Source organism: Streptomyces plumbidurans (assembly GCF_019857225.1).
GTDB lineage: Bacteria > Actinomycetota > Actinomycetes > Streptomycetales > Streptomycetaceae > Streptomyces > Streptomyces plumbidurans.
The window spans coordinates 1-57,671 of record NZ_JAFJSY010000070.1; the positions used below are offsets into that span (position 1 = coordinate 1).

At 70.5% G+C, this 57,671-nt stretch carries 49 protein-coding genes, 1 tRNA gene and 1 other RNA gene (1 of these 51 running past the window's edge); 36 read left to right on the plus strand and 15 right to left on the minus strand.

What is annotated here, in order from left to right; genetic code table 11:
• Positions 1-730, minus strand: a 730-nt coding sequence (locus JYK17_RS31755; RefSeq protein WP_222811719.1) for an FHA domain-containing protein, incomplete at its 3' end; no start/stop codon positions are given.
• 381 nt (positions 731-1,111) lie between these two features.
• On the opposite strand from JYK17_RS31755, the gene JYK17_RS31760 reads away from it, so the two are divergent.
• From JYK17_RS31760 to JYK17_RS31775, 4 genes are all read left to right on the plus strand, one after another.
• Complete coding sequence (locus tag JYK17_RS31760) at positions 1,112-2,740, plus strand: serine/threonine-protein kinase (RefSeq protein WP_108013765.1); 1,629 nt, start codon at positions 1,112-1,114, stop codon at positions 2,738-2,740.
• Between the two features lie 123 nt (positions 2,741-2,863).
• Positions 2,864-4,105, plus strand: coding sequence for a serine/threonine-protein kinase (locus JYK17_RS31765; RefSeq protein WP_108013766.1), 1,242 nt, complete (start codon positions 2,864-2,866; stop codon positions 4,103-4,105).
• A 209-nt stretch (positions 4,106-4,314) separates the two neighbouring features.
• A complete protein-coding gene (gene prfB, locus JYK17_RS31770; RefSeq protein WP_108013767.1) occupies positions 4,315-5,421 on the plus strand; it encodes a peptide chain release factor 2 in 1,107 nt (368 codons plus the stop codon).
• A 276-nt stretch (positions 5,422-5,697) separates the two neighbouring features.
• Positions 5,698-6,312, plus strand: a complete 615-nt coding sequence (locus JYK17_RS31775) for a hypothetical protein (protein WP_108013768.1) — start codon at positions 5,698-5,700, stop codon at positions 6,310-6,312.
• Positions 6,313-6,417: 105 nt separating this feature from the next.
• On the opposite strand, the gene JYK17_RS31780 is transcribed toward JYK17_RS31775, so the two are convergent.
• Positions 6,418-6,609, minus strand: coding sequence for a hypothetical protein (locus JYK17_RS31780; RefSeq protein WP_016438128.1), 192 nt, complete (start codon positions 6,607-6,609; stop codon positions 6,418-6,420).
• Between the two features lie 278 nt (positions 6,610-6,887).
• On the opposite strand from JYK17_RS31780, the gene ftsE reads away from it, so the two are divergent.
• The 5 genes from ftsE to ssrA all read left to right on the plus strand — a co-directional run bounded on the left by ftsE (position 6,888) and on the right by ssrA (position 10,884).
• Positions 6,888-7,577 carry a cell division ATP-binding protein FtsE gene (gene ftsE, locus JYK17_RS31785; RefSeq protein ID WP_016438127.1) on the plus strand — a complete coding sequence of 230 codons (690 nt, stop codon included), beginning with the start codon at positions 6,888-6,890 and terminating at the stop codon, positions 7,575-7,577.
• A 36-nt stretch (positions 7,578-7,613) separates the two neighbouring features.
• Positions 7,614-8,534, plus strand: coding sequence for a permease-like cell division protein FtsX (gene ftsX, locus JYK17_RS31790; protein ID WP_108013769.1), 921 nt, complete (start codon positions 7,614-7,616; stop codon positions 8,532-8,534).
• A 67-nt stretch (positions 8,535-8,601) separates the two neighbouring features.
• On the plus strand, positions 8,602-9,780 hold the full coding sequence (locus tag JYK17_RS31795) for a S41 family peptidase (RefSeq protein WP_222811720.1): 1,179 nt from the start codon (positions 8,602-8,604) through the stop codon (positions 9,778-9,780).
• A gap of 57 nt (positions 9,781-9,837) precedes the next feature.
• Positions 9,838-10,380, plus strand: a complete 543-nt coding sequence (gene smpB / locus JYK17_RS31800; RefSeq protein WP_234548491.1) for an SsrA-binding protein SmpB — start codon at positions 9,838-9,840, stop codon at positions 10,378-10,380.
• A 117-nt stretch (positions 10,381-10,497) separates the two neighbouring features.
• Positions 10,498-10,884: a transfer-messenger RNA gene (ssrA, locus tag JYK17_RS31805) on the plus strand.
• 57 nt (positions 10,885-10,941) lie between these two features.
• Here the strand turns inward: ssrA and JYK17_RS31810 are convergent.
• From JYK17_RS31810 to JYK17_RS31835, 6 genes are all read right to left on the minus strand, one after another.
• Positions 10,942-11,952, minus strand: a complete 1,011-nt coding sequence (locus JYK17_RS31810) for a LacI family DNA-binding transcriptional regulator (protein WP_222811721.1) — start codon at positions 11,950-11,952, stop codon at positions 10,942-10,944.
• Complete coding sequence (gene yicI / locus JYK17_RS31815) at positions 11,952-14,204, minus strand: alpha-xylosidase (protein WP_222811722.1); 2,253 nt, start codon at positions 14,202-14,204, stop codon at positions 11,952-11,954. Before yicI ends, JYK17_RS31810 begins: the two co-directional genes overlap by 1 nt.
• Before the next feature lie 10 nt (positions 14,205-14,214).
• Positions 14,215-15,039, minus strand: coding sequence for a carbohydrate ABC transporter permease (locus JYK17_RS31820; protein WP_108013774.1), 825 nt, complete (start codon positions 15,037-15,039; stop codon positions 14,215-14,217).
• A complete protein-coding gene (locus JYK17_RS31825; protein ID WP_222811723.1) occupies positions 15,036-16,004 on the minus strand; it encodes a carbohydrate ABC transporter permease in 969 nt (322 codons plus the stop codon). The genes JYK17_RS31820 and JYK17_RS31825 overlap by 4 nt, the downstream gene beginning before the upstream one ends.
• Positions 16,001-17,299 carry an ABC transporter substrate-binding protein gene (locus JYK17_RS31830; protein ID WP_108013776.1) on the minus strand — a complete coding sequence of 433 codons (1,299 nt, stop codon included), beginning with the start codon at positions 17,297-17,299 and terminating at the stop codon, positions 16,001-16,003. The genes JYK17_RS31825 and JYK17_RS31830 overlap by 4 nt, the downstream gene beginning before the upstream one ends.
• Before the next feature lie 128 nt (positions 17,300-17,427).
• Entirely contained in the window at positions 17,428-18,630 is a 1,203-nt protein-coding gene (locus JYK17_RS31835; protein WP_234548492.1) for an MFS transporter, read from the minus strand.
• A gap of 621 nt (positions 18,631-19,251) precedes the next feature.
• Here JYK17_RS31835 and JYK17_RS31840 point away from each other — a divergent pair.
• From JYK17_RS31840 to JYK17_RS31855, 4 genes are all read left to right on the plus strand, one after another.
• Positions 19,252-20,223, plus strand: coding sequence for a LysR family transcriptional regulator (locus tag JYK17_RS31840; protein WP_128802092.1), 972 nt, complete (start codon positions 19,252-19,254; stop codon positions 20,221-20,223).
• Positions 20,224-20,710: 487 nt separating this feature from the next.
• Entirely contained in the window at positions 20,711-21,505 is a 795-nt protein-coding gene (locus tag JYK17_RS31845) for a hypothetical protein (RefSeq protein ID WP_164932176.1), read from the plus strand.
• A complete protein-coding gene (locus JYK17_RS31850) occupies positions 21,505-23,700 on the plus strand; it encodes a bifunctional polysaccharide deacetylase/glycosyltransferase family 2 protein (protein ID WP_128802091.1) in 2,196 nt (731 codons plus the stop codon). The genes JYK17_RS31845 and JYK17_RS31850 overlap by 1 nt, the downstream gene beginning before the upstream one ends.
• Positions 23,697-24,959, plus strand: a complete 1,263-nt coding sequence (locus JYK17_RS31855) for an acyltransferase family protein (protein ID WP_222811725.1) — start codon at positions 23,697-23,699, stop codon at positions 24,957-24,959. The genes JYK17_RS31850 and JYK17_RS31855 overlap by 4 nt, the downstream gene beginning before the upstream one ends.
• A gap of 17 nt (positions 24,960-24,976) precedes the next feature.
• On the opposite strand, the gene JYK17_RS31860 is transcribed toward JYK17_RS31855, so the two are convergent.
• A complete protein-coding gene (locus JYK17_RS31860; RefSeq protein WP_128802090.1) occupies positions 24,977-25,477 on the minus strand; it encodes a hypothetical protein in 501 nt (166 codons plus the stop codon).
• 182 nt (positions 25,478-25,659) lie between these two features.
• Between JYK17_RS31860 and JYK17_RS31865 the strand changes: the two genes are divergently transcribed.
• The 3 genes from JYK17_RS31865 (at position 25,660) to JYK17_RS31875 (ending at position 29,390) form a co-directional block, all read left to right on the plus strand.
• The gene (locus JYK17_RS31865; RefSeq protein WP_108013781.1) at positions 25,660-26,592 is read left to right on the plus strand and encodes a hypothetical protein; all 933 of its coding nucleotides are present in this window, start codon (positions 25,660-25,662) and stop codon (positions 26,590-26,592) included.
• Positions 26,593-26,742: 150 nt separating this feature from the next.
• Complete coding sequence (locus JYK17_RS31870; RefSeq protein WP_222811726.1) at positions 26,743-28,095, plus strand: nitrate/nitrite transporter; 1,353 nt, start codon at positions 26,743-26,745, stop codon at positions 28,093-28,095.
• A gap of 116 nt (positions 28,096-28,211) precedes the next feature.
• Positions 28,212-29,390, plus strand: coding sequence for a uroporphyrinogen-III synthase (locus JYK17_RS31875; protein WP_108013783.1), 1,179 nt, complete (start codon positions 28,212-28,214; stop codon positions 29,388-29,390).
• 50 nt (positions 29,391-29,440) lie between these two features.
• Here the strand turns inward: JYK17_RS31875 and JYK17_RS31880 are convergent, their stop codons facing one another.
• Complete coding sequence (locus JYK17_RS31880; RefSeq protein WP_222811727.1) at positions 29,441-29,968, minus strand: anthrone oxygenase family protein; 528 nt, start codon at positions 29,966-29,968, stop codon at positions 29,441-29,443.
• A 176-nt stretch (positions 29,969-30,144) separates the two neighbouring features.
• Between JYK17_RS31880 and JYK17_RS31885 the strand changes: the two genes are divergently transcribed.
• From JYK17_RS31885 to JYK17_RS31910, 6 genes are all read left to right on the plus strand, one after another.
• Positions 30,145-30,741: a CGNR zinc finger domain-containing protein gene (locus tag JYK17_RS31885; protein ID WP_128802088.1), complete on the plus strand. Its 597-nt coding sequence runs from the start codon at positions 30,145-30,147 to the stop codon at positions 30,739-30,741.
• Positions 30,742-31,070: 329 nt separating this feature from the next.
• Entirely contained in the window at positions 31,071-31,592 is a 522-nt protein-coding gene (locus tag JYK17_RS31890; protein ID WP_010039908.1) for a sigma-70 family RNA polymerase sigma factor, read from the plus strand.
• Positions 31,592-32,413, plus strand: coding sequence for an anti-sigma factor family protein (locus JYK17_RS31895; protein ID WP_372465344.1), 822 nt, complete (start codon positions 31,592-31,594; stop codon positions 32,411-32,413). The genes JYK17_RS31890 and JYK17_RS31895 overlap by 1 nt, the downstream gene beginning before the upstream one ends.
• 85 nt (positions 32,414-32,498) lie before the next feature.
• Positions 32,499-34,814 carry a HelD family protein gene (locus JYK17_RS31900; protein WP_108013787.1) on the plus strand — a complete coding sequence of 772 codons (2,316 nt, stop codon included), beginning with the start codon at positions 32,499-32,501 and terminating at the stop codon, positions 34,812-34,814.
• Positions 34,815-35,150: 336 nt separating this feature from the next.
• Positions 35,151-36,563, plus strand: coding sequence for an NAD-dependent malic enzyme (locus JYK17_RS31905; RefSeq protein ID WP_108013788.1), 1,413 nt, complete (start codon positions 35,151-35,153; stop codon positions 36,561-36,563).
• Between the two features lie 329 nt (positions 36,564-36,892).
• Positions 36,893-37,174 (plus strand): HU family DNA-binding protein, encoded by a 282-nt coding sequence (locus tag JYK17_RS31910; RefSeq protein WP_007382399.1) that lies wholly within the window; start codon positions 36,893-36,895, stop codon positions 37,172-37,174.
• Between the two features lie 170 nt (positions 37,175-37,344).
• On the opposite strand, the gene murA is transcribed toward JYK17_RS31910, so the two are convergent.
• Complete coding sequence (gene murA, locus JYK17_RS31915; RefSeq protein ID WP_128802086.1) at positions 37,345-38,685, minus strand: UDP-N-acetylglucosamine 1-carboxyvinyltransferase; 1,341 nt, start codon at positions 38,683-38,685, stop codon at positions 37,345-37,347.
• Between the two features lie 309 nt (positions 38,686-38,994).
• Here murA and JYK17_RS31920 point away from each other — a divergent pair, with 309 nt between their 5' ends.
• The 11 genes from JYK17_RS31920 to JYK17_RS31965 all read left to right on the plus strand — a co-directional run bounded on the left by JYK17_RS31920 (position 38,995) and on the right by JYK17_RS31965 (position 51,612).
• The gene (locus JYK17_RS31920) at positions 38,995-39,567 is read left to right on the plus strand and encodes a YqgE/AlgH family protein (RefSeq protein ID WP_128802085.1); all 573 of its coding nucleotides are present in this window, start codon (positions 38,995-38,997) and stop codon (positions 39,565-39,567) included.
• A gap of 30 nt (positions 39,568-39,597) precedes the next feature.
• On the plus strand, positions 39,598-39,876 hold the full coding sequence (locus tag JYK17_RS31925; RefSeq protein WP_108013791.1) for a DUF3039 domain-containing protein: 279 nt from the start codon (positions 39,598-39,600) through the stop codon (positions 39,874-39,876).
• Between the two features lie 220 nt (positions 39,877-40,096).
• Complete coding sequence (locus tag JYK17_RS31930) at positions 40,097-41,392, plus strand: extracellular solute-binding protein (protein ID WP_108013792.1); 1,296 nt, start codon at positions 40,097-40,099, stop codon at positions 41,390-41,392.
• Positions 41,389-42,351 (plus strand): carbohydrate ABC transporter permease, encoded by a 963-nt coding sequence (locus tag JYK17_RS31935; protein WP_108013793.1) that lies wholly within the window; start codon positions 41,389-41,391, stop codon positions 42,349-42,351. Before JYK17_RS31930 ends, JYK17_RS31935 begins: the two co-directional genes overlap by 4 nt.
• The gene (locus JYK17_RS31940) at positions 42,348-43,193 is read left to right on the plus strand and encodes a carbohydrate ABC transporter permease (protein WP_108013794.1); all 846 of its coding nucleotides are present in this window, start codon (positions 42,348-42,350) and stop codon (positions 43,191-43,193) included. The genes JYK17_RS31935 and JYK17_RS31940 overlap by 4 nt, the downstream gene beginning before the upstream one ends.
• Position 43,194: 1 nt before the next feature.
• The gene (locus JYK17_RS31945; protein WP_222811729.1) at positions 43,195-44,835 is read left to right on the plus strand and encodes a beta-N-acetylhexosaminidase; all 1,641 of its coding nucleotides are present in this window, start codon (positions 43,195-43,197) and stop codon (positions 44,833-44,835) included.
• A 244-nt stretch (positions 44,836-45,079) separates the two neighbouring features.
• Entirely contained in the window at positions 45,080-45,973 is an 894-nt protein-coding gene (locus JYK17_RS31950; protein ID WP_108013796.1) for an FAD binding domain-containing protein, read from the plus strand.
• Positions 45,970-47,718 carry a 2Fe-2S iron-sulfur cluster-binding protein gene (locus JYK17_RS31955; RefSeq protein WP_222811730.1) on the plus strand — a complete coding sequence of 583 codons (1,749 nt, stop codon included), beginning with the start codon at positions 45,970-45,972 and terminating at the stop codon, positions 47,716-47,718. The genes JYK17_RS31950 and JYK17_RS31955 overlap by 4 nt, the downstream gene beginning before the upstream one ends.
• The gene (locus tag JYK17_RS31960) at positions 47,715-50,024 is read left to right on the plus strand and encodes a xanthine dehydrogenase family protein molybdopterin-binding subunit (RefSeq protein WP_128802081.1); all 2,310 of its coding nucleotides are present in this window, start codon (positions 47,715-47,717) and stop codon (positions 50,022-50,024) included. The genes JYK17_RS31955 and JYK17_RS31960 overlap by 4 nt, the downstream gene beginning before the upstream one ends.
• Positions 50,021-50,155 (plus strand): hypothetical protein, encoded by a 135-nt coding sequence (locus JYK17_RS40830; protein WP_258198363.1) that lies wholly within the window; start codon positions 50,021-50,023, stop codon positions 50,153-50,155. Before JYK17_RS31960 ends, JYK17_RS40830 begins: the two co-directional genes overlap by 4 nt.
• A 293-nt stretch (positions 50,156-50,448) precedes the next feature.
• Positions 50,449-51,612 (plus strand): SUKH-4 family immunity protein, encoded by a 1,164-nt coding sequence (locus tag JYK17_RS31965; RefSeq protein WP_222811731.1) that lies wholly within the window; start codon positions 50,449-50,451, stop codon positions 51,610-51,612.
• A 30-nt stretch (positions 51,613-51,642) separates the two neighbouring features.
• On the opposite strand, the gene JYK17_RS31970 is transcribed toward JYK17_RS31965, so the two are convergent.
• A tRNA-Cys gene (locus JYK17_RS31970) sits at positions 51,643-51,714 on the minus strand.
• A 327-nt stretch (positions 51,715-52,041) separates the two neighbouring features.
• Here JYK17_RS31970 and JYK17_RS31975 point away from each other — a divergent pair.
• From JYK17_RS31975 to JYK17_RS31985, 3 genes are all read left to right on the plus strand, one after another.
• Entirely contained in the window at positions 52,042-53,844 is a 1,803-nt protein-coding gene (locus JYK17_RS31975; protein WP_222811732.1) for a DEAD/DEAH box helicase, read from the plus strand.
• A gap of 329 nt (positions 53,845-54,173) precedes the next feature.
• A complete protein-coding gene (locus JYK17_RS31980) occupies positions 54,174-54,815 on the plus strand; it encodes an IclR family transcriptional regulator (protein WP_108013801.1) in 642 nt (213 codons plus the stop codon).
• 199 nt (positions 54,816-55,014) lie between these two features.
• Positions 55,015-55,806: a S16 family serine protease gene (locus JYK17_RS31985; protein WP_222811733.1), complete on the plus strand. Its 792-nt coding sequence runs from the start codon at positions 55,015-55,017 to the stop codon at positions 55,804-55,806.
• A 49-nt stretch (positions 55,807-55,855) separates the two neighbouring features.
• Here the strand turns inward: JYK17_RS31985 and JYK17_RS31990 are convergent, their stop codons facing one another.
• The 3 genes in view from JYK17_RS31990 to JYK17_RS32000 are tightly spaced (each overlapping or abutting the next) and all read right to left on the minus strand, a layout consistent with a single transcriptional unit that may run on beyond the window.
• A complete protein-coding gene (locus tag JYK17_RS31990; protein WP_222811734.1) occupies positions 55,856-56,821 on the minus strand; it encodes a glycine betaine ABC transporter substrate-binding protein in 966 nt (321 codons plus the stop codon).
• A complete protein-coding gene (locus tag JYK17_RS31995) occupies positions 56,818-57,639 on the minus strand; it encodes an ABC transporter permease (RefSeq protein WP_108013804.1) in 822 nt (273 codons plus the stop codon). The genes JYK17_RS31990 and JYK17_RS31995 overlap by 4 nt, the downstream gene beginning before the upstream one ends.
• Positions 57,636-57,671 carry the final stretch of a betaine/proline/choline family ABC transporter ATP-binding protein gene (locus tag JYK17_RS32000; RefSeq protein WP_108013805.1) on the minus strand. The gene runs 1,215 nt beyond the window's last position, so the window shows 36 of its 1,251 coding nt (coding positions 1,216-1,251); its start codon lies off the right edge, out of view — the gene reads right to left on this strand; the stop codon is at positions 57,636-57,638. Before JYK17_RS32000 ends, JYK17_RS31995 begins: the two co-directional genes overlap by 4 nt.

The following is a 57,671-nucleotide window of genomic DNA, read 5'->3' on the forward strand; positions in this document are numbered from 1 at the left end:
GGGCCGAGTGCGGCGCGTCGGCGTGGGCAGCCTCCGGCGTGTCACCGGGCGCCAGCCGTACGTGTCCCTCGCCGTCCGGGGCCGTCGGCACCCGGGCCCCCGGCCCGCCGGCCGGAGCGACCCGCAGGGCCGACTCGCCGATGCGCAGCAGCGCGCCCGGAGCGAAGCGCACCGGGCGGGTGCCCAGGCGGGCGCCGTCCAGCAGCGAGCCGTTCGTGGAGTCGAGGTCGGCGACCGAGACCTGGCCGTCGGCGGCGACCGTGACCGCGCAGTGCAGTCGGGAGACGTCCGGGTCGTCGAGCGGAACGTCGGCGTCGGCGGAGCGGCCGATGCGGATCTCGCCGCCGTGCAGCAGATGGACCCCGCCCGCGTCCGGGCCGGCGATGACATGGAGCTGGGTGGGGGCGTCGTCCAGCTCGGGGTGCGGCTCGGGCTCGGCCGGGGCGCCCAGGCAGAGCACGGCGCCGTCGATCAGCGGGGGCTCGCCGAGGGTGCAGCGCCGGTCGTCCAGCCTCTCCGCGCCCGCGTAGAGCACCACCGGGCCGCCGGGCTCGCGGCCCCGCTCGGGCTGGGCGGCCGGGTCGCCCGCGGTCGCCGAGGCCAGTGCCGAGGCCACCACGGACAGGGCCGTACCGGCGGGCGCCGTGACCAGCACGTCGCAGCTTGCGGTGGAGCCCCGCCCGCGCTCGGAGGGGCCCGTCGGGTCTACGACGGTCAGCCGGATCTGCATCGCCGTCAGCGGTCCCTTCTGCCCGGACGCGGACCAAAGCCCGTCTGACGGATCAGACGGGGCTCCCCACCCCTCACGAGCACATCGGCCAGTACTGCAGGCATCCTCGCACCTGCCACTGACAACGCGCCCGCCGCTCGGGCACAAGTGATCTTGATTGGTCGGCTCTGCCCGCAAAAGTGCCTGACAGGTGGCGTACCGGCGACCGATTGAGATCGGTCACGTCCGTTTCGGGCAACCGGCGGACCGGGTCGAGCGTCTTTCCTTCGAACATGTCCCGGGATGTGTACGTAAGACGCAGCGGACGCTGTCAGGTCGGTGCCCCTCGTGGCGGCACTACAGTGGGTCGGAACGGTAAGCAAGCAGCAGGGAGCGCATGACGTGCGGCCGGTAGGCAGCAAGTACCTGCTCGAGGAGCCGCTCGGTCGCGGCGCCACGGGCACCGTCTGGCGGGCCCGCCAGCGAGAGACCGCGGGGGCCGAGGCCGCCGTGGCCGGTCAGCCCGGCGAGACCGTCGCGATCAAGGTCCTCAAGGAGGAGCTCGCAAGCGATCCCGACATCGTGATGCGGTTCCTGCGCGAGCGCTCCGTCCTGCTGCGGCTGACCCACCCGAACATCGTCCGGGTCCGCGACCTGGTGGTCGAGGGCGATCTGCTGGCGCTGGTCATGAACCTCGTCGAGGGCCCCGACCTGCACCGCTACCTGCGCGAGAACGGCCCCTTCACACCGGTGGCCGCCGCCCTGCTCACCGCCCAGATCGCCGACGCGCTCGCCGCCAGCCACGCCGACGGCGTCGTCCACCGTGACCTGAAGCCGGCCAACGTCCTGCTCGCGCAGCAGGGCGGCCAGATGCACCCGATGCTCACCGACTTCGGCATCGCGCGCCTCGCCGACTCCCCGGGGCTGACCCGGACCCAGGAGTTCGTGGGCACGCCCGCGTACGTCGCACCGGAGAGCGCCGAGGGCCGTCCGCAGACCTCCGCCGTCGACATCTACGGCGCCGGCATCCTGCTGTACGAGCTGGTCACGGGCCGCCCGCCGTTCGCCGGAAGCTCCGCCCTGGAGGTCCTGCACCAGCACCTGAGCGCCGAGCCGCGCCGACCCTCCACCGTCCCCGACCCGCTGTGGACGGTCATCGAGCGCTGTCTGCGCAAGAACCCGGACGAACGCCCCAGCGCCGAGAACCTCGCGCGCGGCCTGCGCGTCGTCGCCGAGGGCATCGGGGTGCACGCGAACTCCGCGCAGATCGCCGCCGCCGAGGGCGTGGCGGCACTGCTCGCACCCGACCCGGCCCCCGCAGCGGTCCCCGGCTCCGCCGACCCGACGCAGGTCCTGCCGCACACGGGCGGCGGCTACGACCCGAACGCCGCGACGAACGTCCTGCCGACCACCGGCCACCCGGGTCCGGCCGGCGCCGCCGACCCCACCGCCGTACTCCCCAGCACCGGGGCGGCCGACCCGACCGCCGTCATGCCGCCGATGCCCCAGGGGCAGCCCGGACCCGAGCAGCCGCACCCCTGGCAGAACCAGCTGCGCGCCGCCCGCGACCGCAACGAGCAGACGCAGGTCCAGCAGTACCTCGACCCGAACGAGGACCCGCTGCGCCGCCGCCCCCAGCGGCAGGTCGCCCGTCCGCAGCAGCGGCCCCAACAGCAGCAGCGGCCACCGCAGGGCTACGGCCATCCGCAGCAGCAGCAACAGCCGCAGCGGTACGCGCCTCCGCAGCACCAGCAGCCCCAGCCCCAGCGCTACGCACCGCCCCCGCAGCAGCCCGCGCGCGAGCCGCGCCAGCCACGGCAGCGCGGCGCCAACCCGATGAAGATCCCCGGGCTCGGCTGTCTGAAGGGCTGCCTGTTCACGATCGTCATCCTGTTCGTGGCCGGCTGGCTGGTCTGGGAGCTGAGCCCGCTGCAGGACTGGCTGCACACGACCAGGGGCTACTGGCAGCAGCTGAGCCACATGTACGACACCGTGAGCGGGTGGGTCGGGAAGCTGGGTGGCGGCAACTGAGCCGCAACTGAGCCGCGACCTTGGTGATTTGTCGACACCCGGCGGGTGATTTCGCTCTCGCCGGTGAAGGTTGGCTCCTCCAACGCGTAGTTTTGTCGGCAACACGCGTCGGTAGGAGCAGTCTTGGCACGGAAGATCGGCAGCCGGTACACCGCGAACCAGATCCTGGGACGTGGCAGCGCCGGCACGGTGTGGCTCGGTGAGGGTCCCGAGGGGCCCGTCGCCGTCAAGCTGCTGCGCGAGGACCTCGCGTCCGACCAGGAACTCGTCGGCCGCTTCGTGCAGGAGCGCACGGCGCTGCTCGGCCTCGACCACCCGAACGTCGTCTCCGTGCGCGACCTGGTGGTGGACGGCAACGATCTCGCGCTCGTCATGGATCTCGTCCGGGGCACCGACCTGCGCACCCGCCTCGACCGCGAGCGGCGCCTCGCGCCCGCGGCGGCCGTGGCGATCGTCGCCGACGTCGCCGACGGGCTCGCGGCCGCGCACGCGGCCGGGATCGTGCACCGGGACGTCAAGCCGGAGAACGTCCTGCTGGACATGCAGGGCCCGCTCGGCCCGGGCGGCTCGCACCCGGCGCTGCTCACCGACTTCGGCGTCGCGAAGCTGATCGACTCCCCGCGCCGCACCCGCGCCACGAAGATCATCGGTACGCCGGACTACCTCGCCCCGGAGATCGTCGAGGGCCTGCCCCCGCGCGCGGCCGTGGACATCTACGCGCTCGCGACGGTCCTCTACGAGCTGCTGGCGGGCTTCACACCGTTCGGCGGCGGCCACCCCGGCGCCGTACTGCGCAGGCACGTCACGGAGACCGTGGCGCCGCTGCCCGGGATTCCGGACGAGTTGTGGCAGCTCCTGGTGCAGAACCTCGCCAAGGCGCCGGCCTCCCGGCTGCGGGCCTCGGAGCTGGCCGGGCGGCTGCGGGAGCTGCTGCCGCTGGTCGCCGGGATGCCGCCGCTGGACGTGGACGAGCCCGACACGGAACCGGGCGAGGAACCGGAGGAGGCGGCCGGACAGGCCGAGGCACCCAGGCGCGAGCAGGTGCGCCGGGGCGCCGTACCGCTGGTGCCGGGCGCGAAGCCGGCCGACTCCAACCGTGACACCCACACCTCGATGCGCGTACCGGCCCCCGACGAACTGGCCGGCGGCGCCCGCGGCACGGCCCGCGTCCCCCGCGCCACCGGCGCCCCACGCCCCGGCTCCGCCCGCCACCGCGCCGTCACCCGACGCCGCCGCCTGACCCTCGGCGCGGCCGCCCTGCTGCTGGCGGCGGCAGCGGGCGTAGGAACCTGGTTGGCGACGTCGGGGGACGACGCGGGGGCAACCCCCCAGGACAGAAGCAGCTCGGCCCCGGCATCACCGTGACTGTCCGGGCGCCGGTCGGCCCTGTCAGCCCGTCCGGCGTTTGAGGACGAGGCCCCTTCAGGGCCGAAGCGGGGGCCTGGGGGCGCAGCCCCCAGCTCGACGGCCACGACAGCACCGGCACGACCCAGCACCGGCACGACCAGCACCGGCACACCCAAGCACCGGCCGCCCGACACGGCCCAACCGGCGGAGCCGTTACGCTGGAGGGCGTGGCAGTCGTCGATGTATCCGAAGAGCTCAAGTCCCTCTCCTCGACCATGGAGTCGATCGAGGCCGTTCTGGACCTCGACAGGATGAGGGCAGACATCGCCGTGCTCGAGGAGCAGGCGGCCGCGCCGTCCCTGTGGGACAACCCGGACGAGGCGCAGAAGATCACCAGCAAGCTGAGCCATCTGCAGGCCGAGGTCAGGAAGGCCGAGGCGCTGCGGGGGCGGATCGACGATCTCGCCGTGCTCTTCGAGATGGCCGAGGAGGAGGACGACCCGGACACCCGTGCCGAGGCCGAGTCCGAGCTCACGGCCGTCCGCAAGGCGCTGGACGAGATGGAGGTCCGCACGCTGCTGAGCGGTGAGTACGACGCCCGTGAGGCGCTCGTCAACATCCGCGCCGAGGCGGGCGGCGTCGACGCCGCCGACTTCGCCGAGAAGCTGCAGCGGATGTACCTGCGCTGGGCGGAGCAGAAGGGCTACAAGACCGAGGTCTACGAGACGTCGTACGCGGAGGAGGCCGGCATCAAGTCGACCACCTTCGCCGTGCAGGTCCCCTACGCCTACGGCACCCTCTCCGTCGAGCAGGGCACCCACCGGCTGGTGCGCATCTCGCCCTTCGACAACCAGGGCCGCCGCCAGACCTCCTTCGCGGGTGTCGAGGTGCTGCCCGTGGTCGAGCAGACCGACCACATCGAGATCGACGAGTCCGAGCTGCGCGTGGACGTCTACCGCTCCTCCGGACCCGGCGGCCAGGGCGTGAACACCACCGACTCGGCGGTGCGCCTGACCCACCTGCCCACCGGCATCGTCGTCTCCTGCCAGAACGAGCGCTCGCAGATCCAGAACAAGGCGACCGCGATGAACGTCCTCCAGGCCAAGCTGCTCGAGCGGCGCCGCCAGGAAGAGCAGGCCAAGATGGACGCGCTCAAGGGCGACGGCGGCAACTCCTGGGGCAACCAGATGCGTTCGTACGTCCTGCACCCGTACCAAATGGTCAAGGACCTGCGCACCGAGTTCGAGGTCGGAAACCCGGAGGCCGTGTTCAACGGCGAGATCGACGGGTTCCTGGAGGCCGGGATTCGCTGGCGCAAGCAGCGGGAGAAGTAAGTTTGTCGACAAGGCAACTGCCGCCCCCGAGGCGGCAGTTGCCTTTTGTCTGGGTTTTACATCACACTCACACGCTTCAATGCCCGGCATTGAGCACTTAGTTGGACATTGCGCGCGCAACGGCCTTGACGATGCCATGAAAAATGGGAAGGGTGAAGCGTGGCATGCGTATCTCTGGGGCGCATGTGAACCGGGGGGCTTTCACGTAGCTGTCTCCGTCGATCACGGCCCCGAGCGCCGCCCAACTGACGATCAGCTACTGGGGGTAGCAACCACATGACCAAGAAGACGCGGATCCGTGTCGCACGGATCGCCGCGGGTGCCGTGATCGCCGCGGGCGCTTCGCTGACCGCCGCAGGCGCCGCTTCCGCCCTGGACCTCGGCGTCAGCGTCGACAACAGCGGCGTCGCCGTGAAGCTCGACGCCGGCACCGGCGACGACGACCCGACGGTCCCGCCCACCGGGCTTCCCGGGGACCCGACGGACACCCCGCCCACCTCGGAGCCGCCCACTTCCGAGCCGCCCACCTCGGAGCCGCCCACGTCGGAGCCGCCCACCAGCGACGACCCGACCGAGCCGACCGGGGTGCCGACGGAGCCCACCGAGGACCCGACCGATGGGCCGAGCCACGGCAGTGGCGGCGGCAGCACCGGCAACAACAACGGCCCCGACGGCGGCTCCGGCGACTCCGCGCAGGAGGAGGGCTCCTCGGCCCTCACCGACACCGGCTCGGACGCCCCGCAGGGCAACCAGAACGGCGCCCAGCTGGCCGAGACCGGTGCCGGTCAGACCGTCTTCCTGCTGGTCGGCGCCGCGACGATGATCGCCGGCGGCATCGGCTTCCGCGCCCTGCCGCGTCTGATGAACGGCCGCGGCGGAGCGGCTGCCTGACGGTAGCCGCCCGCGCACGCACGGTGTGCGACGACGTACGACGAGGGGCCCGGAGCGGGACATCGCTCCGGGCCCCTCGGGCGTCCGTATGTCTTCGTGCCGCGCTCAGGCGGTCTGGTGGGCCAGCAGCGCCACCGCCGCGATCAGCACCGCCAGCAGTGCGATCAGCGCCATGGGGTTCAGCCCCGCGAAGAAGTTCTCCTGCTGCAGCCGCTCGCGGTTCGCGCGGCACACGGGGCACCGGCCCTCGCTCACGGGCGCCGCGCAGTTCGCGCACACCAGCCGGTCGTACGTCATGCGCTCGCCCTCCTTGACAACGCTTCCACAGGGAAAACGCCCGCGGGTCGCCGAACGTTCCCCTCTCTACTGTGCCAGGTTCCCCGCAAGGCTGCGCGGGGGTCGCCCTCAGGGGGGTGGGTGAGGCTCGTCTCGCGGCGGCGGGGCACGGGGGCATCTGTGAAAGCTCGGCGGTACAAAAGGCACAAGCCCCACGCAACCCTCACCGGCGACTGCGGCCGTGCACCCGACTCGCGTATGGTCACGCTCACCTACCCCCGGCGACCCGTGGTGCATCCGTGATCCGATTCGACAACGTCTCCAAGGTCTACCCCAAGCAGACCCGTCCCGCACTCAGGGATGTCTCCCTGGAAGTGGAGAAGGGCGAGTTCGTGTTCCTCGTGGGGTCCTCCGGCTCCGGAAAGTCCACCTTCCTGCGGCTGATCCTCCGCGAGGAGCGAGCCAGCCACGGTCAGGTGCACGTCCTGGGCAAGGACCTCGCACGCCTCTCCAACTGGAAGGTGCCGCACATGCGGCGCCAGTTGGGGACGGTCTTCCAGGACTTCCGGCTCCTGCCGAACAAGACGGTGGCGGAGAACGTCGCCTTCGCGCAGGAAGTGATCGGCAAGTCGCGCGGCGAGATCCGCAAGTCCGTGCCCCAGGTGCTCGACCTCGTCGGCCTCGGCGGCAAGGACGACCGGATGCCCGGTGAGCTGTCCGGTGGTGAGCAGCAGCGCGTGGCCATCGCCCGCGCCTTCGTGAACCGTCCCAAACTGCTCATCGCGGACGAACCCACCGGAAACCTCGACCCGCAGACCTCCGTCGGCATCATGAAGCTGCTCGACCGGATCAACCGGACCGGCACCACCGTGGTGATGGCGACGCACGACCAGAACATCGTGGACCAGATGCGCAAGCGCGTCATCGAGCTGGAGAAGGGCCGCCTCGTCCGCGACCAGGCACGTGGCGTCTACGGCTACCAGCACTGACCGCGACCGTCCACGGAAAGGCCTGAAGAAGACGCCATGCGCGCCCAGTTCGTAGTCTCCGAGATCGGTGTCGGTCTCCGCCGCAATCTGACGATGACCTTCGCGGTGATCGTCTCCGTCGCCCTGTCGCTCGCCCTGTTCGGCGGGTCGCTCCTGATGAGCGACCAGGTCAGCACGATGAAGGGCTACTGGTACGACAAGGTCAACGTCTCGATCTTCCTCTGCAACAAGAGCGACGCCGAGTCGGACCCCAACTGCGCCAAGGGCGCCGTCACCGACGACCAGAAGAAGTCCATCATGTCCGACCTGGACAAGATGTCGTCGGTCGTGCAGAAGGTGACCTACGAGTCGCAGGACGAGGCCTACAAGCACTACAAGCAGCAGTTCGGCGACTCCCCGCTGGCCAGCTCCCTCACGCCGGACCAGATGCAGGAGTCGTACCGGATCAAGCTGAAGGACCCGCAGAAGTACCAGGTCATCGCGACCGCCTTCGACGGGCGCGACGGTGTGCAGTCCGTGCAGGACCAAAAGGGCATCCTCGACAACCTCTTCGGGCTGCTGAACGGCATGAACTGGGCGGCCCGCGCCGTCATGGCGCTGATGCTCGTCGTCGCGCTGATGTTGATCGTCAACACGGTGCGCGTCTCGGCGTTCAGCCGGCGGCGCGAGACCGGCATCATGCGCCTGGTCGGCGCCTCGGGCTTCTACATCCAGGCGCCGTTCATCATGGAGGCGGCGGTCGCCGGGCTCATCGGGGGAGGCGTCGCCTGTGCATTCCTGGTGGTCGCCCGGTATTTCATCATCGACCACGGCCTGGATCTGTCCCACAAGCTGAACCTGATCAACTTCATCGGCTGGGACGCCGTGTTGACCAAACTGCCGCTCATCCTCGCCACGAGCCTGCTGATGCCGGCGCTGGCCGCGTTCTTCGCGTTGCGCAAGTACCTGAAGGTGTGACGCATGCCAACAGGGTCGTACGGTCAACCTGCCGTACGGCCCTTCGCGTTGTCCTAGACTCACCGGCATGTCAGGTCGTGACCTGTTCTGCCAGCCCCGCCGCATCCGCCGCGGGGCCGCCCTGACATTGGTCTTCGCGAGCGTGCTGGTCGCCGGCGCCGCGACCGGCTCCCTGCCCGAACCCGACCGGAAGTCCGCGGCGGGCGAGGCCCGTTCGGCCGTGCCCGCCGGTCACCACGAGGACGTGGCCAAGGCCGCCGAGGAGGCCATGGCCGACGGCAAGTCCCCCATGGAGGCCGCCGAACGCGCCGTCAGCCGCAGCGGGGACCGCTGGGGCGCCGTCTACTCCCAGGGCGAGTACGAGGAGTTCGAGGAAGCCCTCGACGGCCAGTACACCGGCGTCGGACTGTGGGCGCGGCGCGAGCGGGACGGCCGTATCGAGGTGAGCAAGGTGGCCGACGGCTCGCCCGCGGCCGCCGCCGGGATCCGCGCGGGCGACCGGCTGCGCAGCATCGACGGCGAGACTGTCGACGGGCAGCCCGTCACCGAGGTCGTCTCCCTGCTGCGCGGCGACGACAAGGACGCCTCCGCAGGCACGCCGGTCCGCCTCGGCCTCGGGCGCGGCACGCACGCGTGGACCGAGACCCTGCACCGGGCCCGGCTGTCCACGCACTCGGTCAGCGTCCGCAAGCTCGCCGGCGGGATCACCGTCATCAGGATCGCCGCGTTCACCAAGGGCTCCGGCGACGTCGTCCGCGCCGCCGTACGGCAGGCCCCGGTCGGCGCCGGCATCGTCCTCGACCTGCGCGGCAACTCCGGCGGCCTGGTCACCGAGGCCGTGACCTGTGCCTCCGCCTTCCTGGACGGCGGCCTCGTCGCCACCTACGACGTCGACGGCAAGCAGCAGGCCCTGCACGCCGACCCCGGCGCCGACACCACCAGACCCCTGGTCGCGCTCGTCGACGGCGGCACGATGAGCGCGGCCGAACTGCTCACCGGAGCCCTCCAGGACCGCGGACGCGCGGTCGTCGTGGGCTCCCGCACCTTCGGCAAGGGCTCCGTGCAGATGCCGAGCCGACTGCCGGGGGGCTCTGTCGCCGAGCTGACCGTCGGGCACTACCGCACTCCCTCGGGGCGCAGCGTCGACGGCCACGGCATCACCCCGGACCTGGACGTCGCCGCGCCGGGCGAGGCGGCCGTCGAGCGGGCCGAGACGGTGCTCGCCGGACTGGGCGACGCCGATTAAGGGCTGGCCCGCACCCCCCTTCGTAGTGCGAAAATGGACAGCACTATGAGCAAGGGAATGTACGTACCGAAGGAGTCCCAGCCCAAGCAGGGCGGGTCGGCGGCGAAAGCCAGGGACGGCGAGAAGGGCGGCAAGCGCAAGATCGTCGCCCAGAACAAGAAGGCCCGGCACGACTACGCGATCGTCGACACCTACGAGGCGGGCCTCGTGCTCACCGGCACCGAGGTCAAGTCGCTGCGTGAGGGGCGGACCTCGCTGACCGACGGCTTCGTCCAGATCGACCGGGGCGAGGCGTGGCTGCACAACGCCCATATCCCCGAGTACCACCAGGGCAGCTGGACCAACCACTCCGCGCGCCGCAAGCGCAAGCTGCTGCTGCACCGCGAGGAGATCGACAAGCTGGCGGCCAAGACCCAGGAGACGGGTCACACGATCGTGCCCCTCGCCCTGTACTTCAAGGACGGCCGCGCGAAGGCCGAGATCGCGCTCGCGCGAGGCAAGAAGGAGTACGACAAGCGCCAGACCCTGCGCGAGCAGCAGGACCGCAGGGAGTCGGAGCGCGCGATCGCCGCGGCCAAGCGCAGGCAGCGGGGCGCGTAGCCGCGGGAATACGGTGGCATCGTCGCCCGTTGTTCACGTACGATGGCATCGCACCTCACAGCGGGTGCACGCCCTCCTCGGAGGGGCCCTCTGCGGAGGGATTTGAAAAAACAACATGGGGATGATCGGTTTCGACAGCGGCTGTCGAAGCAGGGGAAGCGTGTCGAGGAAGCGGCAATGATCTCGTTAACCATATGTCGCAACCAATAATCGCCAATTCCAAGAGCGATTCCCGCGCCTTCGCCCTCGCTGCCTGATAAGCAGTGAGTGAAGGCCCTAACGGGTGTCAGACCGGGGATGTTCCCGACCCGGACCCTGGCATAATCTAGGGAACTAAACCATCGAGCCCGGTCACGGGGTTCGGTGGGAAATCAAACAGTGACTGGGCCCGTCGGCGACTTGTTCGCGTGATCGCCGGGGCCGAGAAAATCACAGCGAACTGCACACGGAGAAGCCCTGATTCCGCACCGTTGGACGCGGGTTCGATTCCCGCCATCTCCACAATCTCCATGTTTCTGAAGCGAGGACCCGGTGGTCACGGACCACCGGGTCCTCGCTTTTTCACGGCCCGGTCCTCGGCGCGGTGCTCGCCCGCTGCGTCATCGTGGGCGGCAGCAGCGTCGCCTCGGGTACGGCGGCGCCGCCCAGCTTCTTCATCAGCAGTTGCACCGCCTGCTCGCCCACCTCGGCGGAGGGCAGGGCGACGGAGGTGACGGGGACCCGGACGGACTCGGCGAGCTCGTCCGGGCAGATGGCGGTGACGGACAGGTCGCCCGGCACGCGCAGCCCCAGCTGCTCGAAGGCGTCGATCAGCGGCTCCAGGATCGGCTCGTTGTGGACGACGACCCCGGTCAACGCGGGCTGTTCGCGCAGCAGTTGCTCGGCGACCCGCCGGGCGGCCGCGGGCGAGGCCTCGCAGGGGTGCACCGAGGAGGCGAGACCGCTGCGGTCCGCGGCCGCGGTGAAGCCCTGGACCACCCGCTGGGCGAACGCGGTTTGCCGCACATACACCTCCGGCGGCGAGCCGACCAGCGCCACCACTCGGTGCCCGAGCCGCGCCAGATGCTCCACACACACCTCGCCGGCCGCCTTGAAGTCGAGGTCGATGCAGGTCAGACCCTCGGAGTCGGCCGGGAAGCCGATCATCACCGACGGCCGCTCCAGCGAGCGCAGCAACGGCAGCCGGGGATCGTGGAGTTGGACGTCCATCACGATCAGCGCGTCCACCAGCGCCGTGTCCGCCACCCGGCGCAGCCCGTCGTCGCCCTCCTCCTGGGTGAGCAGCAGGACGTCGTGGTCGTAGCGGCGGGCCGTCGTCACCACCGACACCGCGAACCGCATCACGACCGGGACATGGATGCCGGCCCGCAACGGGATCACCAGGGCCAGGACGTTCGAGCGGCTGCTGGCCAGCGCCCGGGCGCCCGCGTGCGGCCGGTAGCCCAGCTCGCGGATGGCCTCCTCCACCCGGCGCCGGGTCTCCTCGGAGATCGGGCGCTTGCCGCTGATCGCGTAGGAGACGGTGCTGGGGGAGACCCCGGCGTGCCGCGCCACATCGGTGATCTTCACCATCAGCCCAGCTCCAGCGAGAGAAACCCGGTGCCCGCCTGCGCCCGCGCGGTCCGCTCCCCGGCCGCCAGCGCCCAGCCCGCCGCCGGATCACTGCACGAGGCGCGCAGCGTGTCCCCTTCCCGTACGACGGTGAAGGTCACGTCGCCGACCGGGACCGTCACCTGCCCGCCCCGCTCCAGGCCGAACACCCGCAGCGTCACCCCGTCCGCGAGGTCGTAGTCGGGCCGGTCCTCGACCGCGCCCACCGGGATCACCGCACCCGGCCTGACCAGCAGCGGCACGCTGGAGAACCCGTGCCGCTCGCGCACCCAGCGCGGCCCGGTCACCGTTTGCCCGCTCAGGAAGTGGGTCCAGGTGCCCTCGGGCACGTAGTACGACACGTCCCCCTCGTCGTCGAAGACCGGCGCGACCAGCAGGTCCGGGCCCAGCATGTACTGGCGTTCCAGATGCGCGCACGCGGGGTCGTCCGGGAACTCCAGGACCATCGCCCGCATCATCGGCAGGCCCTCGATGTGGGCGGTGCGCGCGGCCTCGTACAGATACGGCATCAGGCTCAGCTTCAGCCGGGTGAACAGCCGCAGCACGTCCACGGACTCCTCGTCGAAGAGCCAGGGCACCCGGTACGACGAGGAGCCGTGCAGCCTGCTGTGCGAGGACAGCAGGCCGAAGGCGATCCAGCGCTTGAACAGCGCCGGGGTCGGGGTGCCCTCGAAGCCGCCGATGTCGTGGCTCCAGTACCCGAAGCCGGACAGCCCGAGGGAGAGGCCGCCGCGCAGCGACTCGGCCATCGACTCGTACGTCGCCTCGCAGTCGCCGCCCCAGTGCACCGGGAACTTCTGGCTGCCGCTGGTCGCCGAGCGGGCGAAGAGCACGGCCTCGCCCTCGCCGCGGTGCTTGCGCAGCACGTCGAAGACGGTGCGGTTGTAGAGGTAGGTGTAGTAGTTGTGCATCCGCTCCGGGTCGGAGCCGTCGGACCAGGCCACGTCGATGGGGACCCGCTCGCCGAAGTCGGTCTTGAAGCAGTCGACGCCCTGCGCGAGCAGCGCCTCCAGCTTGGCCGCGTACCAGTCACGGGCGGCCGGGCTGGTGAAGTCGACCAGGGCCATGCCCGGTTGCCACATGTCCCACTGCCAGACGCTGCCGTCCGGCCGCCTCAGCAGATGCCCGAGCGCCTTGCCCTCCGCGAACAGCGGTGAGCGCTGGGCGATGTAGGGGTTGATCCACACGCTGATGTGCAGCCCGCGCTCCTTGAGCCGGGACAGCATGCCCTCCGGGTCGGGGAAGACCCGCGGGTCCCACTGGAAGTCGCACCAGTTGAACTCGCGCATCCAGAAGCAGTCGAAGTGGAAGACGGACAGCGGCAGTTCGCGCTCCCGCATGCCCTCGATGAAGGAGGTCACCGTCTCCTCGTCGTACGACGTCGTGAAGGACGTCGACAGCCACAGGCCGAACGACCAGGCGGGCGGCAGGGCCGGGCGGCCGGTGAGGGCCGTGTACTTGTGGACGATGTCCTTCGGGGTCGGGCCGTAGATGACGTAGTACGTCAACTCCTGTGTCTCGGCGCTGAACTGGACCCTCGACACCGCCTCCGAGCCGACCTCGAAGGAGACCTTTCCGGGGTAGTCGACGAAGACGCCGTAGCCCGCGTCCGTCAGATAGAACGGCACGTTCTTGTAGGCCTGTTCGGTGGCCGTGCCGCCGTCGGCGTTCCAGATGTCGACGACCTGGCCGTTCTTGACCAGCGGGCCGAAGCGTTCGCCGAGGCCGTAGACGGAGGTGCCGACCGTCAGGCCGAGTTGCTCGCGCAGATAGTGGGCGCCGGTGGCGGCGTCCCGCATGATGCCCATGCCCTTGGGGCCGCTGGAGGTGAGGGTGCGGCCGTGCGCGAGGAAGTCCAGGTGCCAGCTGCCGGTGCGGGCCAGCTTCAGCGACAGCGCGCCCGAAGTGAGGGTGGCGTGCTCCTCGTCGTAGGAGATCTGGGGCGTGAACTCCCGTCCGGTGACGTCGAATTCGGGGCCGCGGGGCTGTTCGCCCTCGAAGTGGGTGAAGGTGACCCCGATGACGTCGGGCATCGGGGCGCTCGCGCTGATCGTCACGACCGGTCCCTTCAGCAGGTCGCCGCGGTGGCGGATGGGCTGGGTGGGTGCGTGGATCTCCAGCGTGCCGCCGGTGGCCTCGACGTCGAGGACCTCGACCGGGTGCGCCGCGGTGACGCCCTCGCGCAGCAGCCAGTAACCATCGGTGAACTTCACGTGGAGGTCCTTACTTGACGGCACCCACGGCGATGCCGCGGGTGAGGGTCCGCTGGAAGACGAGGAAGAAGACGATCGCGGGGAGCACGCCGAGCAGGGCCGCCGCGTTGGTCATCGTGGCGTCCATCAGGCGCTGGCCCTGCAGGACGCCGAGGGCCACCGACACCGTCTGGTTGTCGTTGGAGATCAGCATGACCAGGGGGAGCAGGAACTCGTTCCAGGTCCAGATGAAGAAGAAGACCAGCAGCACGCCGATCGTCGGCCGGCTGACCGGGACGACGATCCGCCACAGCACCTGCCACTTGTTCGCCCCGTCGATGCGGGCCGCCTCGATGATCTCGCGCGGGAAGCGGCCGAGGACCGAGGAGAGCAGATAGGTGCCGAAGGCCGCCTGGATCACCGTGAAGACGATGATCACGCTCAACCTGGTGTCGTACAGGCCCACTTGCTTGCTCAGGTAGTAGATCGGGTAGACCAGCGCCTCCTGCGGCAGCATGTTCGCCAGGACGAAGAAGGCCAGGACCCAGGTGCGGCCCCTGACCCTGCCGATGCCGATCGCGTACGCGTTCAGGACGGACAGGACGGCCGCGAGGATCGCCACCGAGCCGCTGATCAGCACCGAGTTGACGAGCTTCTGGCTGTAGTCGACCCGCTGCCAGAAGTCCTTCAGGCCGTCCAGGTAGAGGCCGTGGGGGAGGCTGAGCGGGCCGTTCTGCGAGTACTCGGCCGGTGACTTGACCGCGTTGACCGCGACGATCAGGAACGGCACGACCATGAACAGAGCCGCGATGCACAGGGCGATGAGCACCGGGTAGCGGCGCAGGGCACCGGTCATGTCCGTATCCCTTCGTCCGCGTCCTCGGAGCGCGTCTGGAATTTCAGGCCGATCAGGGAGAGGACCAGGATGATCACGGTGAGGATCGTGGAGATCGCGGCGCCGTAGCCGACCTGGGTCTTCTCGAAGAAGGTGGAGAAGGAGAAGTAGGAGGGCACGTCGGTGGCGCCGCCCGGGCCGCCCTTGGTCAGGACGTAGACCGCGCCGAACACCTTGAGCGCGGCGATCGTGCACCAGGTGAGGACGACGTAGATCTCCGGGCGGATCTGCGGCAGCGTGATGTGCCAGAAGCGGCGCCACCAGCCCGCCCCGTCCAGCTCGGCCGCCTCGTACAACTGCGGGTCCACGCGCTGCAGTCCGGCCATGAAGACCACCAGCGGGAAGCCGATCTGCACCCACACCATCACGCCCATCACGCTGTACAGCGCGATGTCCGGGTCGCCGAGCCAGTCCTGCTGCCAGGACCCCAGACCCACCGCTTTCAGCAGCTCGTTGAGCGAACCGTTGTCCGGCGCGAGGATCCAGCTCCAGACGATGCCGGCGACCGCGATCGGCAGTACCTGCGGGAGGTAGAAGCAGGCGCGCAGAACGGCGGCCCAGCGCGAGCCGAAGTGCTTGCCGATGTAGTCGAACAGGGCGGCGGCCAGCACGAGTCCGATGACGGTCGGCAGGGCCGCCATGGCGATCACCATGAACAGGCTGTGCCTGAACGACGCCCAGAACTCCGCATCGTCCATCAGCTCGCGGTAGTTGGCGAGCCCGGTCCACTTCGGGCTGCCGACCCCCTGCCACTCGGTGAAGCTCACGCCCGTGTTCATCAGGAACGGCACGACGACGATCGCCAGGAACGCGAGGATGCCGGGCAGCAGGAAGAGGGCGTACGAATCGCGGGTACGGGGCCGGCGCGGGCCCGGCTGCCGGTACTTGCCGACGGCCCGCGCGCCCCGTTCGACGGTCACCGTCATTGCTTCGGTGCGTCCTTGTCGTAGGCCTGCTGGAGGGCGTCGAGGTAGCCGTCAGGTTTCGCGTTGCCCGTCATCAGCTTCTGGGTCTCGGAGACGAGGACGTCGTAGAAGCCGTTGATCGGCCAGTCCGGGTAGAAGGCGAGCCCGTCGCGCTTGCTGACGGTGTTGAAGTCGGTGATCAGCTTCTTGGACTTCGGGTCGGTGATGGCGCTGGTGTCGGCGGCGACCGGGATGCCGCCCTTGTTGCCGAGCAGGTTCTGGATCTTCTTCGACAGGGTGATGTCGATGAAGTCGTAGGCGAGATCCTTGTTCTTGGCGTTCTTGGGGACCACCCAGAGGTTGCCGCCCGAGCCCTGGGTCAGATCGGAGCCCGGCCACAGCGTGGTGTCCCAGTCGAACTTCGCCTCCGACTGGAAGCGGCCGTACCACCAGCTGCCGGAGAACAGGATCGGTGCCTTGCCCTGGATCCAGGAGACGCCCGCGTCCTCGGCCTTGGCGCTGGTGGACTTCTTGCTGATGTAGCCCTTCTTCACCCAGTCGGCGAAGGTGTCGGCGGCGTAGGTCCAGGCCGCGTCGTGGAAGTCGGTCTTGCCCTTGTACAGCTCGTACTTGTCGACCCACGAGCGGTCGGCCTTGGAGAGGGCGAGCTGGTAGAGGTACTGCTGGGCGGGGTACTCGGCCCCGGCGTTGGCGAGCGGGGTGACGCCCTTCTTCACGAAGGCGTCCATCGCGGCCGTGAGCTGGTCGAACGTCTTCGGTTCGGCGATCTTGTACTTCTTGAAGAGGTCCTTGTTGTAATAGACCATCGTGTACTCGGCGTAGTCGGTCACGCCGTACCACTTGCCGGAGCCCATGACCCCGTTGGTGTCGTACTTGCTGGTCGTGGCGACGCCCGCGCTGAACTTCTTGTCCCAGCCGCGCTTGGCGGCCTCGGCGCTCAGATCGGTCAGCAGGCCCTGCTTGGAGAGCTGGCCCGCGGTCGCGTTGCCCTTGTTGTACTCCATGATGTCGGGCGCGTCGGAGGAGTTGAGGATCATGGGCGCGGTCTTCTGGATCTGTTCGAAGCCCTTCGCCTCGAACTTCACCTTGACGCCCGGATGCGACGCCTCGAACTCCTTGATCGCCTCGTTCCAGGCGATGCCCATGGCGCTGTTGGGGGCTTCGTAATGCCAGAGCCTGAGCGTCTTGGCGTCGGAGGAGGAGCCGTCGCCCGAACCGCCGCAGGCGGTCGCGAGCAGGGCTCCTCCCAAAATCGCGGCCGTGACCGTCATCACACGCCTTCGTGCCGTCAACATCCGTGCCTCCAGGAGGGCCGGGCGGTAGTTCGGGGCGCCACGCGGCGACCGTGCCCTCCGTCGAATCGATTCGATGCGTGACGTCGAAGCGCTTCGACGGGCGAAGGTAGGTGCGGGCCGTGGGCCCGTCAATGCATTGGACGGGAATTCCTGTTCGGGTGTGTGGGGAAATTCCTGTACGGGCGTGTGGGGATCCGGTGGGCGAGGGAGATCAGCAGCGCCACCGCCGCGGCCGTCACCGGCACCCCGAACCCGGCCTGCGGCGACACGCCGTCCACCAGCCGGCCGCCGGTCGCCGAGCCGCAGGCGATCCCGCCGAGCAGACCGGTCACCGCGAGCGTCATGCCCTCGTTCAGACGCCCCTCGGGGGTGCGCTGCTGCACCAGCGTCATGGTCGTGACCATGGTCGGGGCGGTCGCCATGCCCGCGATCAGCAGCGCGCCCGCCAGCAGCAGGAGCGAGCCGGACAGGGCGGCGGCGAGCAGGGGAAGGGTCAGCAGGGCCGTCATGGCCGCGATGCACCACGGCAGCCGGCCGGACGCGGGGCCGGTCCGCGGCCGCGCCCCGTACAGCAGACCCGCCACGCAGGACCCCGCGGCCTGCAGCGCCAGAACAACCCCCGCCGCCGAACGGTGCCCCTGCGCATCCGCGAAGGCGATCGTGACGACCTCCATGGAGCCGAACACCGCGCCCGTCGCCAGACAGACGGCGAGCAGCGGGGGCATTCCGGGCGCGCGCAACGGCGACTTCGCGCGGGCGTCGTGCCGCACGGGCGGTTCCGTCGAACGCTGCGCGGCGAACAACATCATGCCGGTGAGCAGCAGTACGGCCCCGGTGAGCGTGCCCGCCTCCGGGAAGAGGGCCGAGCACAGCAGGGCCGCGAGCACCGGGCCCAGCATGAAGCACAGCTCGTCGGCGGCCTGCTCGAAGGAGTTGGCGGTGTGCAGCGCGCCGGGATCGCCGCGCAGCAGGTGGGCCCAGCGGGCGCGGGACATCCCGCCGGTGTTCGGGGTCGTCGCGGTGGCGGCATAGGACGCGAACAGGGTCCAGTCGGGGGCGCCGGCATGCACGCACACGACGAGGGCGAGCGAACCGAGCACCGCGAGAACCGTGGCCGGCACGGCGATCCTCGCCTGCCCGTACCGATCGACCAGCCGCGCGGTCCACGGCGCCAGCGCCGCCGTCGCGGCGAGCCCGGTCGCGGTGACGGCCCCGGCCAGGGCGTACGACCCACGCACCCCGGCGATCATCACGACCGCACTCACGCTGAACATGCCCATGGGGAGACGGGCCAGCAGGTTCCCGGCGGTGAAGGCGCGGGCGCCGGGGATGGTGAAGAGGCGGTGGTAGGGGGTGGGTGGGCGGTGCCTCCGGCGGTTTGCGCGGTGGGGTGGGCGGTTCGTGCCGTGGGGTGGGCGGTTTGCGCGGTGGGGTGGGCGGTTGGCTTGGTGGGGTGGGTGGTTGGTGCGGTGGGGTGGGCGGTTTGCGCGGTGGGGTGGGCGGTTGGCTTGGTGGGGTGGGTGGTTGGTGCGGTGGGGTGGGAAGTTCGCGTGGCGGGGTGAGTGGGTTGAGCGGTCGGGCGGGTGGTTCGTGCGGCGGGGGGTGAAGTCGGCGGTGACGAGGGTGTCGGCGGTGACGGTGAACTGGGGGGCTTGGTGGGGTTTCGGCTGTGGGTCTCGATAGGGCGTCGGCTGTGGGACTCGGCGGGGGGTTGGCTGCGGGTCCTGGCGGGAGGTCGGTTGCGGGGCTCGGCTGGAGGTCGGTTGCGGGGCTTGGCGGGTGGTTGGCTGCGGGGCTCGGCGGGGTGGCGGTTGCGGGAGTCGGTGGGTGGTCGGCTGCGGGGCTCGGTGCGGTGTCGGTTGCGGCATGAGCATCACCGTCGCCCGGTGCCGATCACGGCGTCCAACACCTTTCGTGGGCCGATTGACGCACCTGTGTTGTAAGTTCGCCGGATGTCCGCGCCCCGTCATCTCGACCCGCGCCTGTTGCGGGCCTTCGTCACCGTCGCCGAGGAGCTGCACTTCACGCGGGCCGCCGCCAGGCTCTACGTCGCGCAGCAGGCGCTGAGCCGGGACGTGCGGCGGCTGGAGCGGGAGCTCGGCGCCGAACTGTTCGTGCGCTCCACTCGGCAGGTGGCGCTGAGCGCCGACGGTGAGCGGCTGCTGCCGTACGCGCGCCGGGTGCTGCGCGCCCAGGACGAGCTGCTCACCGCCTTCGGCGAGGCCAGGCCGCTGCTGGTCGACCTCAACTTCCCGGACCAGGACACAGCGCGCCGCGTCCTGCACCGGGCCCGCGAACTCGCCCCCGGGCACGAGCTGATGGCCCGCTACGAGAGCGGCCTGACGGGAGCGGCGGCCGAGCTGCTCGCCGGGCGTCTCGACGCGTCCTTCGGGCGGTTCGCGGGACTGGACGCCTCGTTGCGGGCCGGGCTCGAGCACCAGCTCGTGCGGTACGAGCCGATGGCGTTGGTGCTGCCCGAGGACCACCGGCTCGCGTCTCTGGAGGCGGTGCCGCTCGCCGCGCTCGCGGGGGAGACGGTGTACGCGGGGGCCGGGAATCCGCGGACGGCGGAGTGGACCGATCTGGCCCGCCGCCTTTTTGATGGACATGACATCGAAATCGCGTCACCTGTGCCGCTGGCCGTCGGGGACGAGGAGTTCGGGCGGATCATGGCCAAGCTGCGGTACCCGATCCTCGCCGTGGTGAGCTTTCCGGCCATGCCCGAAACGGTTCTGCGGCCCCTGGTCGAGCCTGTGCCTTTGTCCCCGGTGTCCCTTGTGTGGCGGAAGGGGCTGATGCACCCGGGATTCGACGCGCTTCGACGGGCCGCACGCGAGCTGTCGGCCGAGGAAGGGTGGCTCCGGAGACCCGCCAAGGGATGGATTCCAGCCACCGACGAAACACACGTTCGGTCCATCTACTGACACGTGGCCAACACATAACCTCCTCATGCGCTACATTCGTCCCCCGAGCACGTTGTGATAAAGGGGGGCGCTCGAACCCGGTGGGGGCTGGGTTCGGCCGACGAGTGCTCGAGTCGTACGCGCACCCGGAACTGTCCCTGGGGGGATGTGCGTGCACGTGAAAAAGTGGCGAAAAGACGCCCAACCGGAGTGGCCCGAAGCTCCATCGGACACCCAGCTCATCGCGACAACGGGGGACGTCAGAGGGCGGGCAGCCACCCAGTCCTTTCCGGACACCGGCAGAACCGGAGCCGACGGAGTCTCTCGTGGGGACTTCGCCGGCCTCGACAACACCCGGCTGCCGAGCGACGGGAGACACCGGTCGAGCGACGCGATACGTCAGCCGAACGACGCGATACGTCGGCCCGGTGACGGGATACGTCAGCCGAACGACGCGATAGGTCGGCCGGGCGACGGCACCCAGATACTGAGCGGTGGTCCCGGACCCGTGTCCGAGCACGACCGCAGCTTCGATCTGCGCGACCCGTGGGAGCCGGCCGGTGAGAGCGCTCAGGCCCACGACCCGTACGAGGTGACCGTCCAGCTCGACTCCGTGAGCGCGCAGGACACCCGTCTGCACGCGGCCGAGGGCGCGCCGGGCGGCGGCTCGGACAGCTCCGACGGACCGGTGTTCGTCGACGAGTCGGGCCGCCGCAGCCGGCGCTTCCGCCGCCTGGGCATCGCCGTCGGCATCGCGTGCGCGGTCTACGCCGTCGTCATCGTCGTCACGCTGCTCTCCGGCAGTTCGGACGCGCCCTGGCTGCCCGTACCGGGCCAGAAGAACGACAAGCCGGCCAGTCAGGTCGACCCGACCTCGCGGCCCGCCCACTCCGCCCTGCCCTCCGGCACCGGCGCCGGCGACGCTCCGGCCGGGTCGTTGCCGACGGCCAGTGACGGCTCGACGCCCTCGGCGCACAAGAGCGGTGCGTCCGCCGCCGCTTCGGCCGACCCCGCTGCCCCGGGCAAGTCCGCCGGCCCCAACCCGACGCCGACCAAGACCCGGTCGAACCCGGGGCCCGGCGTGGGCAACCCGAAGCCGACGACCTCGGTCGGACCCACGACGCCCGCCTCGCCCGACCCGACGCCGAGCGAGAGCTCCGTCGCGCCCACCGAGCCGACGAGCAGCGGCACGGCACCCGCTCCCGGGGCCGTCGCCGACGGCCCCGCCAGCCCCTCGCCCGTCGCCGAGGAATCGGGCCCGCCCGTCGCCTCGCCCGTACCGTCCCCGGAGAACCACCTCTGATGGCATCCCGCACCCGCCGTCACGGGCCCGCGACACCGGCCCGTGGCGGCTCCCAGCGCCGCCGCCTGCCCATGCGCCTGCTGCTGCCGATGCTCCTTCTCGTGGCGCTGGTGGCGATGCTGATGCTGCGCGGGTACGTGCACAGCGAGATCCTCGCCGACCACCGCGTCCAGCCCGAGGCCGCCACCGACAAGGTCCCCGAGAAGATCCTGGACGGCGGCCCCGTCATCGACACCCGCAGCGGTCGCACCACCAGCCTGAAGGTGCCCGACCACCACATCGTCCTCACCTTCGACGACGGACCCGACCCGACCTGGACCCCCAAGGTCCTGGACGTGCTCAAGAAGCACCACGCGCACGCGGTCTTCTTCGTCACCGGCACGATGACCTCGCAGCACCCGGACCTGGTCAAGCGCATCGTCGACGAGGGCAACGAGGTGGGCCTGCACACCTTCGACCACCCCGACCTCTCCTACCAGTCCAAGAGCCGTATCGACTGGGAGCTGTCCCAGAACCAGCTGGCGCTCGCGGGCGCGGCCGGCATCCGCAGCTCGATCTTCCGGCCGCCGTACTCCTCCTTCGCCGACGCCATGGACAACAAGTCCTGGCCGGTGACGCAGTACATCGGCACCAAGGGCTATCTCACCGTCGTCAACAACACCGACAGCGAGGACTGGCAGAAGCCCGGCGTCGACAAGATCATCAAGAACGCCACCCCGCACGGCGGCAAGGGCGCCGTCGTGCTGATGCACGACTCCGGCGGCGACCGTCACCAGACCGTCCAGGCGCTCGACAAGTTCCTGCCCGAGATGCAGCGCAAGGGATACCAGTTCGACAACCTCACCGAGGCGCTCGACGCCCCGAGCGCCCTGACCAAGGTCACCGGCGTCAACCTGTGGAAGGGCAAGGCGTGGATCTTCCTGGTCCAGGCCTCGGACGACATCACCGGAGCGATGGTCGTCGCCCTGGCGGTCGTCGGCTCCACGGTCATCGGCCGCTTCGTGCTGATGCTGCTGCTGTCGGGAATCCACGCGCGCCGGGTGCGCCGCAAAGGCTTCCGCTGGGGACCGCCGGTCACCGAACCGGTGTCGGTGCTGGTGCCCGCGTACAACGAGGCCAAGTGCATCGAGAACACGGTCCGTTCACTGATGGCGAGCGAGCACCCCATCGAGGTGCTCGTCATCGACGACGGGTCGAGCGACGGCACGGCACGGATCGTGGAGGCGATGGGCCTGCCGAACGTACGGGTCGTGCGCCAGCTGAACGCGGGCAAGCCCGCCGCGCTCAACCGGGGCCTGGCCAACGCCCGTCACGACATCATCGTGATGATGGACGGCGACACGGTCTTCGAACCGGCCACCGTGCGTGAGCTGGTGCAGCCCTTCGGCGACCCGAAGGTGGGCGCGGTGGCGGGCAACGCCAAGGTCGGCAACCGGGATTCGCTGATCGGCGCCTGGCAGCACATCGAGTACGTGATGGGCTTCAACCTCGACCGCCGGATGTACGACATCATGCGCTGCATGCCGACGATCCCGGGGGCGGTCGGCGCCTTCAGGCGCTCGGCGCTGGAGCGGGTCGGCGGCATGAGCGACGACACGCTCGCCGAGGACACCGACATCACGATGGCCATGCACCGCGACGGCTGGCGCGTGGTCTACGCCGAGAAGGCGCGGGCCTGGACGGAGGCGCCCGAGACGGTCCAGCAGCTGTGGTCGCAGCGCTACCGCTGGTCGTACGGCACCATGCAGGCGATCTGGAAGCACCGCCGGGCGATCGTGGAGAAGGGCCCCTCGGGCCGCTTCGGCCGGGTCGGCCTGCCCATGGTCGCGCTGTTCATGGTGGTGGCCCCGCTGCTGGCCCCGCTGATCGACATCTTCCTGCTGTACGGCGTCGTCTTCGGCCCCACGCAGAAGACGATCGTGGCCTGGCTCGGCGTCCTGGCCGTGCAGGCGGTCTGCGCGGCGTACGCCTTCCGGCTGGACCGCGAACGCATGACCCATCTGATCTCGCTGCCGCTGCAGCAGATCCTCTACCGCCAGCTCATGTACGTCGTGCTGCTCCAGTCCTGGATCACGGCGCTCACCGGCGGCCGCTTGCGCTGGCAGAAGCTGCGGCGCACGGGTGTCGTCGAGGCGCCCGGCGGCCCGGTGCCGAGCCATCGGACGCGCAGCAGTGATCGGAGGCCCGTGGCATGACCCACGGATACACGACCGGAAGCCCGGAGTCGACACCGTCGTACGGCATCCCGCAACAACGCCCGCTCCAGCCGCAAACGGTCCCTTCCTCTTCTCAGGCGCCGGCCCCGGCCCCGAAGAAGCCGGGCCGTGACCGCTATCTGGACCTGCTGCGCTCGATCGCGCTGGTCCGTGTGGTGGTGTACCACCTGTTCGGCTGGGCCTGGCTGTCGGTCCTGTTCCCGTCCATGGGCGTGATGTTCGCGCTGGCGGGCTCGCTGATGGCACGGTCGCTCAACCGTCCGACGATGAGCGTGATCCGGGGGAGGGTGCGCAGGCTGCTGCCGCCCCTGTGGGCGTTCAGCGCGGTGGTGCTGGCGATGATGTTCGCGCAGGGCTGGAATCCGGCGAAGGACCCGGACAACGGCGGCACTTGGGGCATCGTCGAACTGTTCGACTACATCGTCCCGATCGGCGCCCCGCCCTACCCCTGGCACCTCGGCCACGCCGGTGGCCTGCTGGACGCCGACTGGGCCGACCAGGCGGCCGGACCGCTGTGGTACCTGCGGGCGTACCTCTGGTTCGTGGTCGCCTCCCCGTTGCTGCTGTGGGCGTTCCGTCGGGTCCCGTGGGCGACGCTGCTGGCCCCGCTGGGCCTGACGGCGATCGTCGGCACGGGCCTGGTGACCATCCCGGGCGAGACCGGCAACGCGGTCACCGACTTCACGGTCTACGGCGGCTGCTGGGTGCTGGGCTTCGCCCACCACGAGGGGGTGCTCAAGCGGGTCCCGCGCTATGTCGCCGTCTCCTGCTCGGTGTTCGTGATGGCGTTCGGGCTGTGGTGGGCCTCGGGGCATCTGGGCCCGGACGGCTGGGACCTCAACGACATCCCGCTGGCCCAGGCGACCTGGTCCTTCGGCTTCGTGGTGATCCTGCTGCAGTACTCACCGTCCTGGCAGGAACTCCCGGGCCGGCTGGCCAAGTGGGACAAGCTGGTGACCCTCGCCAACAACCGCGCGGTCACCATCTACCTCTGGCACAACCTGCTGATCATGGCCACGGTCCCGATCATCGACCAGGCGTACAACCTCCCCTTCATGGAGAGCGACCGAGCGGCCTCGACCCTCGACTCCACCTACATGCTCTGGATGTTCGTCCTCGTCTGGCCCCTCATCGCCCTCGCGATCCTCGCCTTCGGCTGGATCGAGGACATCGCCGCAAAGCGAAGCCCACGGCTGTGGCCGAACGGGGCGAAACGCGGGGGGCGCCGAAAGGGGTGATGGACAGGCTGGCGTGGTCACTTCGACCGCCGCGCCGGCAGCCCGAGCCTCTCCGGGGGGATCATCGCCGCCGGCATCCAGCTGAACCCGACGGCGAAAACGGCGGCGAGGGTCGTGGCCGGCGCGGGGAGGAGCCGCCCGAGCTGGGCCACGACCACCGCGAGAACCAGCACGTAGACGTCGAAGGCCAGCAGGGCGAGAAGCTTGCGTCCGGCCGCGCCGACGCCCACCCGCGGGTTCTTGTCCGTGCCCTTCACCATGCCGAACAGCACCACCGGCACCACCAGCCCGGTGACCCCGCCGAGCGCGATGCCCCCGACCACCAGGGCGTTGCGCCCGTCGCCGGGGATCACCGAGGACAGCGGTGCCGCGTCGGCGGCGTCGAGGAGGAGCGCCACCGCCGCGAAGGCGCCGATCAGCACGGCCGCCAGAACGACCGTCACCCCCAGCGCGAAAACGACGTTCCCGCCGGCGGTGCGCTGCGCCTTCGAGCGCTCGGGCGTCGACTCGGCGGACATGGACCCTCCCTTTCCTGTGCGGGTCCGCCAGAGAATAGCCGCGCCCTTGGCCGGGCTTCCTGCTGCGTACGTCGGTCAAGCCCCCGTCAAGTGCCGCGGCCGCGATTCCCCGGGGGGCGGCGTGCATGACAGACTGCCTCGGTTGCTTAGGTGAACGGCGTGCCCACGGGGGAGCAGGAGCGATGAGTAAGCGGCAGATTCAGAAGATGCTGCAGTTGATGGCCGGCGGGGAGCCCGTCGAGCTCACCAGTCCGATGGCTTCCGTGAAGAAGCTGTCGCGGCTCGCCTTCGTGGCCCAGCAGTTCGGCTACGAGTACATGGACGCCCGGTACACCGGCTCGCGCAACAACCAGCTGAAGATGCTGATCGTGCCCGACCCCGGTCCGCAGGCGCGGGCGCGGGCCGCGCAGAACTGGGCGCAGTATCCGAACGCGAGCGACGGGGAGTCCCTTCCGCCCCTCGTCCCGGACGCCCTCGAACTCCTCAAGGCCCGGATCCAGTTCGACCTCACCGGCAAGAACGGCGAGAAGCGGTTGGGGTACGCGGCGCTCGGCGTCACCGTGGCCTGTGCGATCGCCGGGTTCCGGCTGGGCGGCGAGTCCGTCGACTTCGTCATCGCGGGCATCTCCTGGCTGGTCCTCATGGCGCTCGTCGGCGTCGGTCTGCTGGTGAACCGCAAGCGCAACGCCAAGTTCGCGAGGCGGCTGCAGGCCGCCGGGTTCCAGCCGATGACGGACGAGACGGGCCGGGTGCGGTACCTGCCGCCGGGCATGCAGATGCCGGGAACGCAGATGCCCGGGATGCAGATGCCGGGCGGCGGCAACCCCTTCGCGAACGGCCCCTACGGCGCCCCGCAGCCGAACGGCCCCTACGGCGCCCAGCCGCAGCAGCCCCCGCAGCAGCCGTACGGATATCCGCAGCAGCAGCCGCCCCAGCCCTACGCCCAGCCGGCACCGGCACCGGCGGCGTACGGCCAGCCCCCGCAGCAGCCGCAGGCCCCCGGCCCGTACGCGCCCCAGCAGCCGTACCAGCAGCAGCCCTACCCGCAGCAGCCGTACCCGCAGCAGCAGCCCGACCCCCAGCAGAACCCCAACTGGCAGTCGCCCCAGCGCTGAGAGCCGTTCGTAACGCAAGGGTCCGCTACCTCTCATCCCGCCGCCGCGCGGGGTGAGAGCAACGTTCCCTTGCGGTCACCCGGTGCCACAGCGCGGAAACCCCGTCTCCCTACCTTCGGGTTGCATCACCCCGGAGCACGTGGAGGCGTCATGACAGCCGGTGGCCGCTGGATCCAGCAGTGGGATCCCGAGGACGAGACCTTCTGGAAGGAGACCGGGGAGAGGATCGCCAAGCGCAATCTCTGGTTCTCCGTCCTCTCCGAGCACATCGGATTCTCCATCTGGACCCTGTGGTCCGTACTGGTGCTCTTCATGGGCCCGGAGTACGGCCTGACCCCGGCCGACAAGTTCCTGCTGACGTCCCTGGTGACCCTGGTCGGCACCGTGGTCCGCGTCCCCTACACCTTCGCCGTCGCGATCTTCGGCGGCCGGAACTGGACCGTCGTATCCGCGGGCCTGCTCCTCGTCCCGACGGTCGCCGCGTTCGCGGTGATGAAGCCGGGGACGTCCTTCACCACCTTCCTGTGGATCGGCCTGCTGGCCGGCATCGGCGGCGGCAACTTCGCCTCCTCGATGACCAACATCAACGCCTTCTTCCCGCTGCGGCAGAAGGGCTGGGCCCTCGGGCTGAACGCCGGCGGCGGCAACCTCGGTGTCGCGGCGATCCAGTTGGTGGCCCTCGCCGTCATCGGCGCCAGTGGCGGACCGCGGGTGCTGCTCGGGATCTACATCCCGCTCATCGTCGTCGCCGCCGTCCTCGCCGCGCTCTTCATGGACAGCATCGAGAACGTGAAGAACGACACCGGGGCCGCCAGGGACGCCGCGAAGGACGCGCACACCTGGATCATGTCCTTCCTCTACATCGGGACGTTCGGCTCCTTCATCGGCTACAGCTTCGCGTTCGGCCAGGTGCTGACGACCCAGTTCGGGCGTACGCCGCTGCAGGCCACGTATCTCACCTTCATGGGCCCGCTGCTCGGCTCACTGGTCCGGCCCGTGGGCGGGCGGCTCGCCGACCGGTTCGGCGGCGCGAGGATCACGCTCTGGAACTACGTCGCGATGGCGGCCGCGACGGCGGTGCTGGTCCTCGCCAGTACGCAGAAGTCGCTGCCCCTGTTCGTGGCTGCGTTCGTCGTGCTGTTCTCGCTGACCGGCATCGGGAACGGCTCCACGTTCAAGATGATCCCGGGCATCTTCCAGGCCAAGGCCGCCGCCAAGGGGCTTCAGGGCGAGGCGGCGGCCGTCCACGCACGCCGCCTGTCCGGCGCCTCCATGGGGCTGATCGGCGCGGTCGGCGCGCTCGGCGGCGTCGGCATCAACCTGGCCTTCCGGCAGTCGTTCCTCTCCTACGGCTCCGGCACGGGCGCCTTCGTCACCTTCCTCGCCTACTACGCTGTCTGTTTCGGGGTGACCTGGGCCGTATACCTGCGCCGCCCGGTCGCGCGGGGCGGCGCGACGGCCGCCACGGAGGCCAAGCCCCAGCTCAGCTATGCCGAGGTGTGACGTAACACCGGCGACATCACGCCGAACCGAGCCTGTCACGGGGCGTTGACAGGCTCGATCGGCATGCACGCAGTACCGCCGTACTGCATGTACGACGACTCTTCGGGACGAGAGCCATGCACGAGGAACAGCAGCAACCCGACGAACAGCAGCACCCCGTAGCCGCCGGCCACGGCCCGCTGGCCGGTTTCACGGTCGGCGTGACGGCCGCGCGCCGCGCCGACGAGCTGGGCGCACTGCTGCAGCGACGGGGAGCCGCCGTCCTGCACGCACCGGCCCTGCGCATCGTGCCGCTCGCCGACGACAGCGAGCTGCTGGCGGCGACGAAGGACCTGCTCGACCAGGCGCCGGACGTCGTGGTCGCGACGACCGCGATCGGGTTCAGGGGCTGGGTCGAGGCCGCCGAGGGCTGGGGTCTCGGGGAGCAGCTGCTCGACCGGCTGCGCCACGGGGAGCTGCTCGCGCGCGGGCCCAAGGTCAAGGGCGCGATCCGGGCCGCCGGGCTGACGGAGGACTGGTCGCCGTCGAGCGAGTCGATGGCCGAGGTGCTGGACCGGCTGCTGGAGGAGGGGGTCGACGGACGCCGGGTGGCCGTACAGCTGCACGGGGAGCCGCTGCCCGGGTTCGTGGAGTCGCTGCGGGCCGGGGGAGCGGAGGTCGTCGGGGTTCCGGTGTACCGGTGGATGCCGCCGGAGGACCTTGGTCCGGTGGACCGGCTGCTGGACGCGGCCGTCTCCCGGGGGCTGGACGCGATCACCTTCACCAGCGCGCCCGCCGCCGTCTCCCTGCTGGACCGGGCCGAGGAGCGCGGGCTGACGGCCGAGCTGCTCGCCGCCCTGCACCACGACGTGCTGCCGGCGTGTGTCGGCCCGGTCACCGCGGTGCCGCTGCAGGCCCGCGGCATCGACACGGTCCAGCCCGAGCGCTTCCGGCTCGGTCCGCTCGTCCAGCTGCTGTGCCAGGAACTGCCGGGCCGGGCACGCGTCCTGCCCGTCGCCGGGCACCGGGTGGAGATCCGCGGCCAGGCGGTCATCGTCGACGGCCGGCTGAGGCCCGTACCGCCCGCCGGGATGTCGCTGCTGCGTGCCCTGTCCCGGCGGCCCGGGTGGGTGGTGTCCCGGGCGGAGCTGCTGCGGGCCCTGCCGGGGGCGGGGCGCGACGAGCACGCGGTGGAGACCGCGATGGCCCGGCTGCGTACGGCACTCGGCGCTCCGAAGCTGATCCAGACCGTGGTGAAGCGGGGGTACCGGCTGGCACTGGACCCGGCGGCCGACGCGAAGTACGCGGACGACTGAGCGGACGGCGGGCACGGCTCACACTCGGAGCCTCACAACCCCGGAGCGGCTCACACTCCGGTGCGGCTGACCGCTTCGGCCCGGTGCTCCCAAGTGCCGGGCGTGGCACGGCCGTAGAGCACGAGCGCCCGTGCCAGACATCCCAGCGCCACCGTCGACGCGACCGCCCGCACCACGTTCCACGCCACCCACGGGTCCTCGAAGTGCTCCCGTGCGGCGGCCGGGTCGGGCATGGCCGCCAGGTCGTCGTTGAGCGGGATGTTGAAGGCGACCGTGGTCACGAAGCCGAAGGCGTACGAGGCCAGGGCCGCCCACACCCACCACCGGCAGGGCTGCCCGCGCAGCTGCCATGCCGACACGCCTGTCAGCAGCAGCGCGCCGAAGAAGCCGAGGAAGAACACCGGGTTCTGGATCACGTCGTTGATGTCGTTCATGACCTCGACGTAGACGCGATCGTCGCTGCGGGCCAGGGCAGGCATCACACAGCACGCGAAGATGTAGTAGACCCCGGCGATCAGGCCCATGGCGACCGTGGCCGCACCCAGTACGTGTCCCGTGCTCCTGCTGTGCGTCGTCATGCCCTCAAGTCAACGGACGGCGGCCGTGGCGGACCATCGCCGAAACGCGCGCCCGCATAAGCAGACGTCCACGGGCCGCCGGTACGAGGGGTTCCGGCCGCGCGAACGGGCAGGCACTGTAGGAGGGATCGGTTCCCCCAGCCTCTCGGGTTCCCTAGCCAGGCGGTGACAGGCACATGGCACTGGGTACGGCCACGGTCGGTTACGAGTTGCGGTTCGACGCCGGGCGGATCTGCCTGGACCTCCTCGCGACCACCCACCCGGAGGAACGGTTCGACTCCCTGGACGTGCTGCGTGCCTGGATCACCGCGGCGGGCCTCGCGCCGCTCGGCACACCGCTGGCCCACGCCGACGCGTCCTGGCTGGTGGCCTTCCGCGAACTGCGCGGACACGTGGGGGAGTTGGTCGCCAGCAGGATCGCGGCCGAGCCCCGCCCCTCGTACGACATCGCGCTCGCCCGGGTGAACGAGATCGCCCGCGTCGCACCCCCCGCCCCGCGCGCCGCACGGGCCCAGGACGGCTCGCTCGTGCGGGAGTTGGCCGCACCGCCCGAGTGCGCGCAGCTGCTCGGGGCGATCGCCCGGGACGCCGTGGAGCTGCTCACCGACCCGGTCGCGCGGGCCGGTCTGCGGCAGTGCGAGGGGGACAACTGCCCGATCATCTACGTCGATTCGTCCCGGGGACGCAGGAGGCGCTGGTGCTCCAGTGAGGTCTGCGGGAACCGGGAGAGGGTGGCGCGGCACCGGCGGAGGGCGGCGCTGGCGCGCGCCTGACGTCCTGTATGCCGCTTCTGTGGCACTTCCGTAAAACCGGGGTTCAAGTGATTTCGATTACACACCGTTTGCCTCACCCGTGACACGGGCAGCGGGCTCGATCTTGCCGCTGTGGCGGAAATGTAAAGATCGTACGGTGGGAATGTGCCTTCATGTCCCCTCTCATCACGTCACGCCGAAGGAAACTGTCACCCCGCTTTGAACATGACCCGCACCACATCCGTATCTGGGGGCGAGCGACCGACTGGGGGAACCCCCGGACATCGGAGGTGGGCGTGCGCAAGGATTCCGTCGTGGCCAATGAACGTGGATCGAGGGCCCGACATCGCATGTCCCAGCCCTCGGAACCAGATGAGGAGCTGATGCGTGCCCTCTACCGAGAGCATGCCGGACCTCTCCTTGCGTACGTCCTCCGGCTCGTGGCCGGAGATCGCCAACGCGCCGAGGACGTGGTTCAGGAGACGCTAATCCGTGCCTGGAAGAACGCTGGTCAGCTCAATCGAGCGACTGGATCGGTACGCCCCTGGCTGGTGACGGTCGCACGCCGCATCGTCATCGACGGCCACCGCAGCCGGCAGGCCCGGCCGCAGGAGGTCGATCCGTCGCCGCTGGAGGTCATCCCCGCGGAGGACGAGATCGACAAGGCGCTGTGGTTGATGACGCTGTCGGACGCGCTGGACGACCTGACCCCGGCCCACCGGGAGGTGCTCGTCGAGACGTATTTCAAGGGGCGTACGGTCAATGAGGCGGCCGAGACGCTGGGCATTCCCAGTGGCACGGTGCGCTCACGGGTGTTCTACGCCCTGCGGTCGATGAAGCTCGCACTGGAGGAGCGGGGGGTGACGGCGTGATGAGTGTTTACGGGGGAAACCAGGGATTCGGCACAGGTGGTTCGGGTATGTCTGGCTCCATGATGGGATCTCCGGGCCCGAGCGAGCACGAAACGGTCGGCGCCTACGCCCTCGGCATCCTGGACGACGCCGAGGCCACCGCCTTCGAGGCACATCTCGCGACCTGTGAATGGTGCGCCCAGCAGCTCGACGAACTGGCCGGGATGGAACCGATGCTGGCCGCGCTCGCGGACCTGCCGGAGACCGGATCGCCCGCGATCGGCGAGTCCCTCTCCGCACGGCCCAGCCCACGGCTCGCGGAGAAGCTCGTCGACGAGGTCTCCGAACGCCGGGCGCTCAAGCGCCGCAAGAGCTTCTACATGGTGGCGGCCGCGGCCGCACTGATCATCGGCGGCCCGCTCGCGGTCATGGCGGCGAACGGCGGAGGCAACTCGGGCACCGAGGCGACCCCGCTGTCGGCCGGCGCCAAGGCGGCCTTCGGCACCATCTCCGACAAGGTGACGGCGACCGACAACGCCACCAAGGTCAAGGCGACCGTCGCGATGGAGAAGAAGGACTGGGGCACCTGGGGCGTGGTGGAGCTCAGCAACGTCAAGGGCCCGCTGAAGTGCTCGCTCATCGCCGTCGGCAAGAACGGCGAGCGCGAGACGATGTCCTCCTGGTCGGTCCCCAAGTGGGGCTACGGCATCCCCAACGCCAAGGTCCCGGAGGCCAAGCAGCCCCTGTACGCCCAGGGCGGCGCCGCCTTCCAGCCGAACGAGATCGACCACTTCGAGGTGCTGACCTTCGACGGCAAGAGGCTCGTGCAGGTCGACGCGTAGCCAAGAGCCAGTGGCTCCTACGTAGCTTTGCCGGGTCCCCTTCGCGTACGGTTGACGGCTGCCCAGCACGTCAGAAGGGGGCCCGGTGGCCGCTCAGGCTCAGCAGGAAACCGCGGTCGGTCCGGATCACGACTCACGTCGCGACCGGGAGATCAGCGTCGAACAGGAACATCTGGACCGGGTGTACCGGCGGCTCGAGGAGAAGATCCACGAGGCCGAGTTCCTGATGAACGACGCGGCCATGCGCGGCCAGGTCGGCACCCCCGGCGCGCTCGCCGAACGGGACGCCCAGGTCTTCCGGGCCGGCATCCATCTCAACCGCCTCAACAACGAGTTCGAGGACTTCCTCTTCGGCCGGATCGACCTGCTGCCCGGCAAGGACGGGAAGAAGGGACCCGACGGCGCGTACACCGCCGTGGAACCCGCCGAGGGTGCCGTGCGCGAGGACGGCACCGCCGACATCGCCGAGACCCTGCACATCGGCCGCATCGGAGTCCTCGACTCCGAGTACGCCCCGCTGGTCATCGACTGGCGGGCCCCCGCGGCCGCCCCCTTCTACCGCTCCACCCCCGTCGACCCCGGCCGGGTCGTGCGCCGCCGCGTCATCCGCTCCAAGGGCCGCCGGGTGCTCGGCGTCGAGGACGACCTGATGCGCCCCGAACTCAAGGCCTTCCTCGACGGCCACGAGCTGCCCGTGATCGGCGACGGCGCCCTGATGGCCGCGCTCGGCCAGGCCCGCGGCCACACCATGCGCGACATCGTCGCCTCCATCCAGGCCGAGCAGGACCTGGTCATCCGCGCCCCCGCCGCCTCCGTCACCTACGTCGAGGGCGGCCCCGGCACCGGCAAGACGGCCGTCGCCCTGCACCGCGCCGCCTACCTGCTCTACCAGGACCGGCGCCGCTACGCGGGCGGCATCCTCATCGTCTCCCCGACCCCGCTCCTGGTCGCCTACACCGAGGGCGTCCTGCCCTCCCTCGGCGAGGAGGGCCAGGTCGCCATCCGCGCCATCGGCTCGCTCGTCGACGGCGTCGAGGCCACGCTCTACGACTCCCCGGCCACCGCCCGCGCCAAGGGCTCGTACCGCATGCTCAAGGTGCTGCGGAAGGCGGCGCGCGGGGCGCTGGAGCGGGAGGGCGCACCGAAGCGGCTGCGCGTGGTCGCCTTCGGGCGCCGCCTGGAGCTGGAGGCGGACGCGCTGGACCGCATCCGCCGCACCGCCCTCGGCGGCACCGCGCCGGTGAACCTGCTGCGCCCGCGCGCCCGCAAGCTGCTCCTCGACGCCCTGTGGGAGCAGTCGGGATCCGCCGCGCGCCACACCGACCCGGAACTCGCCGCCGAACTGCGCTCCTCCTTCGACGACGACATCACCTCCGAGGACGTCTTCACCGACTTCCTGGACGCCTGGTGGCCGGAGCTGACCCCCGCCGCCGTGCTGGAGGCGATGGCGGACGAACGCAGGCTCGGTCGCTGGGCCCGTCGGATCCTCAACCCCGGCGAGATCCGCAGGGTCGCCCGCTCGCTCGCGCGGGACGGCCACTCCGTGCACGACATCGCCATGCTCGACGAGCTGCAGGCCGTCGTCGGCACCCCGGCCCGCCCGAAGAAGCGGCGCGAGCTGGACCCGCTCGACCAGCTGACCGGCCTGGAGGAGCTGATGCCGGTCCGCGAGGAGTCGCAGCGCGAGCGGGCGGAGCGCCTCGCCCAGGAGCGCACCGAGTACGCCCATGTGATCGTCGACGAGGCCCAGGACCTCACCCCGATGCAGTGGCGCATGGTCGGCCGCCGCGGCCGGCACGCCACCTGGACGGTCGTCGGCGACCCCGCCCAGTCCTCCTGGTCCGACGTCGACGAGGCGGCCGAGGCCCGCGACGAGGCCCTCGGCACCCGCCCGCGCCGCCGCTTCCAGCTGACGGTGAACTACCGCAACCCGGCCGAGATCGCCGAACTGGCCGCCAAGGTGCTCGCCCTGGCCATGCCGGGCGCCGAGGCCCCGACGGCGGTCCGCTCCACCGGCGTCGAGCCGCGCTTCGTGCGGACCGAGAGCGGCCATGGCGCACGCACCTCCCTCGCGCGCACCGTCCGGGAGGAGGCAGCCCGCCTCCTCGACCTGGTCGACGGCACCGTCGGCGTCGTCGTCGCCATGCAGCGCCGCGAGGAGGCGGCTCGCTGGCTCGCCGGACTCGGCGACCGGGTGGTCGCCCTCGGCAGCCTGGAGGCGAAGGGCCTGGAGTACGACGCGACGGTCGTCGTCTCGCCCGCCGAGATCGCCGACGAGTCCCCGGCCGGCCTGCGCGTTCTGTACGTAGCCCTCACCCGCGCCACCCAGCAGCTGACGATCGTCTCGACGGACCGCGACGACCCGGACGCGAACGCAGTGCCCGACCTGCTCAGGGACTAGACAGGGAGTAGAAGCGGATGAAGTCCCGGTACGGGAATGGCCTTACGGGATCTGTTTGTTAGCCTGGACGTGGCACCGGCTCGATCCAAGCCCCCGGGCCCAACCTTCGTCGCTACGAGCGACCACTTGCCGCGAGGCGAGCATGGCGGGTCGGTGCCACTTGAACGTCGGAGGCCCGCGTCACCACCCGGTGGCGCGGGCCTCCACTTTTTCTGCCGTGGACGAGGTGCCGTGAACAAAACGTCCGCAATCGGGGGCGACTAACGCCTACTCGACAGTAGGTGCGACGATCGGACGGCATATCCAGCGTCACGGTGAAAGCAGAGGAAGTCGGCCATGGCAACGGCGCCCAGCGTCTCCTACTCGATTACGGTCCGGTTGGAGGTGCCCGCGAGCGGCACCGCGGTCTCCCAGATCACCACCGCCGTGGAGTCCCACGGAGGCTCGGTGACCGGCCTCGACGTGACCGCTTCCGGCCACGAGAAGCTCCGTATCGACGTCACCATCGCGGCCAGCTCCACCGCCCACGCCGACGAGATCGTCCAGCAGCTGCGCGGCATCGAGGGCGTCACCCTCGGCAAGGTCTCCGACCGTACGTTCCTGATGCACCTCGGCGGCAAGATCGAGATGCAGTCCAAGCACCCCATCCGCAACCGTGACGACCTGTCCATGGTCTACACCCCGGGTGTCGCCCGCGTCTGCATGGCGATCGCCGAGAACCCCGAGGACGCCCGCCGCCTGACCATCAAGCGCAACTCCGTTGCGGTCGTGACGGACGGATCGGCCGTGCTGGGCCTGGGCAACATCGGCCCGAAGGCCGCGCTGCCGGTCATGGAGGGCAAGGCGGCCCTCTTCAAGCGCTTCGCCGGCATCGACGCCTGGCCGATCTGCCTCGACACCCAGGACAGCGACGCGATCGTCGAGATCGTGAAGGCGATCGCCCCGGGCTTCGCGGGCATCAACCTGGAGGACATCTCCGCGCCCCGCTGCTTCGAGATCGAGGCCCGGCTGCGCGAGGCCCTCGACATCCCCGTCTTCCACGACGACCAGCACGGCACCGCGATCGTCGTGCTCGCCGCCCTGACGAACGCCCTGCGTGTGACGGGCAAGGCGATCGAGAACATCCGGGTCGTCATGTCCGGCGCGGGCGCCGCCGGTACGGCCATCCTCAAGCTGCTGCTCGCCGCGGGAGTGAAGAACGCGGTCGTCGCCGACATCCACGGCGTCGTGCACGCCGGCCGGGACGACCTGCGCGAGGCCCCCGCCGACTCGCCGCTGCGCTGGATCGCCGACAACACCAACCCCGAGGGTCTGGCCGGCACGCTCAAGGAGGCCGTGCGCGGCGCGGACGTCTTCATCGGCGTCTCGGCCCCCAACGTCCTCGACGGCGAGGACGTCGCCGCCATGGCGGACGGCGCGATCGTGTTCGCGCTCGCGAATCCCGATCCCGAGGTGGATCCGGCAATCGCCCGTCAGACGGCGGCGGTTGTGGCCACCGGCCGCTCCGACTTCCCGAACCAGATCAACAACGTGCTGGTCTTCCCGGGCGTTTTCCGTGGCCTGCTGGACGCCCAGTCCCGTACGGTCAACACCGACATGATGCTCGCCGCCGCGACCGCTCTCGCGGACGTGGTGACCGAGGACGAGCTGAACCCGAACTACATCATCCCGAGCGTCTTCAACGACAAGGTCGCGGGCGCGGTGGCCGGGGCGGTGCGGGACGCGGCGAAGGCCGTGGCAGGGTCGTAGATGTGCCAGGGCTGTGAGGATCGCCACGGCAAGGCCTTGCATCGGCGCGTCGTGGAACCCGGCCCTTCTGGCGGACGTTTATCGTGTCGGCCAGGCCAAGGCCCTCTTTTCGTGTGACTCCCAAGGGTGTTCTCGCGACTCCTGCGGGTGCCGGATTGGCTTTCGCGCCGCAGGTGGGGGCAGGATGCGTCTCTGGGCGCGAGGGTCTGACGTCGGACCCGGGGCCCGGGCCTCACCGAGGGCCCTGGCAGCATCGGCTTCACCGTGCCCAACAAGCGGCTCCGCCGCGTGGCACGCCTCAACGGCAAGAAGAACACGGGAGTAACAACATGAACCGCAGTGAGCTGGTGGCCGCGCTGGCCGACCGCGCCGAGGTGACCCGCAAGGACGCCGACGCCGTTCTGGCCGCGTTCGCCGAGACCGTCGGCGAGATCGTCGCCAAGGGTGACGAGAAGGTCACCATCCCCGGCTTCCTGACCTTCGAGCGCACCCACCGTGCCGCTCGCACCGCGCGCAACCCGCAGACCGGCGACCCGATCCAGATCCCGGCCGGCTACAGCGTGAAGGTCTCCGCGGGCAGCAAGCTCAAGGAAGCCGCCAAGGGCAAGTAGGCGCTCCGCTTCGAGCGCCGGGCGACTGCGGGCCGTACCTGGCCGACGGTGCGTCCGTGGCTGGTCGCGCAGTTCCCCGCGCCCCTTCAGGGGCGCCTTCCGCACAACGCCGGTGGGGCGGTAACCCGAGCTCGGGTTACCGCCCCACCGGCGTTCGTACGACTCCTGCCCTACCCGAGGGCCTTGCCCGGGAGTTCGACCTTCGCTCCGAGCTCGACGAGCTTCTCCATGAAGTTCTCGTAGCCCCGGTTGATGAGGTCGATGCCGTGGACCCTGGAGGTGCCCTGGGCCGCGAGGGCGGCGATGAGGTAGGAGAAGCCACCGCGGAGGTCGGGGATGATCAGGTCGGCGCCCTGGAGTTTGGTGGGGCCGGAGACCACCGCGGAGTGCAGGAAGTTGCGCTGGCCGAAGCGGCAGTCGGAGCCGCCCAGGCACTCGCGGTACAGCTGGATGTGAGCGCCCATCTGGTTGAGGGCGGAGGTGAAGCCGAGACGGGACTCGTAGACCGTCTCGTGGACGATGGACAGCCCCGTCGCCTGCGTGAGCGCGACCACCAGCGGCTGCTGCCAGTCCGTCTGGAAGCCCGGGTGCACATCCGTCTCCAGCGCGATGGACTTCAACTGGCCGCCGGGGTGCCAGAACCGGATGCCCTGGTCGTCGATCTCGAAGGCGCCCCCCACCTTCCGGTAGGTGTTGAGGAACGTCATCATCGAGCGCTGCTGGGCCCCGCGGACGTAGATGTCGCCCTCGGTCGCGAGCGCGGCGGACGCCCAGGAGGCGGCCTCCAGACGGTCCGGCAGCGCGCCGTGGTTGTAGCCGCCGAGCCGGTCCACACCCGTGACGCGGATCGTGCGGTCGGTGTCCATCGCGATGATGGCGCCCATCTTCTGCAGGACGCAGATCAGGTCCTCGATCTCGGGCTCCACGGCCGCGTTCGAGAGTTCGGTGACCCCTTCGGCGAGGACCGCCGTCAGCAGCACCTGCTCGGTCGCGCCGACGGACGGGTACGGCAGCCGGATCTTCGTGCCGCGCAGCCGCTGCGGCGCCTCCAGATACTGCCCGTCCGCCCGCTTCTCGATCCGCGCGCCGAACTGCCGCAGCACCTCGAAGTGGAAGTCGATGGGCCGGCCGCCGATGTCGCAGCCGCCCAGGCCCGGGATGAAGGCGTGCCCGAGGCGGTGCAGCAGCGGTCCGCAGAAGAGGATCGGGATGCGCGACGAACCCGCGTGGGCATCGATGTCAGCGACGTTCGCGCTCTCCACATGGGACGGGTCCATCACCAGCTCGCCCGGCTCCTCACCCGGACGGACCGTCACCCCGTGCAGCTGCAGCAGCCCGCGTACGACTCGCACGTCACGGATGTCCGGAACGTTGCGCAGTCGACTCGGTTCACTGCCCAGCAGGGCGGCGACCATTGCCTTCGGCACGAGGTTCTTCGCACCGCGGACACGGATCTCGCCCTCCAGCGGAGTTCCGCCGTGGACAAGCAGGACATCGTCGTTGACGGTCATGTATCTCGCGTTCCGATGAGTGGGGCAGGGGCCAGAAGGGAAAGGGTAATCGCCGCCCACCCCCCTTCTGTAAGCCCAAGTGGCACCCAGCTACGTCATAGCTTCGTCACAACACGAACCGCGCCTGGCCGGGCACATGGGGTCACGATGCTCATTGTGCGCCGTGCATGCCCCATTCCGCCCGCCCGTCTCCCACCACCGCCCTCAAACGGGGCCTTACCAGGCCGCTCCTCCAATTCATGGCTGCAATCGCCCTTCTTACCCGCATTGCCTCCCCGCACCGCGGCCAGATGCGGGATCATGTCTGCCATGACCGAGGTGTCCTCGCTCACAGGGCGGTTGCTCGTGGCAACGCCCGCCCTGGCGGACCCGAACTTCGACCGTGCGGTGGTGCTCCTTCTCGACCACGACGAGGAGGGCTCGCTCGGTGTGGTCCTCAATCGTCCGACCCCGGTGGACGTCGGAGACATCCTCGAGGGCTGGGCGGACCTCGCCGGTGAGCCGGGTGTCGTCTTCCAGGGCGGCCCGGTCTCCCTCGACTCGGCCCTCGGGGTCGCCGTCATCCCCGGCGGGACGGCCGCGGACGGCGCGCCGCTGGGCTGGCGCAGAGTGCACGGCGCGATCGGTCTGGTCGACCTGGAGGCACCGCCGGAGCTGCTCGCCTCGGCCCTCGGTTCGCTGCGGATCTTCGCCGGATACGCCGGCTGGGGCCCCGGCCAGCTGGAGGACGAGCTGGTCGAGGGCGCGTGGTACGTGGTGGAGTCGGAGCCCGGCGACGTGTCGTCCCCGTCGCCGGAAAGACTCTGGCGCGAGGTCCTGCGCCGGCAGCGCAACGAGCTCGCGATGGTGGCCACGTACCCGGACGACCCGTCGCTCAACTGATCCGTGTGACCTTCAGTACCCTTGGCATTTATGAGCACTCTTGAGCCCGAGCGCGGGACTGGTACGGGGACCCTCGTAGAGCCGACGCCACAGGTGTCCCACGGCGACGGCGACCACGAGCGCTTCGCCCACTACGTCCAGAAGGACAAGATCATGGCGAGCGCCCTCGACGGCACCCCCGTCGTGGCGCTGTGCGGCAAGGTGTGGGTGCCCGGCCGCGATCCGAAGAAGTACCCCGTGTGTCCCATGTGCAAGGAGATCTACGACTCCATGGGCGCCGGCGGCGACGACAAGGACGGCGACAAGTAGTCCGGCCCGCTCCCGCCCGAGAGCCGTGAGGCCCTCGGAGTGCGTTTTGACGTGCTTCGAGGGCCTTTGTGCTGCCCGCCGTTGCAGGGGATGCGTCAACCGGTCACGAAGTGGTTGAGACCTCTTGTGGTCATGTTCATGTGGTCCTTAGCCTCCCTGGTGTTGTGCAGAGCGAAACCGTCATTGCATATGTTGCAACGCCTGCTCGGAGGGTCACTCGATGAAGCCGTCCCCGCGTCTCGCCGTCCTGCTCACGGCCCTGGCCGTCACCGCCGCCTGCGCCCCCCAGACCTCCTCCAACTCCTCCTCGGAGAAGGACGACAAGAGCGGCACCCTGCGGGTCTGGCTCTTCCAGGAGGTCGGCAACAAGCCTAAGGAGAAGGCCGTCGACTCCGTGGTGACCGCCTTCGAGAAACAGCACAAGGGCACCAAGGTCCATGTCGAGTACATCCCCGTCGAGACCAGGGCCCAACGCGTCAAGGCCGCCTTCAACGACCCGAAGTCCGCGCCGGACGTGATGGAGTTCGGCAACACCGACACGGCCGGCTATGTGAAGGACGGCGGACTCCTCGACGTCACCAAGGAGTTCGGCGCCTGGAACGAGTCCAAGGACACCGACCCCACCGCGAAGACGTCGGTCACCGTCGACGGCAAGGTGTACGGCTCCCCCTACTACGTCGGCGTGCGCGCCCTGTACTACCGCACGGACGTCTTCAAGGAGCTGGGGATCCAACCCCCCAAGACCATGGACGAGTTGGCGTCCACCGCCCGCAAGATCCACACCGCGAAGCCCGACCTGTACGGCATCGTGGTCGGCGGCGCCTACACGTACGGCGCGATGCCCTTCGTCTGGGCCAACGGCGGCGAACTGGCCACCGGCAAGGGCAACTCGTACGCCTCCGCCATCGACACCACGGCCGCCCAGAAGGGCATCAAAGCGTACACGTCCCTCTTCGGTGACGACAACTGTCCCGCCGCAAAGTGCGCGGGCATGGGCGGCAACGACACGATCACCGCGTTCGCGGCCGGCAAGGCGGGGATGGCGATCGGCGGCGACTTCAGCCACACCGCCGTGGAGGCCGGGAAGGTCAAGGGCAAGTACGCCGTCGTACCGCTGCCTGGGGTGAAGTCCGGCTCGATCGCGCCCGCCTTCGCGGGCGGCAACAACATCGGCGTGCTCAAGAGCACCTCGCACCGCACGCTCGCCGTCGACCTGATGGAACAGCTCACCTCGAAGAAGACTCAGGCCGAGATGTTCAAGGCGATGGGCTTCCTGCCGACGTTCGCGGACGTGCGCTCCCAGGTGGCCGCTGAGCACCCGTATGTGAAGCCCTTCGCACAGACCCTCGCCGCCGGGACCAAGTTCGTGCCGGCCTCGCCCGGGTGGTCGCAGATCGACTCGCAGCTGGTGCTGCCGACGATGCTGCAGGAGGTCATCAGCGGGAAGAAGAGTGTGAGCGCTGCCGCTGGGGAGGCGGCGGGGAAGATGGACGACGCCTTTGGCTCCGCCGGATGACGGCGCCTGCCAGTTCGGGGGGTGCTGTTCGCTCGCGGGTGCGGGTCCGTCGTGGCTTGTCGCGCAGTTCCCCGCGCCCCTTGGGGGGGAACTCGGCGGTCCCTTGGATTTACCTCGCCCCCGCTCTCGTGGTCCTCGGTGGGCTGTTGCTCTACCCGATCTATCAGCTCGGGTTGATCTCGTTCTTTCACTACACGCAGGCTCAGGTCAGTGGGGGTGAGCCGGCGACCTTCGAGGGGTTCGGGAACTACCGGGAGCTGTTGTCCGACGGTGAGTTCTGGCAGGTGCTGCTCGCGACCGTGTTGTTCGCGGCGGCGTGTGTCGCCTCGACGCTCGCCGTCGGGTGTGCGCTGGCCGTGCTGCTCACGCGTGTGCGTGCGCTGCCGCGGCTCGCGCTGATGCTGGCCGCGCTGGGCGCGTGGGCGACACCTGCGGTGACAGGGTCGACCGTCTGGCTGTTCCTCTTCGACCCCGACTTCGGGCCGGTCAACCGGATCCTCGGGCTCGGCGACCACTCGTGGACGTATGGGCGCCTCAGCGCCTTCCTCCTCGTCCTGCTCGAAGTGGTGTGGTGCTCCTTCCCGTTCGTGATGGTCACCGTCTACGCCGGGATCCGGGCCGTGCCGTCCGAGGTGCTGGAGGCCGCCGCGCTGGACGGTGCCTCGCAGTGGCGCATCTGGCGCTCGGTCCTCGCGCCGATGCTCCGGCCGATCCTGACCGTCGTCACCATCCAGTCGGTCATCTGGGACTTCAAGGTCTTCACGCAGATCTACGTCATGACGAACGGCGGCGGCATCGCGGGCCAGAACCTGGTCCTGAACGTCTACGCCTACCAACAGGCGTTCGCGTCGTCGCAGTACAGCCTCGGCTCGGCGATCGGCATCGTGATGCTCCTGCTCCTGCTCGCCGTGACGCTGGTGTACCTGCGGCTGCTGCGCCGGCAGGGGGAGGAGCTGTGAATCTTTCCGGCGTACGTGTGCGCCGTCCGTGGCGGCTGGCGGCCGAGGCCTCGGCGCTGCTGATCGCGGTCGTCGTCGCCTTCCCCCTCTACTGGATGGTGCTGAGCGCCTTCAAGCCGGCCGGGGAGATCGAGTCGACCGATCCGCGCCCGTGGACCGCGGCCCCTTCGCTGGATTCCTTCCGGCGCGTGTTCGGGCAGCAGGATTTCGGCCGGTATTTCGTCAACAGCCTTGTGGTCGCGGGCAGTGTGGTCCTTGTCTCGGCACTGATCGCGTTTCTCGCCGCGACCGCCGTGACGCGATTCCGCTTCCGCTTCCGGACCACCCTGCTGATCATGTTTCTGGTGGCCCAGATGGTGCCCGTCGAGGCGCTCACCATCCCCCTGTTCTTCCAGATGCGGGACTTCGGTCTGCTGAACACGCTCGGCTCGCTGATCCTGCCCCACATCGCCTTCTCGCTGCCGTTCGCGATCTGGATGCTGCGGGGGTTTGTGAAGGCGGTGCCGGAGGCGCTGGAGGAGGCCGCCTACATCGACGGGGCGAGCCGCGCGCGATTCCTCTGGCAGATCCTTTTCCCCCTTGTCCTGCCGGGCCTCGTGGCCACCAGCGTGTTCTCGTTCATCTCGGCATGGAACGACTTCCTGTACGCCAAGTCCTTCATCATCAGCGACACTTCGCAGTCGACCCTGCCGATGGCGCTGCTGGTGTTCTACAAGCCCGACGACCCCGACTGGGGAGGAGTCATGGCCGCCTCCACGGTGATGACGATTCCGGTGCTGGTGTTCTTCGTACTCGTACAGCGACGTCTGGTCTCCGGGCTGGGCGGAGCGGTAAAGGACTGATGTGACCGAACTGATTCCGGCGCCCCGCAGCGTCGTCGCCGGCTCCGGCGAGGTGCGGCTTACGGCGCGCTCCGAGATTTACGCCTCCTCCGAGACGGAGGGGGCGGGGAACTGGCTGCGCACCGTCCTGCGACAGGCCACCGGGTTGCCCCTGCGCGAGGGACGCGAACTCGACGACGCCGAGGGCGGCATCGGCCTGCAGCTCGACCCCGGGCTAGGGCCCGAGGAGTACCGCCTCGTCAGCGATTCGAGCGGTGTCCTCATCGAGGGCGGCAGCGCGGCGGGCGTCTTCTGGGGCGCCCAGACGCTCCGTCAGCTCCTCGGCCCCGACGCCTACCGCAGGGCGCCGCTCGACCGCGACCGCGCCTGGACCGTGCCCCACGTCACGATCGAGGATTCCCCCCGCTTCCGCTGGCGCGGCCTCATGCTCGACGTCGCGCGGCACTTCATGCCCAAGGAAGGCGTCCTGCGCCAGCTCGACCTGATGGCCGCGCACAAACTCAACGTCTTCCACTTTCATCTGACGGACGACCAGGGCTGGCGCGTCGAGATCAAGCGATACCCGAAGCTCACCGAGACCGGTTCCTGGCGGGCACGTACGAAATTCGGTCACCGGGCCTCACCGCTGTGGGACGAGAAGCCGCACGGCGGCTTCTACACCCAGGACGACATCCGCGAGATCGTCGCCTACGCCGCCGAGCGGCATATCTCCGTCGTCCCCGAAATCGACGTACCGGGACACTCGCAGGCCGCCATCGCCGCGTACCCCGAACTCGGCAACACCGATGTCATCGACACCACCGCCCTCTCCGTCCTCGACACCTGGGGCATCTCCGCCAACGTACTCGCCCCCACTGACAACACCCTGCGGTTCTACGAGGGGGTGTTCGAGGAAGTGCTGGAGCTGTTCCCGGCGGGCGCGGGCGAGTTCTCGGAGTTCATTCATGTCGGCGGTGACGAATGCCGCAAGGACCAGTGGAAGCAGTCGACGGCCGCGCAGGGACGTATCAAGGAGCTCGGGCTCGCGGACGAGGACGAGTTGCAGGCTTGGTTCATCGCACACTTCGACACGTGGCTGACCGCGCGCGGGCGCAGGCTCATCGGCTGGGACGAGATCCTGGAGGGCGGACTCGCCGAGGGCGCCGCCGTCGCCTCGTGGCGCGGCTACGCGGGCGGTGTCGCCGCCGCCCGGGCGGGCCACGACGTCGTCATGTGCCCCGAGCAGTACGTGTACTTGGACCACCGGCAGGCGCCGGGCGAGGACGAGCCGGTGCCGATCGGCTACGTACGCACCCTGGAGGACGTCTACCGCTTCGAGCCGGTGCCGCAGCAGCTCACCGAGGCCGAGGCCCGGCATGTGCTGGGCACCCAGGCCAATGTGTGGACCGAGGTGATGGAGAGCCAGGAACGCGTGGACTACCAGTCCTATCCGCGGCTTTCGGCCTTCGCCGAGGTGGCCTGGAGCTCTCTGCCCGCCCCGGGGGGGCGAGACTTCGCCGGCTTCGAGGAGCGGATGGCCGTCCACTACCGGCGACTTGACGCCCTGGGGGTGGGATACCGGCCGCCGACCGGGCCCCTGCCCTGGCAGCAGCGCCCCGGAGTGCTCGGGCGGCCCATCGAGGGAGCACCCCCGAACAGATAGCGCAAGCACCGAACAGACACGGCAAAAATGTCGTAAGCATCACCGAAGAGTGCCAATCAGTGCTCATCGGTGATGCTGTGCGAAAACGGACCATCTCCCTGGTGAGGCGGGCGAATGCCTCCTAGCGGACCCCTGTCTTCGAGCCCTGCGAAGATGTGCCAGAGTTGCCACGTCCGCCCTGTCAGCACGTACCGTACGGCAACACAGGTGGGACCAGGTGGGGCAGCGGGAAGGGGCAGCCGGTTTGACCACGCACGCACCGCAGGCGGCGCAGGCCGTCACGCTGCCCACGACGCTGGACGAGGCCGTGGCGGTGCTCACCGCCGTGCCCACCGCCGTACCGGTGGCCGGTGGCACCGACCTCATGGCCGCCGTCAACTCCGGGCAGCTCAGGCCCTCCGCACTGGTCGGCCTCGGCAAGATCAGCGAGATCCGCGGCTGGCAGTACCTGGACGGACACGCCCTGCTCGGCGCCGGGCTCACGCACGCGCGCATGGGCCGCCCCGACTTCGCCGCGCTGATCCCGGCGCTCGCCGCCGCCGCGCGCGCGGCGGGCCCGCCACAGATCCGCAACGCGGGCACCCTGGGCGGCAACATCGCCTCGGCGGCCCCCACCGGGGACGCCCTGCCGGTGCTGGCCGCCCTGGAGGCGACGCTGATCATCGCGGGCCCGGGCGGAGCCCGCCGGGAGCTGCCGGTGTCGCACCTGCTGGCCGGTGTGGACATGCTCCGCGGCGGCGAACTCATCGGCTTCGTGCGCGTGCCGTTGCTGCACGCGCCGCAGGTCTTCCTGAAGGCGACCGGCCGGACCGGCCCCGGACGCGCGGTCGCGTCCGTCGCCCTGGTCCTCGACCCCGCCCGGCGCGGAGTGCGGTGCGCCGTCGGAGCCATAGCGCCGATGCCGCTCAGGCCGCTGGACGCCGAGCAGTGGGTCGCCCGGCTCATCGACTGGGACAACGGCCGCACGATCGTCCCGGAGGCGCTGGCCGCCTTCGGGGAGTACGTGGCCGCGGCCTGCATCCCCGATCCGGTCCCCGAGGCGGACGGCACCGTCCAGCCGCTTCCGCCCGCCGTACTGCACCTGCGGCGCACCGTTGCCGCGCTGGCCCGACGAGCACTGGGGAGGGCGCTGTCGTGACCGACGACCAGCACGGAGAGGGCACGCCCCGCGGCGGTGGCCGCTGGGACCCGCTGCCCCAGGGCGACTACGACGACGGCGCGACCGCCTTCGTGAAGCTCCCGGAGGGCGGCATCGAGGCCCTGCTGGCCGCCTCCGACCCGCTCGCCGCGCCCGGTCACGGCTATGTGCCGCCGCCGATAGCTGCCGACCAGGACCCGGCCCAGGGCGGCGACCCGGCGGCCGGCGGTACCTGGGGGGCGCCCGCCGAGGGCGCCCGGTGGCCCGACCCGAACGCCGTGCCGCAGGACGGGGCGGACGACCGGTTCTCGTACAACCCGGCGGCCACCCAGCAGTGGAACTTCGAGGAGCCTCCCGGCACCGAGGGGGGCGCTCGCGGTCACGACGTGACCGGGCAGTGGTCGATCCCCGTCGCCGGGGGCGACCTTCCGGATGAATCGGGCGAGTTCACCACGTCGTCCCTGGTGCAGCAGTGGGGCGGCACCCCGCCCGCCACGCTTCCGGGCGGCGCCGCCGCCCCCTGGGCGACCGAGGGCGCGGGACAGCCCTGGGGGCAGCCGCAGACCGAGGAGCCGACGGCACCCGGTGACGGGGCCGGGCAGCCGCGCGAACACGACGGGTCGCCGGCCGGTGCCGGGCACGCGTACGGGCAGCCCTCGGCACCCCCCGGCGCCCACCCCGACCAGCACGCACCGGAGCACCCCGCACCCGCGGAACCTGACCGGTCCGTAGCCGCGCGGCAGGACGCGCGGACGCCCGCCGCCGAAGCCGCGCAGGACGCCACCCGCCGACCCGCCACCGACGCCTACGCCGAGCGCGCCGCCGACCCCTACGGCGAGACGGCCGCCGAGCGCGCCGAAGGCGCCTCACAGCGCGTCCACGGGGCCGGAGAGGCCGTGGCGGCGGCCGAGGGCGCCGAGGGTACCCACGGGGCCGCGGAGGCGCCTGAGAGGCCTGTGGAGCCGCTCGCGGAGCCCGCGCCCGACGCGGCGCCCGCGCCCGACGCCCCCAACACACCCGAAGCGGCCGCGACTTCGGCCTCTCCGGAGAGCGCCGACGCCCCCGACGGAGCCGGCGAGACCTCGTCGTTCCCAGGCGAGGAACACCCCCTCGCCTCCTACGTGCTGCGCGTCAACGGCGTGGAACGCCCCGTCTCGGACGCCTGGATCGGCGAGTCGCTGCTCTACGTGCTGCGCGAGCGCCTCGGCCTCGCGGGCGCCAAGGACGGCTGCTCGCAGGGCGAGTGCGGCGCGTGCAACGTGCAGGTGGACGGGCGGCTCGTGGCCTCCTGTCTGGTGCCCGCCGTGACCGCCGCGGGCAGTGAGGTCCGTACCGTCGAGGGGCTCGCCGTCGACGGGCAGCAGTCCGACGTGCAGCGCGCGCTCGCCCGGTGCGGCGCGGTGCAGTGCGGCTTCTGCGTGCCCGGCATCGCGATGACCGTGCACGACCTGCTGGAGGGCAACCCGGCGCCGACCCGCCTGGAGACCCGCCAGGCCCTGTGCGGCAACCTCTGCCGCTGCTCCGGCTACCGGGGCGTCGTGGACGCCGTCCAGGAGGTCGTCGCCGAACGCGGCGCGCACTCAGGTGGCGACACCGCCGAACAGGACGGCGACGAGGCGCGTATCCCCCACCAGGCGGGACCGGGAGCCGGCGGGGTCAACCCCTCGGCGTTCGAGCCGCCCCACTCCCCGGCGGCACCGGGACCGCACGACCAGCCGTACGGCCAGGACGGAGGCCAGGCGTGAGCAACGAAGCGGCGACCGCGACCACCGCCGCGGAACCAGTAACCGCCCCCGAACCGCTGCCGCACGGCCTCGGCGTCTCGCTTCCGGCCGCCGACACGCGCGCCAAGACCGAGGGCACGTTCCCGTACGCGGCCGACCTGTGGGCCGAGGGCCTGCTGTGGGCCGCCGTGCTGCGCTCCCCGCACGCGCACGCGCGCATCGTGTCCATCGACACCACCCACGCGCGCGAGATGCCCGGCGTACGCGCCGTCGTCACCCACGAGGACGTGCCGGGCGAGGCCCGCTACGGCCGCGGCGACGCCGACCGGCCCGTGTTTGCCTCCGAGGTCGTACGCCACCACGGCGAGCCCATCGCCGCCGTCGCCGCCGACCACCCCGACACCGCGCGCATGGCCGCCGCGGCCGTCATCGTCGAGTACGAGGTGCTCGACCCGGTCACCGACCCCGAGCAGGCATTCGAGGCCGAACCGCTGCACCCCGACGGCAACCTGATCCGGCACATCCCGCTGCGCCACGGCGACCCGGACGCCGCCGGTGACATCGTCGTCGAGGGCCAGTACCGCATCGGCCGCCAGGACCCCGCGCCCATCGGCGCCGAGGCCGGTCTCGCCGTGCCCCGCCCCGACGGCGGCGTCGAGCTGTACCTGGCCTCCACCGACCCGCACGCCGACCGCGACACCGCCGCCGCCTGCTACGGCCTCGAACCCGAGCGCGTCAAGATCGTCGTCACCGGCGTCCCCGGCGCCACCGCCGACCGCGAGGACCAGGGCTTCCAGCTCCCGCTCGGCCTGCTGGCCCTGAAGACCGGCTGCCCGGTGAAACTCACCGCCACGCGCGAGGAGTCCTTCCTCGGGCACACCCACCGGCACCCGACCCTGCTGCGCTACCGCCACCACGCCGACGCCGAGGGCAGGCTGGTCAAGGTCGAGGCGCAGATCCTGCTCGACGCGGGCGCCTACGCCGACACCTCCTCCGAGGCCCTGGCCGCCGCCGTGGGTTTCGCCTGCGGCCCCTACGTCGTGCCGAACGCCTTCATCGAGGGCTGGGCCGTACGCACCAACAACCCGCCCTCGGGACATGTGCGCGGCGAGGGGGCGATGCAGGTCTGCGCCGCCTACGAGGCGCAGATGGACAAACTCGCGAAGAAGCTGGGCGTCGACCCGGCGGAGCTGCGCCTGCGCAACGCCCTGGCCACCGGGGACGTCCTGCCGACCGGCCAGACGGTGACGTGCCCGGCGCCGGTCGCCGAACTGCTGCAGGCGGTACGGGACTTCCCGCTGCCCGACCTGCCCAAGGACACCCCCGAGGACGAGTGGCTGCTGCCCGGCGGCCCCGAGGGCGCGGGCGAACCGGGCGCGGTGCGCCGGGGCGTGGGCTACGGCCTGGGCATGGTGCACATGCTCGGCGCCGAGGGCGCCGACGAGGTCTCCACGGCGACCGTCAAGGTCCAGGACGGGGTCGCGACCGTGCTGTGCGCGGCCGTCGAGACCGGGCAGGGGTTCTCCACCCTCGCCCGCCAGATCGTCCAGGAGACGCTGGGCATCGACGAGGTGCACGTCGCGCCCGTCGACACCGATCAGCCGCCCGCCGGCGCGGGCTGCCGCGGCCGCCACACCTGGGTGTCGGGCGGCGCGGTGGAGCGCGCGGCGAAGATGGTCCGCACCCAGCTCCTGCAGCCCCTCGCCCACAAGTTCGGCATGTCGACCGAACTCCTGCAGATCACCGACGGCAAGATCACCTCGTACGACGGCGTCCTGTCGACCACCGTCTCCGAGGCGATGGACGGCAAGGAGCTGTGGGCGACGGCCCAGTGCCGCCCCCATCCCACGGAGCCGCTCAACGAGGCGGGCCAGGGCGACGCGTTCGTCGGCATGGCCTTCTGCGCGATCCGCGCGGTGGTGGACGTCGACATCGAGCTGGGCTCGGTCCGCGTGGTCGAGCTGGCGCTCGCCCAGGACGTCGGCCGGGTGCTCAACCCGGCCCAGCTGGCCGCCCGTATCGAGGCCGGAGTCACCCAGGGCGTGGGCATCGCCCTGACGGAGAACCTGCGCACCGCGCGCGGGCTGATCCGCCACCCGGACCTGACCGGCTACGCCCTGCCGACCGCCCTGGACGCCCCGGACATCCGGATCGTCAAACTCGTCGAGGAACGCGACGTGGTCGCCCCCTTCGGCGCGAAGGCGGTCAGCGCGGTGCCGGTGGTCACCTCGCCCGCGGCGATCGCCTCCGCGGTGCGCGCAGCCACCGGCCGCCCGGTGAACCGGCTGCCGATAAGGCCGCAGGCCGCGGTGGTGACGGAACGGTGAGCGCGCCGGAGCGCGGGCCCGAGGAGCCGCAGTACGAACCCCCGCCCAGCGTCGGCAAGTTGCTGATCTGGGTCCTGGTGTTCATGGTGGCGGCACTGGCCGTCGTACTCGGCGGCGTGTACTTCACCTAGGCCGGGCCGTGCGATATCCGCGGCATGCTGCCTGCGCCGGGCACACGGTGGACGTGATCCTCGCGGGGCGGGAACGGACGGGGGTGCGCCGAGCGTCCCCTGATCCAGGGGCGTTGTCAGTGGCGAGGCGTAGTGTTCTGGGCAGTGGGGACGGGTTGCCCGGACCGCGCGGCGCCATGACGCGCGAACGGCCGTGCCCTGTACGGGGATCGTGAGCAAGCGCGTGCGCCGAGGCACATGCGCCCAGGCACGAGTGATGACGCACATGCGCTGACGCACATGCGGGGGATGCAATGAGCACGACCAGTGCCGCCACGACGGCGATCACCCTGACCGAGGACCAACTCGATCCGTACGTCACGCACGCGCCGACGCGCAGCTGGCTGACCGGGCCCGGACTGCCCGGCGAGAGCCATCTGTTCACGTTCGAGGAACTGTGCGCACAGGGCCTGCGGACGGTGGGGGACTCCACCGCCGACCCCGACGGCCTGCTGACGGCGCGGCTGCGGGACCAGCTGGTCATAGGCGCGCTGCTCGACCCCCTAGGCACCGCGGGGGAGTCGGTGCTGCTCGACGGCACCACGGGCGAGGTCGCGACGACGTACTTCCTGCACGACCGGCCCGATCTGATGGACGCCCGCCCGCTCGCCCCGTCGCTGCGCACCCTGGTGCGATGCGCGACGGCGGCGGACGAACTGGCGGGACTGCGCGGCCAGTTCGCCTCGTACGCCGGCCGCTTCGGCCCGAAGGCGGCGGCGGAGGCGTCACGTCATCTGCTGGCGGTGTTCGAGGAGGGCTCGGGCGGCGAGATACCGCCGTTCTGGAGGATGGCGGCCCTGATCCGCCCCCTGTCCCTCGTGGCGGGCCCGGGCACCGCGTCCGGACTCGCCCTGGACCTGCCCTCCCGGCTGCTGGACGGGCAGTTCGGCCCCGGCAATGTGTGGCGCTTCGAGGACGTCGACTTCCCCTCGACGCTGACCCACGAGCCGACCCGCCGCTTCCTGAGCGAGACGGGCCTGCCGGAGGACGGCACGCTCCTGCACCTCGACACGGACGTACCCCTGCCGACCCTCGCCGAGCACTACGCCTACCAGGGCCCCGAGGGCTTCGACCCCACGCGGCTCCCGCGCAGGGCCTCCCACCTGATCCGCCTCGGCCACCTCGTCGAGGGCAACAGCCTGGTCGTCGACGGCGAAACGGGCGAGATCCTCAACTGGAGCGAGCCCGAGGCCGCTCTGAACCCCCTGAACAAGGACGTCTCCACCCTGGCCTTCACCCTCTGGCTCCTGCACCGCGAGAAGTCCCTGGACCGGACCCTGAAGACCACCGCCCACGACCACCTCGCCCTGACGATGCTCCACACCCTCTCCACCGTCGACCCCACCACCACGACAACAGCCCCGAGCCGCCACTACTGGACGCGGGCGTTCTTGGAGGAGACGAGCGGGACGATATGAAGGGGCCCGCGGGAAGAGGTTCGCGGTAAGAGGCCGTGGCGGGAATCGAACCCGCGTAACTCGCTTTGCAGGCGAGTCCCTGAACCACTCGGGCACACGGCCGGGTCGGGCCGGAGGGCCGGGGCGGCCGTTCCGTGCTCGATGGGATGACCGTACGGGGGTGGGAGAAAGGTGCTCAAGGGAAAGGCGGGGGCTGCAATGGGACTGCCATACGCCGTTCATGAAGGGGGCGCTGCGGGCACGGGCGACAGGTGTGTGAGGTAAGTCGCACCTCCGTCCGACCCGGCCGGGTGCGGAGGTTTGTGGCGGGGCGCCGCCGGTAGGGTGGCCCGGTTGTCATACGTAGTCGAGAGAGCCGTAGCCGAGACACCCGCAGCCGTAAGACCTCGTAGCCCCCCGTAGCCGCCCGACCCCATCACCCCGGAGACCGTGACTACTACCGCCGCCAGCTCCGCCTCGCACTCCCACCACCTCTCTCCCGCCTTCCCCGGCCGCGCCCCCTGGGGCACCGCCAACAAGCTGCGTGCCTGGCAGCAGGGGGCGATGGAGAAGTACATCCAGGAGCAGCCGCGTGACTTCCTCGCGGTCGCGACACCCGGCGCCGGGAAGACGACCTTCGCGCTGACCCTCGCCTCCTGGCTGCTGCACCACCATGTCGTGCAGCAGGTGACGGTGGTCGCGCCGACCGAGCATCTGAAGAAGCAGTGGGCGGAAGCGGCGGCGCGGATAGGGATCAAGCTCGACCCGGAGTACAGCGCGGGGCCCCTCGGCAAGGACTACCAGGGCGTGGCCGTCACGTACGCCGGTGTGGGAGTGCGGCCCATGCTGCACCGCAACCGCGTGGAGCAGCGCAAGACCCTCGTCATCCTCGACGAGATCCATCACGCCGGTGACTCGAAGTCCTGGGGCGAGGCCTGTCTGGAGGCCTTCGAGCCCGCCACGCGACGGCTGGCGCTGACCGGCACGCCGTTCCGCTCCGACACCAACCCCATCCCCTTCGTCGTCTACGAGGAGGGCAACGACGGGATCCGGCGCTCCGCCGCCGACTACACCTACGGCTACGGCAGCGCCCTGAGCGACGGGGTCGTGCGCCCCGTCATCTTCCTCTCCTACAGCGGCAACATGCGCTGGCGCACCAAGGCCGGTGACGAGATCGCCGCCCGGCTCGGCGAGCCGATGACCAAGGACGCGATCAGCCAGGCCTGGCGCACCGCCCTCGACGCGCGCGGCGAGTGGATGCCCAGCGTGCTGCGCGCCGCCGACCAGCGGCTGACCGAGGTCCGCAAGGCCATCCCGGACGCCGGCGCCCTCGTCATCGCCTCCGATCAGGACTCCGCCCGCGCGTACGCCAAGCTCATCCGCGAGATCACCGGCCACAAGGCCACCCTCGTGCTGTCCGACGACGCCGGCGCCTCCAAGCGGATCGACGACTTCAGCGAGAGCAACGACCGCTGGATGGTCGCGGTCAGGATGGTGTCCGAGGGCGTCGACGTGCCCCGCCTCGCGGTCGGCGTCTACGCCACCACCATCTCCACGCCGCTCTTCTTCGCGCAGGCCGTCGGCCGTTTCGTACGGTCGCGCAGGCGCGGCGAGACGGCGTCCGTCTTCCTGCCCACCGTCCCCGACCTGCTCACCTTCGCCAACGAGATGGAGGTCGAGCGCGACCACGCCCTCGACAAGCCGAGGAAGGAGGGCGAGGAGGACCCGTACGCCGAGTCCGAGCAGGAGATGGAGGAGGCGAACAAGGAGCAGGACGAGGACACCGGCGAGCAGGAGCAGTTCTCCTTCGAGGCGCTGGAGTCCGACGCGGTCTTCGACCGGGTCCTCTACGACGGCGCCGAGTTCGGCATGCAGGCCCACCCGGGCAGCGAGGAGGAGCAGGACTACCTCGGCATCCCCGGGCTGCTGGAGCCCGACCAGGTGCAGTTGCTGCTTCAGAAGCGGCAGGCGCGGCAGATCGCGCACAGCCGCAAGAAACCGGACTCCGAGGCCGACCTGCTGGAGATGCCCGCCGAGCGGCGCCCGGTCGTCTCGCACAAGGAGATGATGGAGCTCCGCAAGCGGCTCAACACGATGGTCAGTGCCTACGTCCATCAGAGCGGCAAGCCCCACGGAGTCATCCACACCGAGCTGCGGCGCACCTGCGGCGGGCCGCCGAGCGCGGAGGCCACCGCGGGGCAGCTGAAGCAGCGCATCGCCAAGGTGCAGGAGTGGGCGACCCGGATGCGCTGACCCGGCGCACGCCTGGTCCAGGGGGCGCAGGATGCTGGTGCAGCCGGTTGTTGCGCCCCGTACGAATCACGACATACGGACATAGCCCGTCCCTACCGGTGCCCGGATTCTGGACGGAGACTTCCGCTGAGCGAACCCCCTTCGCTACTGTCCGGCTACGCAAACGCCCCGTGGCAGAGCCGCCGCGGAGCGCAGCCGTGAAGCGACGCGGCTCGGTACAGGCCGGGCCGCCGGCCGATCGGCGGCCTCTGTTGCGCGTCACTGACGGGACTCGGTGACGCACCGCCGCGCAAAGGTCGCCGACCTCACCACTTGGAGGAGTGGGCGTCGTGACCGCGGAGACCTCTCAGACGCTCGACCGAGGACTGCGCGTCCTCAAGCTGCTGGCCGATACCGACCACGGGCTGACCGTCACCGAGCTATCCAACCGACTGGGCGTGAACCGGACCGTGGTGTACCGGTTGCTGGCCACGCTCGAACAACATGCCCTGGTACGCCGGGACTTGGGCGGCCGCGCCCGAGTGGGGCTCGGCGTGCTGCGACTGGGCCGACAAGTGCATCCGCTGGTGCGGGAGGCCGCGTTGCCGGCCCTGCGCTCGCTCGCCGAGGACATCGGCGCCACCGCGCATCTCACCCTCGTGGACGGGTCGGACGCGCTGGCCGTGGCCGTCGTGGAGCCGACCTGGACGGACTATCACGTGGCCTACCGGGCCGGGTTCCGGCATCCGCTGGACCGGGGGGCCGCGGGCCGGGCCATTCTGTCCGCGCGGACGATGCCCGTCGCGGAGCCCGGATACACCCTGACCCACGGGGAGTTGGAGGCGGGCGCCAGTGGGGCGGCCGCGCCGTTGCTCGGGGTGACGGGGGTTGAGGGGAGTGTCGGAGTGGTGATGCTGGCGGAGGCGGTGCCTGAGCGGGTGGGGCGTCGCGTCGTGGACGCGGCCAAGGAGGTGGCGGAGGCTCTGCGCTAGCCGGGGGTGCTTGCTGGGGGTGCGCGGGTGCGGGTTCGTCGTGGCTGGTCGCGCAGTTCCCCGCGCCCCCAAAAAGGGCACCCCGCGCTCCCAAGTTAGGCACTCCCCGCGCCCCCAAGAAGGGCACCCCGCGCTCCCAGGCGAGGCACTCCCCGCGCCCCCGGAAAGGCACCCCGCGTCCTCGCGTTAGATTGATCCCGTGCTCTCTCGCCTCACACGCCCCCAGGCCATCGCCGTCTGTGCTCTGCCCGTTGTGGCGCTGATCGCCACGGCGGTCTTCGCGCCGCTGCCGTTCTCGCTGGCGCAGCCCGGTATGACGGCGAACGTGCTCGGGAAGAACCAGGGCTCCGAGGTGATCACGATCACGGGTGCGAAGACCCGTACGACCAGTGGGCAGCTGCGGATGACGACGATCGAGGCGACCAGCCCGGACACCGATGTGTCGCTGGGCGACGTGGTCAGTGCCTGGTTCGCCACGGACCGGGCCGTCATGCCGCGGGACTCGGTGTATCCGAGCGGCGACTCCACCAAGGAGATCGAGGAGCACAACCGCGCGCAGATGAAGGAGTCGCAGGACGCGGCGACCCGGGCCGCGCTGGACTATCTGCACCTCAGCGCCGACAAGGTCAAGGTCACGCTGAGGCTCGCGGACGTCGGCGGCCCGAGCGCCGGGCTGCTGTTCACCCTCGGCATCATCGACAAGCTGGACGGCAACGGCAGCGGCGGTGATCTCACGGGCGGCCGCCGGATCGCCGGTACGGGCACCATCGACGACGACGGGACGGTCGGCGCCGTGGGCGGTGTGGCGCTGAAGACACAGGCCGCGCACCGGGACGGGGCGACCGTGTTCCTGGTGCCGAAGGCGGAGTGCTCCGACGCGAAGTCCGAGCTGCCCAAGGGGCTGCGGCTGATCCCGGTCAAGACGCTGCACGGCGCGGTGGACGCCCTGGTCGCCCTGGACACCGGCAAGGGTTCCGTTCCCTCCTGCTGACGGTGCCTGACGGCGCCCGGCGGCGCCCGACCCCGCGTGCCCGGTCCGCTCAGCCCGACTTCACGAACCCCTGCTGCTTCATCCAGTCCAGCGCCACCTGGTGCGGGTCCTGTCCGTCGACGTCGACCTTCGCGTTGAGCGTCCGCGCCACGTTGTTGTCGAGCTTCTTGGTGATCGGGTCGAGGACCCCGGCGATCGCGGGCCACTTCTTCAGCGTCTTGGTGTTGATCATCGGTGCGACGTTGTAGTTGGGGAAGAAGTGCTTGTCGTCCGCCATGACCACCAGTTTCATCGACTTGATGCGTCCGTCGGTGGTGAACACCTCGCCGTAGGTGCACTTCCCCTTCGCCACCTGGGTGTAGATGATCCCGGTGTCCATCTGCGTGGCGTTCTTCGCCGGGATGTTCATCCCGTACGCCTTCTCCATGCCCGGCAGCCCGTCCGCCCGGTTGGCGAACTCGCCCTCCACGCACAGGGTCACGGCCCCCGGGTCCTTCTTGGCCAGCGCGGCCACCTGGGACAGGGTTCTGGTCCGGTACTTCTCGTAGTTGGCCTGGTTCATGGCCAGCGCGTAGGTGTTGTCGAGCTTGGAGGCCGGCAGCCAGGTCATGCCGTTCTTCAGGTCGGCGTCGCGGACGGCCTCCCACTGCTTGTGCGGGTCGACGATCGGCTTGCTGTTGCCGAGGTAGGTGATCCAGGCCGTACCCGTGTACTCGTAACCGCCGTCCGCGTCCCCCGACTTGACCGCCTCCCGTGAGCCGATCGAGCCCTGGATGCCGGTGCGGTCCAGGACGTCGGCGCCGGCCGCCTCGAAGGCGATGCCCATGATGGCGCCGAGGATCAGCTGTTCGGTGAACTCCTTGGAGGTGACGGTCAGATGGGCGCCCTTGAGGGGTTCGCCCCGGCCGATCGTGCCGGGCCGCACGTCGTCGGACATGGGCGAGCCGCTCTGCAGACCGCAGCCGGACGCCGCCACCAGGACGGCGGCCAGCAGCAGACCCGTAGCCCGTCTCATACGTCCACCTCCAGCCCCCGTGGCCGCAGCAGCAGTTCGGCCAGCGAGGCCAGCCAGTCCACGAGGAGCGCGAGGACGACCGTGAGGATCGAGCCCAGCATCAGCACCGGCATCCGCTGGTTGGTGATGCCGGTGGTGATCAGTACGCCCAGGCCGCCGCCCCCGCCGAAGGTGGCCAGCGTCGCGGTGCCGACGTTCAGGACGAGGGCCGTACGGACACCGGCGAGGATCAGCGGTACGGCCAGCGGGAGTTCGACCCGGCCCAGCACGCCCAGCGGGGACATGCCGATGCCGCGGGCCGCCTCCAGCAGGGTCGGGTCGTTCGCCTTCAGGCCGGCGATGGTGTTCGACAGCACCGGCAGGATGGCGTAGATGATGATGCCGATCAGCGCGGCCCTCGTGCCGGTGCCGAGCCAGATCACCAGCAGCGCGAGCAGACCGAGCGCCGGGGTCGCCTGGCCCATGTTGGCGAAGGCCATCGCCACCGGCGTGGCCTTCCTGAAGGCCTTGCGGGTGAGCAGGATGCCCAGCGGGATCGCGATGATCAGCACGAAGAACGTGGAGATCACGGTCAGTTTGATGTGCTGCCACAGGGCCTTGGAGACCTGGCCGCCGGACAGGGCGTTCTCGGAGATCGAGTCCAGGTGGGCCTGCCGGAACCACAGCCAGGTCGCGAGCAGGACGGCGACGAGCACGGCCGGCAGGATCGTCAGCTTCTGCCAGCTGATACGGGACTTCGGGGACCCGGGCGACGGCGGCGGAGCCGCGCCCGCCGCCTCCTCCTGTTCCTCTCGCTCGTCCAGCTCGGGGGTGCTCACGCCTTCGAACCCCCTTCGGCGCCCTCCTGCTC

What these genes read in the sequence shown, in the direction of transcription:
- JYK17_RS31840 (WP_128802092.1), top strand. Translation starts at nt 19,252, where the DNA reads ATGTCCGCGCCCCGTCATCTCGACCCGCGCCTGTTGCGGGCCTTCGTC.
- JYK17_RS31990 (WP_222811734.1), bottom strand. Translation starts at nt 56,821, where the DNA reads ATGAGACGGGCTACGGGTCTGCTGCTGGCCGCCGTCCTGGTGGCGGCG.
- JYK17_RS31870 (WP_222811726.1), top strand. Translation starts at nt 26,743, where the DNA reads ATGACAGCCGGTGGCCGCTGGATCCAGCAGTGGGATCCCGAGGACGAG.
- JYK17_RS31885 (WP_128802088.1), top strand. Translation starts at nt 30,145, where the DNA reads ATGGCACTGGGTACGGCCACGGTCGGTTACGAGTTGCGGTTCGACGCC.
- smpB (WP_234548491.1), top strand. Translation starts at nt 9,838, where the DNA reads ATGTACGTACCGAAGGAGTCCCAGCCCAAGCAGGGCGGGTCGGCGGCG.
- JYK17_RS31935 (WP_108013793.1), top strand. Translation starts at nt 41,389, where the DNA reads ATGACGGCGCCTGCCAGTTCGGGGGGTGCTGTTCGCTCGCGGGTGCGG.
- JYK17_RS31825 (WP_222811723.1), bottom strand. Translation starts at nt 16,004, where the DNA reads ATGACGGTGACCGTCGAACGGGGCGCGCGGGCCGTCGGCAAGTACCGG.
- JYK17_RS31855 (WP_222811725.1), top strand. Translation starts at nt 23,697, where the DNA reads ATGACCCACGGATACACGACCGGAAGCCCGGAGTCGACACCGTCGTAC.
- JYK17_RS31905 (WP_108013788.1), top strand. Translation starts at nt 35,151, where the DNA reads ATGGCAACGGCGCCCAGCGTCTCCTACTCGATTACGGTCCGGTTGGAG.
- JYK17_RS31925 (WP_108013791.1), top strand. Translation starts at nt 39,598, where the DNA reads ATGAGCACTCTTGAGCCCGAGCGCGGGACTGGTACGGGGACCCTCGTA.
- JYK17_RS31890 (WP_010039908.1), top strand. Translation starts at nt 31,071, where the DNA reads ATGTCCCAGCCCTCGGAACCAGATGAGGAGCTGATGCGTGCCCTCTAC.
- JYK17_RS31895 (WP_372465344.1), top strand. Translation starts at nt 31,592, where the DNA reads ATGAGTGTTTACGGGGGAAACCAGGGATTCGGCACAGGTGGTTCGGGT.
- JYK17_RS31830 (WP_108013776.1), bottom strand. Translation starts at nt 17,299, where the DNA reads ATGTTGACGGCACGAAGGCGTGTGATGACGGTCACGGCCGCGATTTTG.
- JYK17_RS31965 (WP_222811731.1), top strand. Translation starts at nt 50,449, where the DNA reads ATGAGCACGACCAGTGCCGCCACGACGGCGATCACCCTGACCGAGGAC.
- JYK17_RS31865 (WP_108013781.1), top strand. Translation starts at nt 25,660, where the DNA reads ATGAGTAAGCGGCAGATTCAGAAGATGCTGCAGTTGATGGCCGGCGGG.
- JYK17_RS31820 (WP_108013774.1), bottom strand. Translation starts at nt 15,039, where the DNA reads ATGACCGGTGCCCTGCGCCGCTACCCGGTGCTCATCGCCCTGTGCATC.
- JYK17_RS31850 (WP_128802091.1), top strand. Translation starts at nt 21,505, where the DNA reads ATGGCATCCCGCACCCGCCGTCACGGGCCCGCGACACCGGCCCGTGGC.
- ftsX (WP_108013769.1), top strand. Translation starts at nt 7,614, where the DNA reads ATGCGCGCCCAGTTCGTAGTCTCCGAGATCGGTGTCGGTCTCCGCCGC.
- JYK17_RS31920 (WP_128802085.1), top strand. Translation starts at nt 38,995, where the DNA reads ATGACCGAGGTGTCCTCGCTCACAGGGCGGTTGCTCGTGGCAACGCCC.
- JYK17_RS31860 (WP_128802090.1), bottom strand. Translation starts at nt 25,477, where the DNA reads ATGTCCGCCGAGTCGACGCCCGAGCGCTCGAAGGCGCAGCGCACCGCC.
- murA (WP_128802086.1), bottom strand. Translation starts at nt 38,685, where the DNA reads ATGACCGTCAACGACGATGTCCTGCTTGTCCACGGCGGAACTCCGCTG.
- JYK17_RS31780 (WP_016438128.1), bottom strand. Translation starts at nt 6,609, where the DNA reads ATGACGTACGACCGGCTGGTGTGCGCGAACTGCGCGGCGCCCGTGAGC.
- JYK17_RS31930 (WP_108013792.1), top strand. Translation starts at nt 40,097, where the DNA reads ATGAAGCCGTCCCCGCGTCTCGCCGTCCTGCTCACGGCCCTGGCCGTC.
- JYK17_RS31775 (WP_108013768.1), top strand. Translation starts at nt 5,698, where the DNA reads ATGACCAAGAAGACGCGGATCCGTGTCGCACGGATCGCCGCGGGTGCC.
- JYK17_RS31875 (WP_108013783.1), top strand. Translation starts at nt 28,212, where the DNA reads ATGCACGAGGAACAGCAGCAACCCGACGAACAGCAGCACCCCGTAGCC.
- JYK17_RS31910 (WP_007382399.1), top strand. Translation starts at nt 36,893, where the DNA reads ATGAACCGCAGTGAGCTGGTGGCCGCGCTGGCCGACCGCGCCGAGGTG.
- JYK17_RS31810 (WP_222811721.1), bottom strand. Translation starts at nt 11,952, where the DNA reads ATGGTGAAGATCACCGATGTGGCGCGGCACGCCGGGGTCTCCCCCAGC.
- JYK17_RS31795 (WP_222811720.1), top strand. Translation starts at nt 8,602, where the DNA reads ATGTCAGGTCGTGACCTGTTCTGCCAGCCCCGCCGCATCCGCCGCGGG.
- JYK17_RS31880 (WP_222811727.1), bottom strand. Translation starts at nt 29,968, where the DNA reads ATGACGACGCACAGCAGGAGCACGGGACACGTACTGGGTGCGGCCACG.